Source organism: Neolewinella marina (assembly GCF_002631205.1).
In the GTDB taxonomy this organism is placed as follows: domain Bacteria; phylum Bacteroidota; class Bacteroidia; order Chitinophagales; family Saprospiraceae; genus Neolewinella; species Neolewinella marina.
The window spans coordinates 402,343-460,013 of sequence record NZ_PDLO01000001.1 but is presented as its reverse complement, the minus strand read 5'-3'; the positions used below and the strand labels follow the sequence as shown (position 1 = coordinate 460,013).

Sequence of the window (57,671 nt, the reverse complement as noted above, 5' to 3'; positions counted from 1 at the left end):
CCTTCCCCATGCAACGCTTATTCTTCCTGCTGCTATTGGTTTCCTCCAATCTTGGCTTCGCACAATTGATCACCGGTGAAGACATCGCCGTCGCCCAAACGGAATCCGGACCGGTACGGGGTTACCTTTCCGACGGCATCTATACCTATAAAGGTATTCCCTACGCCCAGGCCGGTCGCTTCGAGGCTCCCCGCAAGCCGGAGCCCTGGACCACAGTGCGCAGCTCGCTGTCGTGGGGACCGGTGGCTCCGCTGCTGACCCCCACCACCAGTGTGGCGGATGAACTGGAATTCGTCTTTGACCACGATTGGGGCTACCCCAATGAGGATTGCCTGCGGCTGAATGTATGGACCCCGGGGCTCAACGACGGGAAGAAGCGTCCCGTCATGTTCTGGATCCACGGCGGTGGATTTACGGCGGGTTCCTCCCAGGAGCTGCCTTCCTACCACGGGGAAAACCTGGCCCGCCGGGGCGACGTGGTGGTCGTCTCCATCAACCACCGTCTGAATATCCTGGGTTTCCTGGACCTGAGCGCCTACGGAGAGAAATATCAGACCTCCGCCAACAACAGCATTGTCGACATGCGGGTGGCCCTGGAGTGGGTGCGCGACAACATCGAGCGTTTTGGCGGCGACCCGGACAACGTCACCATCTTCGGACAGTCGGGCGGCGGCGCAAAAGTGAATACGCTGATGGCGATGCCGTCTGCCCGGGGCCTGTTTCACCGGGCCGTGAACCAGAGCGGGGCCTTCCGCTCGGGCATTCTGGAGCAGTCGACCACCCGCGCCATCGCCGCAGCGGTGGTAGAGGACCTGGGCCTCACTCCGGCTACCATTGACGAAATCCAGAACGTACCCTTCGATACCCTGGCCGCCGCCGGCAGCCGGGCACTGGCCAGGGTGCAGGAACAACTGTGGGCCGCCGGGGCACCTACCCACGCCTTCGGACTGAGCTGGGGCCCCAGCGTAGACGGCAACGTGCTTCTCTATCAAATGTACGCCCCGGAAGCCCTGGCCCTTTCAGACGACGTGCCCCTGCTCATCGGAACGGCGAAGAATGAATTCATGCCTTCCATTCGCCTGGGGATGTCCGGGGCCAGCGCTGTAGAGATCGATGCCTACCTCACCACCCAGTACGGGGACCGGGCGGAAGCCTACCGCGCGGCTGTGCGCGAAGCCTATCCCCACGATACCCGTCCCACTGATCTGATCGACGTGGACATGATGTTTCGCCCGGGGGCGGTGCACCAGGCCAATCTGAAGTCGGCTCGTCCGCGGGGCGCACCGGTATATATGTACCTGTTCTCCTGGCAGTCTCCCATACTTGATGGCAAATACAAGGCGCTTCACTGTATGGAAATCCCCTTCGTCTTCGACAATATCGACCGTAGCCGGCAGATGACGGGAGGAGGAGCGGAAGCCCACGCGCTGGCTGCGCAGATCAGCCAGGCCTGGATCAACTTCGCCCGTACCGGTGATCCCAATACCCAGGGCCTGCCGGAATGGGAGCCCTACACGGAAGAAAACGGAACCACGATGATGCTCGATACCCGGAGCGTGGTACGCCACCACCCCGACCGGGCATTGCTCAACTTTATAAACTCGGCCAGGTAGGGTAGGGGCCATCCGGCCCGCTGCCACCTGATCTTGCGCATCCCCGGTCCTTTCGGCCGGGGATGTTTTGTTTCTGCCCCGGTCGGTTGCGAATGAGTACTTTAGGCCGGCGTTTGGGCAACCTGAGATAAACCGGCCAAAAGGGGCATTAAACTAGACCCAATCTAAATAAGACTTCCCTTTTGCTACAAGTTTGTTAAAGAATTGTCATCAAAGTATCTTTGCCCGACCAGCGGAGAGGGCCTTTGTGGCCCTGCCCTGCAATCCCTTAAATGTCAAGCTCATAATGACATATTTTACCAAAACCTACCGGTACCTCCTGCTGATTTTCTGCCTGTTTCTGACGGCAGGTAGCGCTTTTGCTCAGCAAGACCAAGCCGATGACCTCACCGCGGAGTCCGTGGTAGAAGGTGATCCCGCCGCTACTGCGGCCGCAGATGCCACCCCCATTCCCGACGCTGCAACCGCCGCCGTTTCCCCCGGTGAGGGCAATGCCGACCTCGGTGCCGCCATCTGGAAGGCCAACATCTGTGGTTCCTGCCACGCGGCCAACATGAAGGACAACATGACGGGCCCCGCCCTCGGTGGCGTCCAGGAGCGCTGGGCCGGCGAGCCCCGCGACCACCTGTACCGCTGGGTGCAGAACTCCCAGAAGCTGATCGGCTCCGGCGAAAGCGCCCGGGCCCTGGCCGTCTGGAACGAGTGGAAGCCCACCGTCATGTCCAGCTACACCAACCTGAGCAACGACGATGTAGAGCACCTGCTGGCCTACATCAACGCCGTATATACCGGCACCTACGGCCCCAAGGGGGTCACCGTTGGCCCAGCCGCCATCGAGAACCAGGAGAGCGCCGACAACACCTGGCTGTTCGTGATCCTGGGTGGCGTACTGGTACTGCTGTCGCTGATCCTGGCCCGGGTCACCAGCAACCTCCAGTACATGGTCGAAACGGCGGAGGGCAACACCCCCGCTACCCGCCGCACCCTGGTGCAGATCCTGACCAGCCGCGGCATGATCGCCTTCGTGATCTTCGTAGTTGTCGTGCTGGGTGGTTACACCACCGTAAACCACGCCATTGAGCTGGGCCGCCAGCAGGACTACGCGCCCGAGCAGCCCATCAAGTTCAGCCACGAGACCCACGCCGGCATCCACAAGATCGAGTGCCAGTACTGCCACGACGGCGCCCGCCGCTCGAAGCACTCGGTCATTCCCGCCGTCAACACCTGTATGAACTGCCACCGCGCCATCAACTACGGCAGCCAGTACGGAACGGCCGAGATCACCAAGATCTTCGCCGCCATCGGCTGGGACCCCACCGAAGGGGCCTACATCGAGAACTACGACCAGATGACCAACGCCCAGGCGCAGAAGATCTACAGCAAGTGGATCGCCGACAAGTACATCAGCGAGGGCGGCGACATAGATGAAGTGGAAAACGTAGTGGAAGAGCAGTGGGAAGGCATCTACGCTGCCCTGACGAACGAATACACCGGCGACGAGCGGGTACCCGGACCGGTAGAATGGACCCGGATCCACAACTTGCCCGACCACGCCTACTTCAACCACGCCCAGCACGTTACGGTGGGCAAGCTCAAGTGCCAGAACTGCCACGGGCCGGTTGAGGAAATGGAAGTCGTGTACCAGTACAGCCCCCTCAGCATGGGTTGGTGTATCAACTGCCACCGGGAAACCCAGGTGCAGTTTGAGGACAACGACTACTACAACTCCTACCAGCGCTACCACGAGGAGCTGAAGGAAGGAACCCGGGATGGTGTCACCGTAGAAGACATCGGCGGACTGAATTGCCAGCGCTGCCACTACTAAAAAATCTTATCAATACCGCTTCGGCGGATATCCGGTGTGCGGGTTGCCTCCCCACCCAAAGTATAGTTGAATGAAGAAGCAAGTCAACAACGTCTGGATCGGAACCGACCAGTTAGAGAACAGCCCCGAATTCCGGGCCGCTACTGACGGTGAAGTGGCTCAGCAGGATTTCGAAAACCCCCGGCTGGAAGCTACCCGCCGTGATTTTCTGAAGTACCTGGGCTTTGGCATGACGGCCGCCACCATCGCCTCCTGTGACATCCCCGTCCGCAAGGCGATCCCCTACGTATCCAAGCCAGACACCATCGTGCCCGGCGTGGCTACCTACTTTGCCTCTACTTTCGTCCAGGGCGGAGACTACGTCCCCGTGCTGGTGAAGACCCGTGAGGGACGCCCCATCAAGATCGAGGGCAACTCCATGAGCCCCATCACCGAGGGAGGTACCAGCGCCCGCGCCCAGGCCAGCGTGCTGAGCATCTACGACACCAGCCGCTTCGACGGCCCCTTCCGCGTGAAGAACGGCCAGGTACAGCGGGCCCGTAACTACGCGGACAACGACAGCTGGGAAATCTTCGACGGTGAGATCAGCGACCGCCTCAAGGACGCCCGCCAGATCCGCATCCTTTCCCACACCCTGCTGAGCCCCTCCACCAAGGCGGCCATCCGCGATTTCAAGAATCGCATGCCCGGCAACACGGTGCTGGTGCAGTACGACCCGGTCTCTTCTTCGGCCCTGCTCGACGCCCACCAGACGGCCTTCGGCATCCGCGCCATTCCCCACTACCGCTTCGACAACGCCAACGTCATCGTTGGCTTCAACTGCGACTTCCTGGGTACCTGGATCTCCCCCGTGGAGTACGCCCGGCAGTACGCCACCGGCCGCCGCAGCGATTCCGGCCGCATGTCGCGCCACATCCAGGTCGAGAGCCACATGAGCCTCACCGGATCCAACGCCGACAACCGCATCATGGTGAAGCCCAGCCAGCAAGGCCAGGCCCTCCTCGCCCTCTACAATGCCGTAGTCGGCGGCGGCAGCCGCGCCACCCTGGATGCGGCCACCACGGCCAAGATCGAAGCCGTTGCCCGGGAGCTGAAGAACGCCCGCGGCGCCGGCCTCGTCGTCAGTGGCAGCAACAACCTCTATGAGCAGCAGCTCGTCCTGGCCATCAACCGCGCCCTGGGCAGTTACGGCTCCACCATCGAAACCAACCGCTGGAGCTACCAGCGGCAGGGCAGCGACCAGGACATGGCCCGCTTCGTGGAAGAACTCGAGTCGGGTGGGGTAGACGCCCTGATCGTACTCGACGGTGCCAACCCCGCCTACGATAACCCCTGGGCCGCCCGCATCAGCGCCGCCCTGGAGCGCAACGACCCCGACTTCACGCCCACCCGCCTGAACGCCGACGAGATTGACGACCGCAGCGAGGAAGCCGACGCCAGGGCCGAAAACGACCCCGGCGTGGACGCCGACGTCATCGACGATCCCATCCGCGCCGGTTTCCGCCGCATCCTCACCATCAGCATGAGCGGTATCCCCACGGAGACCAGTCAGCTGTGTGAGTACATCACGCCCAACCACCACTACCTGGAGAGCTGGAGCGACGCCGAAGCCGTTCAAGGGGTATACTCCCTCATCCAGCCCGCCATCGTGCCCATCTTCGCCAGCGTAAACCGCTACGGCACCCGCCAGGAAGGAGAAAGCCTCCTCATCTGGGCCGGCGAAACGGAGCGCTACGACGCCAACGTCGAGCAGCCGTACATGCAGTACGTAATGGACAACTGGAAGGAAACGGCCTTCGCCGGTCAGAATACCTTCTCGACCTTCCGTTCTTTCTGGGACAGCGCCCTCCACGACGGTGTATTCAACGGTCCCGCCACGGGAACCATCCAGGACTACGGGCTCGGCTACGGTGCTGGGGCACCCGCGACCGCGCCGGAAGATGAAGCAGAAACCGCGGCAACCGCCGTACTGCCGATCGTGGTGCTGGACGTCAATGAATTTGACGAGTCGGAAGCCGTGCGCCGCATTGCCGCCGCCGTAGAAGTGGAGAACGAAATCACCTTCTACGAGACGATCAACATGGGCAACGGCGTCTACGCCACCAACCCCTGGCTGCAGGAGTGCCCCGACCCCGTGACCCGTACCGTCTGGGGCAACTACCTGACCATCCCCGTCTCATGGGCCGGCGGCAATTCCTACACCGCGTACAAGGACCTGAACGGTGAAGAGTATAAAGGCAAGGCCGACCTGGTAGAGGTCAGCGTGAATGACCAACCCGCCACCGTCACCGTGGTGCGCCAGTTCGGACAGATGCCCGGCACCTTCGGTCTGGCCCTCGGCTACGGCCGCCGCCTCACCGGCGCTCCCGGTCGCGCCCTCGGGCAGTCGGTAGGCGTGAACGTCTACCCCTGGCTGAGCGTCGACGAGAACGGCTACGTGCAGTACTACACCACCGAAGCCGCCATCTCCGACCGCGTCGGGGTAGAGGAGGAGTTCGCCAGCGTGCAGTACCACCACACGATGGGCCTGACCACCAGCAACGAGGAAGGCACCACCTACTACGACAAGCGCACCGGGGATACCCAGGTCATCGCCGGTGAACTCACCGACGAGCAGCGCGAGCACCTGGAGCCCTACCACGTCGACGAAGCTACCGTAATGGAGATCGGCGAAGGCATGCAGGGTGGCCTCACCGATCGCTCGATCATCTACGAGGGCACCTTCGCCAACCTGCCCCAGCTGAAGGAGCACATCGCCGAGCGGCGGGCCGAAGCCCAGCACCTCAACGAGCAGACGCTCTACCCCTACGAGGAGTACGTCAAGGACATCTACAGCCAGGGCCACTGGTGGGCCATGCACGTGGACCTGACGGCCTGTATCGGCTGCGCGGCCTGTGAAGTGGCCTGTGTTGCCGAAAACAACGTGCCCGTCGTCGGCAAATACGAGGTCTCCCGCCACCACGAAATGAAGTGGCTGCGGATCGACCGCTACTTCTACGGCGACGTCGAGAACCCCCGGGCCGTTTACCAGCCCATGATGTGCCAGCACTGCGACAACGCACCCTGCGAGAACGTCTGCCCGGTAAACGCCACCCAGCACAGCGACGAGGGCGCCAACCAGATGATCTACAACCGCTGTATCGGTACCCGCTACTGCGCCAACAACTGTCCGTACAAGGTGCGCCGCTTCAACTGGCTGGACTACACCACGGCCGACCTCTTCAGCAGCAACGAGCCGGAGATCGCCGAGGAAGAACTGCCCTTCGGTGCGGACAACCTGACGCGGATGGTGCTCAACCCCGACGTTACCGTCCGGAGCCGCGGCGTCATCGAAAAGTGTAGCTTCTGCGCCCAGCGCCTGCAGTCGGGCAAGCTGACCGCCAAGATCGAGAAGCGCGCCCTGCGCGACTCCGACGTGCGGACCGCCTGCCAGACCGCCTGCCCCACTGGAGCGATCACCTTCGGCGACCGCAACAACGCCAAGGGCGACGTACGCCGGAAACTGGACAACCCCCTGAACTACCTCGCCCTGGAGGAGGTCAACACCCAGTCTTCCGTCTTCTACGCCGCCCGGGTCCACAACCCGATCGACGCCCTGGAAGCCTAAGCCAGATCGAACACCGCGGTTGGCCGGACAGTAGTAACCTACGGACAATCAGCAGATTACCTTAACGATAAGAACCCGCAACAACAACTGAACCGATTTACCTTAGACTACCGGAGGGTGTACCCAGCTCTTCCACCGTACAATGTGAATCGTAAATCGTAAATCTCTATGAGTGGACATATAGCACCGGTACGTCAGCCGCTGGTTACGGGTCATAAGACCTATCACCAGATTACGGAGGACATCTGTCGGCCCACGGAAACGGCCCCCTCCCTCTCGTGGGTCATCACCTTCATCATCTCGGTGATCTGCCTCGGACTGTTCGCCTTCAGCGTCGCCTGGACGGTCTGGGTCGGTATCGGTTCCTGGAACCTGAACCGCACCATCAACTGGGGTTGGGACATCACCAACTTCGTCTGGTGGGTGGGTATCGGTCACGCCGGTACGCTTATCTCGGCCATCCTCCTGCTGTTCCGCCAGAAGTGGCGGACGGGGGTAAACCGCGCCGCGGAGGCCATGACGATCTTCGCCGTAATGTGTGCCGGACAGTTTCCCCTCATCCACATGGGGCGCCTCTGGCTGGCCATCTTCATCTTCCCTTACCCCAATACCCGGGGACCGCTGTGGGTAAACTTCAACAGCCCGCTGCTCTGGGACGTATTCGCCATCTCCACCTACTTCACCGTATCGCTGCTGTTCTGGTACGCCGGCCTGGTGCCTGACCTGGCTACCGTTCGCGACCGGGCCGTAGGACTCCGCAAGAAGATCTACAACATCTTCAGCTTCGGCTGGAACGGTTCGGCCAAGCACTGGCAGCGGTGGGAGAGCCTCTCGCTCATCCTCGCCGGCCTGGCTACGCCGCTGGTACTTTCGGTACACACCATCGTATCCTTTGACTTTGCCACCTCGGTGATCCCCGGCTGGCACACCACGATCTTCCCGCCCTACTTCGTTGCGGGGGCCATCTTCTCGGGCTTCGCCATGGTACTTACCCTGATGCTCATTGCCCGCAAGGTGCTTCACCTGGAGGACTACATCACCATCGAGCACATCGAGTCGATGAACAAGGTAATCCTGCTGACCGGCTCCATCGTCGGGGTAGCCTACCTCACCGAGCTCTTTATCGCCTGGTACTCGGGCTACATCTACGAGCAGTTCGCCTTCCTCAACCGGGTACTCGGACCATACTACTGGAGCTACATCGGCATGATGCTCTGTAACGTGATCTCCCCCCAGATCTTCTGGAGCCGGCGGTTGCGGACGAGCCTCTTCTGGACCTTCTTCATGTCGATCTTCATCAACATCGGGATGTGGTTCGAGCGCTTCGTCATCATCGCCACCACCCTGGCGCGGGACTACCTGCCCTCCAGCTGGAGCTACTACGTACCCACCTGGGTAGAGATCTGCATCTTCATCGGTACGCTGGGCCTCTTCTTCACCCTCTTCCTGATCTTCACCCGCGTTGCTCCCGTAGTGGCCATCGCCGAAATCAAGAGTATCCTGAAGACCGCCGGTGACCAGTACATCGGCCCCAACGCCCTGGCGCACTCCCACGCCCACGGTGCTGGCCACCACGGCACGGTAGTACCGCCGGAGGTGAACGACATCTCGGCCCGGGGAACGGTCGACATCGACGGAGAAAAAGACAAACCACTAGACTAAGCCGCTTAACGCGAACCAATACCATGGCAACAATCAGAATAGAACGAGACGGCGCGGACGCGGGTGCAGTGGCCACCGGCCAGGAAGCCGTAGCTGCCGGTCAGCGCAACATCCTCTTCGGGCTGTACGACGATGAAGTCAAGCTGCTCGACGCGGTAAAGGCCGCCAACGCCGACCACCTCGACATCGACGACGTGTACACTCCCTTCCCCGTCCACGGTCTGGACCCCCTGCTGGGGCTGGAGGAAAGCCGCCTTCACGTGGCCGGCTTCATCTTCGGTACCATCGGCTGTCTGTTCGGCTTCGGCTTCATGACCTGGGTGTTTACCCGCGACTGGCCCATCATTTTCGGTGGCAAGCCGTACTGGTCCGTGCCCGCCTTCATCCCCATCACCTTCGAGCTCACCGTACTGTTCTCGGCCGTGGGTATGGTGACGGTGTTCTATATCGTCAACGGTCTTGGCCCCGGCGCCGAACCCCGGCGTCTCCACGACCGCATCACCGACGACAAGTTCTGCATTGCCTTTGACGTGACCGACCTGGACGGTGCCGAAGTGGACCGCCTGCGCGACTACTTCGACCGCACCGGCGTAGAAACCGTGCACCAAAAAATGGTGGCGGCCTAACGGGCGCTTCCTCTCTAAACCCTTCCCGCATGAAACTGCACAACCTGATCATGATTCTCGTCCTTGCAGCGGCCGTCACCGCCTGCAGCGACGCGGAGGAAGACTTCCCCGGAAGCGAGTATATGCCGGACATGGCCCACTCGATCGCCATGGAAGCCAATACCTATAACTACTACTACTACAATACCTGGGACGACCGCTCGACGATCAAGCTGGGTGAGCTGGCCTACCCGAAGTACACCGTGGACGGTACCGTCCCCCGTGGCTACGCCGGACAGTACATCCCCGGAATGCAGCCCCCCGGTGGCCTCGGCGACGCGGAAAGCATGCTGGGCAAGCTGATGGAAAGCGACAGCCCCAACGCCATGGCCATCCCCACCAACGGCCACGTACCCTACTACTACGAGGATACCCCCGAAGGGCGCGAGGCGGCCATCGCCGACAACATGTCCAACCCTTTCCCCATCACCGAATCCGGACTGGTGCGCGGCGCCAACCTCTATAGCATCTACTGCGGCATCTGCCACGGTGAGGCCGGCGACGGACTGGGCTACATCTACGATACCGACAAGAACCCCCAGGCGAAGTACCCCGCGGCTCCGGCCAGCTTCCTCCGCCCGGAATTCCTGGAAGCTTCCAACGGCCGTTACTACCACGCCATCATGTACGGATACAACGTGATGGGTGGTTATGCCGACAAGATGAACTACGAGGAGCGGTGGCAGGTGATCCACTTCATCCGCAGCCTGCAGGCGAAGGAAACCGAAACCGAGTACACCGAGCAGGTCAACACCTTCAACCCTTCGGTGGCGACTCCCCTGGTGGACTTCGATCCCCTGGCCCACCGTTCGACCCCCTTCACGAACGAAGCCACCGACAATCCGGAGCTGATGAGCGAGGCTGCCACCAACGGCCCTGCCCAATCGACCTTCCGCAAGAAATAACGACCCTTCATCTTTAGTGGCGGCCCGCCGCCACCAAATCGAATAACTCCCCATGGAGAACTTTGTATTCTCTTCCCGCGCCAAGACAACGAACCTAGCCCTGATGGGCGTCGGACTCATCTGTCTGATCATCAGTTACTTCGTTGACGGTGGGGAAGGTCACCACATGCGGTTCTGGACCAACTTCCTCCACAACTCCGTCTTCTTCCTGGGCATCGCCGCCCTGGCCGGTTTCGCCCTGGCCGCCTTCACCACGGCCTACGCCGGGTGGTTCGTGCAGTTCAAGCGGGTATGGGAAAGCTTCAGCACCTTCCTGCTGCCGGGACTCTTCCTGATGGGCGTTATCATCGTGGGCCTCTGGCTTCACAGTCACCACCTCTACCACTGGAACGATGACGCCGCGGTACTGGAGGATCCCATCCTTTCGCACAAGTCCTCCTTCCTCAACAAGTACTGGTTCACCTTCGGCACCATCGCCTTTGTCGGACTCTGGTACTTCCTGCTGGGCAAGATGCGCAACATCAGCCTGGCCGAGGACCGCGACGACAACGACACCAACTTCAGCTACTACCGCCGCTACAAGGTGTACGCCGCCATCTTCCTGCCCATCTTCGGCTTTACCAGCGCCGCGATGATCTGGCAGTGGGTGATGTCGATCGACAGCCACTGGTACTCGACGATGTTTGCCTGGTACGCTTCGGCCTCCCTCTTTGTAGCCATGACCGCACTGACGATCATGCTGCTGATCTACCTGAAGAGCCGCGGCTACTTCACCATGGTGACCGCCGAGCACTTCCACGACCTTGGCAAGTACCTCTTTGCCATCTCCATCTTCTGGACCTACCTGTGGTTCAGCCAGTTCATGCTGATCTGGTACGCCAACGTAGGGGAGGAGACCATCTACTTCCGCGAGCGGATGCAGAACTACCCGGTACTGTTCTGGGCCAACCTGGCCATCAACTTCGTACTGCCCTTCTTCGTCCTGATGCGCAACGACACCAAGCGCAAGATGGGAACCCTGTTCTTCGCTTCGGCCTTTGTCTTTTTCGGCCACTGGCTCGACTTTTTCAACATGATCAAGCCCGGTGCCCGCCTCACCCTGATCGAAATGGCCGCCCACGAGGAAGGTCACGCCGGAGCCGACCACGGTGACACCGCCGTCATGGGCCACGATGAGCACGCCGACGAGCACGAAGGCGACGAAACCGCCGCCCTCGCCGCCGGTGAGGTAGTCAGCGAAGGAGACAACCTCCAGGACCCCGCCGGACACGACGATGCCCTGGACAACGACAACATCCACTTCGACGCTTCCGCCCAGGACGACAACGTACCCGTCGCGAACGAATTCCGCGGTGGCCCGCCCGAGACCCGCGGTGTAGGCCCCAATGAACTGGCCACCGCAACCGACCGCACGGATCCCGACGTATTCGAGCCCAACCAGTTCATCCAGGAGGAGCACTTCGGCGACAACGAAATGATCGGTCACCTGGAAGCGGCCGGTGGTCACAGCGAAGCCCTCCACACCCTCGGCTTCAAGTCCGGCTACACCCTGCCCGGCCTGCTGGAAATCGGAACTTTCCTCGGCTTCCTCGGCGGCTTCCTGTTCTTCGTCATGAGCAAGTTGTCCACCGCCCGTCTGGAGCCGAAGAACGACCCCTACCTGGAAGAAAGCATTCACCACCACACCTAGCATTCATTGTTTAGACCAAGTCTAAACAAGGGGTTTGGTGGTAACCAACTTAAGCACCACTCGTTAATTTTACAGCCGTTTCCACCCATAGGGGCCGACGGCACGAAACGAAGCTAATATACTGGTATGACTACGTTGATCGTCTTTATTTGCATAGCGATGCTACTGCTCATTATCGTGCAGGTAGCCCGGGTCCGTGACCTGGCCAAGAAACTGCGCGGTAGCGAGGAAATTGAAGCAAAGGCTACCGAATCTACCGGGAAGGGACTGCTGTTCTTTATGGTTGCCCTGCTCGTGATCACTACGGTGTCGGCCATCTACTACAAGAACTACATCCTCGGGTTCGGTCCCCATCAATCGGCCTCGGTGCACGGTGAGGAGATCGACAGCATGATGAAGTGGACGCTGGGGGTAACCTACGTCACCTACATTCTGACCCACATCGCCCTGTTCTACTATGCCTTCAAATACCGCAGCCGCAAGGGACGCAAGGCGCAGTACATGAGCCACAACAACACGGTAGAGCTGGTCTGGACGGGTATTCCCGCCATCGTCATGACCTTCCTCGTCGTAGGTGGTCTGGATGCCTGGAACGAAATCATGAGCGACGTAGGCGAGGACGACAACTACATGGAAATCGAAGCCACCGGTTACCAGTTCGCGTGGCAGATGCGCTACCCCGGCCCCGACGGGCTGCTGGGTCGCCGGGACTTCCGCCTCATCACCGGTGCCAACCCCCTCGGCCAGGATTGGTCGGACCCCAAGAACCACGACGACATCCTCGTCAACGACGTGACCCTGCCCGTAGACCAGAAGGTCCGGGTACGCATCATCGCCAAGGACGTTTTGCACGACTTCTACCTGCCCCAGTTCCGGGTCAAGATGGACGCCGTGCCCGGCCTGCCTACCTACTTCGTCTTTACCCCCCGCCTTACCACCAAGGAGTGGCGCAAGGGACTGTCGGAATACCCCGAATACCAGGAACTGGATCCGGAGTCGGACAGCGGGCAGCAGCTCTGGGAAACCCGCAACTTCGAGCTGGCCTGCGCCGAGCTCTGCGGAATCGGCCACTGGTCGATGGCCCGGACGGTCACCATCATGGAACAGGACGAGTTTGACACCTGGTACGCCGGTCAGACCTCCTACTACGAAGCCAACATCAAGGGTACCGAGTACGACCCCCTGTTCATGGCCAATGTTGAGGAGCGCCGCAACGGCCTGAAGCAGGCTGTCAGCCAGGCGATGGAAACGCCCGGCAACGACGACAACTACATCAGCCTGGATCACGTATCCTTTGAGGACGGCACCGCCGACTTCACCAACGGCAGCCAGTACCAACTCGACGACGTAGTCGCTCTCCTGGAGGAGAACGACGGGGTAGGGGTGTTCCTGATGGGCCACACCGCCGGCTCCGGCGACCAGGCGGCTGATCAGGAGCTGAGCAGCCAGCGGGCCGAAGCCATCCGCAGCTACCTCATCGAGGCCGGTATCGACGGCAGCCGTATCCAGTCGCGCGGCTACGGCAGCAGCCAGCTGATGACGACCTCCGGCGGCGACACTGACGCAGCCAACGCTCACATTGAAATGTACATTACTGAGGGAGGCGTATCGGAGCCCAGCGCGGCCGACCTCTCCTCCAAGTAATTTATCTTTAAGAAATACCTAATAATCTGAATTCCATGGCTACAGCAGCAGCACCAACGATGGCCCCGCTGAAGCGCGAAGAAGCGCTGATCGAGGAATTTGGGTACGATGATCACTTCCACGATCACCACCACGGTGATAAGTACCAGTCGAACTTCGTCTCCCACTATATTTTCAGCATGGATCACAAGATGATCGCCAAGCAGTTCCTGATCACGGGAATGTTCTGGGCCATCATCGGTGCCGTCATGTCGCTGATCTTCCGTATGCAGCTGGGCTTCCCCGAGGAAAGCCTGGCCTGGCTCAAGCCGTTGCTGGGTAAGTGGATTACCGTCAACAGCGAGGGTATCGGTACCCTGCAGCAAGACTTCTACTACGCCCTGGTTACCATGCACGGTACCATCCTGGTGTTCTTCGTACTGACCGCCGGTCTGTCGGGTACCTTCAGCAACCTGCTGATCCCCTTGATGATCGGTGCCCGCGACATGGCCTCGCCGCTGCTCAACATGCTCAGCTACTGGTTCTTCTTCGTATCCGGTACGATCATGTTCGCCTCCCTCTTCCTCTCCACCGGTCCCTTCGCCGGCGGCTGGGTGGCCTACCCGCCACTGTCGGCCCTGCCACAGGCCATGGACGGATCCGGTGCGGGTATGACGCTGTGGACGATCTCCCTGGTGCTGCTGGTCGTCTCCCTGCTGCTGGGGGGCATCAACTACATCACCACCGTCCTGAACCTGCGGACCAAGGGCATGAGCATGTGGCGCCTGCCGCTGCCCATCTGGGCCTTCTTCGTCACCGCCATCCTGGGTCTGCTGTCCTTCCCCGTACTTACCTCGGCCTTCTTCCTGCTGATGCTGGACCGCGGTATTGGCACGAGCTTCTACCTCAGCGACATCTACATCGGCGGTGCCGCCCTTGACCACGTTGGTGGTAGCCCCATCCTGTACCAGCACCTTTTCTGGTTCCTGGGCCACCCCGAGGTGTACATCATCATCCTGCCGGCCTTCGGTATCGTATCCGAGGTACTTTCGGTCAACAGCCGCAAACCCATCTTCGGTTACCAGGCCATGGTGTTCTCCATCCTCGCGATCGCCTTCCTGGCCTTCATCGTGTGGGCCCACCACATGTTCATGTCGGGCATCAACCCCTTCATTGCCAACTTCTTCGTGATCTTCACGCTGATCATCGCCGTTCCCTCGGCCGTAAAGGTGTTCAACTGGATCGCGACCCTTTACGGTGGTAACATCCGCTTTAACCCCGCCAGCCTGTTTGCCATCGGCTTCGTGTCGATGTTCATCTCGGGTGGTCTGACCGGTATCTGGCTCGGTAACTCGGCCCTTGACATCCAGCTGCACGACACCTACTTCGTAGTAGCCCACTTTCACATCGTAATGGGTGTGGCCGCTTTCTTCGGCATGTACTCTGGCATCTACCACTGGTTCCCCAAGATGTACGGTCGCTTCATGAACGATACCCTCGGCAAGGTCCACTTCTGGGGTACCATGATCGGAGCCTACTGTGTATTCTGGCCCATGCACTACCTGGGTATGGCCGGCGTTCCCCGTCGCTACTACAGCTTCGACAGCTTCCAGACCTTTGGCCACTTCGACGGGATGAACAAGTTCATCACCATCGCCGCCATCATCACCTTCGGTTTCCAGCTGCTCTTCGTGATCAACTACTTCTGGAGCATCTGGCGCGGCCGTAAGATGACCACCAAGAACCCGTACAACGCCAACACCCTGGAGTGGACCACGCCCATCGAGGTGGGTCACGGCAACTGGCCGGGCAAACTGCCCACCGTTCAGCGTTGGGCCTACGACTACAGCAAAGACGGCATCGACCACATCTCCCAGGTGCAACCCATCATGGAGGGCGAATCCGTCGACCACTAATCACCTACCCGACGCCCCCCCGGGGGTGTTCTGGCGACCCGTAGTTCGTAGGCCAGCCGCCGCGGCTACGGGTCGTTTTTTAATCGCATGAAAGCATCAACCACAAGTCGGACGCACGCTTCGGAATTTGCCCGCCGGGTCAGTGACCTGGCTGCCCTGGTCAAGTTCCGGCTGTCGGCCACCGTTGTCCTTTCCTCCGTACTGGCCTACCTCGTAGCGCTGGAAAGCGGGGGAGTGAGCTGGTGGGCCGTTTCCGTGCTGACCGCGGGCGGTTTTCTCACCACCGCCGCCGCCAACATCCTGAACGAGGTACTCGAGAAGGATTATGACCGGCAGATGGAGCGCACCCGCCGCCGCCCCCTGGCCGAAGGCCGAATGGGCAGCAGTGAAGCCCTCCTCCTGGCGGGCTTCGCCAGCCTGGGCGGCATCTCCCTGCTGGCGCTGTTCAACCCCTGGACCGCCATTCTCGGCATGCTCTCCCTGGTAAGTTACGCCTTCGTCTATACCCCCCTCAAGCGGGTGGGCCCCGTGGCCGTGGTCGTAGGTGCCGTACCCGGAGCACTGCCGGCCCTCATCGGCTGCGCCGCGGCCGAGGGCGCCATCACCGGACTGGGCGTTACCCTGTTCACCATTCAGTTCTTCTGGCAGCTGCCCCACTTTTACGCCATTGGCTACCTGGGCAGCGCCGATTACCGCAAGGCCGGTTTCCGCCTGGTTCCCGAAGTAAATGGGGAGGTGGACGTACGGACCCTGGGGCGGGATTCCATCCTGGCCACGGCCGTACTGATTCCCCTGAGCCTATTGCCCTACGCCCTGGGCATCACCGGCGGCTGGACCGCCGTGGTGGTCGTGGGTCTCGGGCTGGCCTTTTTCTACTACGCCCTGATGTTCTATCGTCGTCCGGAGCGGTCGACGGCACTCCGGATGATGTTCTTCTCCTTTGCCTACCTGCCGCTGGTGTTTACGGCGTACTGGGCCGGTAAACTATTTTTATCATGAGTGCAATTGAAACAACCTTGAATCACCGCATCGATACCCCTTCCCGGCGCAGCAAGCTTCATCCCCTGAAGTTCGCCATGTACGTAGGCCTGGGTAGCCTGGTAATGATGTTCATCGCCCTGACCAGCGCCTACATCGTGCGCCGCGCCTCGGGCAACTGGCTGGAATTTTCGATCCCAACCATTTTCTACGTCAACACTTTGGTCATCGTGGTCAGTAGCCTAACTTTGCACGCCGCGTACGGAGCCTTCAAACGGGAGGCGGAACGTGCGTACCGGGCCTTGTTGTCGGTGACCTTCCTGCTCGGACTGGCCTTCCTTATCCTCCAGTATATGGGGTGGCAGGAACTGGCCGCGCAGGGCATTCCGCTGAAGATCAATCCGGCCGGTGACTTCGTCTACGCCATCAGCTGGCTGCACGCCCTGCACGTCGTGGGGGGGGTGGCGGCCCTGCTGGTTTCGGTAGCCTTTGCCTACGGCATCAAGCTGCGGCGCACACCGGCTCGCCAGTTGCGTCTAGAATTGACCCTGATCTACTGGCATTTTGTCGATGCGCTCTGGATCTACCTCATCCTTTTCCTGAGCCTGCAACGCTAGTCTCACTATAATATCTTATCAACGTAACCGATATGACCGAAGAAAGAGATACGGATATCATCATCGCGGAAGACCACAAACCGGAGCTGAACAACGATTGGTCAGGTGGTGATCGCAAGCCCTTCCGTACTTCGTACGGTAAGCTGATGATGTGGTACTTCCTGCTGTCCGACGCCTTCACTTTCGCGGGCTTCCTGATTTCCTACGGCGCCCTGCGCTTCAGCAGTCCCAGCTGGCCCGTGCCGGATAAGGTATTTGCCACCGCCCCCTTTGGCATCAACGAATATTTCCCCAACGGTGAAGCTCCCCTGATCTTCGTCACCTTCATGTCGTTCCTGCTGATCATCAGCTCGGGCACCATGGTCCGGGCCGTACAGGAAGGCGCCCGCGAGAACAAGCGTGGCGTGGTGTTCTGGATGCTGCTCACCGTACTGGGCGGCGCCGGCTTCCTTGGCTGTCAGGCCTGGGAATGGACCAACCTGATCGTAAAGGAAAACATGACGGTGTCCACCAACCCCTTCGGCACCTACGTGGAGAACGGTTACTACCTCGATCCCGAAACCGGTGAGATCACCGACGAGGAAGTGGTGGAAGGAGAAACCTACCTGCTGCACGTGGCCGGGCAGTCCCACGGCGAGGAAGCAGCCGATGATCACGGCGACGACCACGGTGAGGCCCACTTTGCCTACTCCACCGTCCCCGGTGATTACCCCGGTTACGTAGTCGACGGCCTGCGCCCCGACGGAACGGGAGACCCCACCGCCAAGCCCTTCATCCACCGCAAGTACGTGGTGGTCGACGAGGAAACCAACGAGCAGCTGCTGAAGGTGCAGGAGTTTGGCCCCCCGGCCTTCGGTGCCCTCTTCTTCGGCATCACCGGCTTCCACGGTTTCCACGTGGCTACCGGAGTCATCTTTCTGCTGATCATCCTGATCAACGCCGGCAGTGGAGTATACGTAGCCCGGATGAACGGCTACGAAATGGTAGAGAAGATCGGACTGTACTGGCACTTCGTAGACCTTGTCTGGGTCTTCGTATTCCTGGTCTTTTACCTCCTCTAATCCACCACTTCAAAGAACCATATCCTCCGGTGGTACGCCGCCGGAGCATCTAACGATACCCACTTTATTATGGCACAACATCTCAGCTACGAAGAATCGGTACGGGGCGTATGGAAAGGCCTGGGCCTCCTGGCCGCCGTCACCGTCGTGGAAGTACTCCTCTCCCTGCTCAAGGCAGCGGAATTCGCCGAGTCCATCCGCCCCCTGATCTACGTCGCCTCCCTGCTGATCATCGCCCTGTCGATCTACAAGGCGTACTTCATCGTTTACGAATTCATGCACATGGGCTACGAGGTCAAGGGTTTGGCCATGACCGTACTGCTGCCGACGCTCCTGCTCCTCTGGGCCCTCATTGCCTTCTTCAACGAAGGAGACGCCTGGCGGAAGAGCCGCGAAAAGGTGCTGTACAAGGACCAGCTCGAACTCCCCGCCGGAGACGAGGTCGGTATGTCGGACGACAACAACCTGCTGTACCTGTCGCAGGAATCCTAGACCACCCCGCCTGGTCTACGGGAATGAGAAGGTCTGTGGCCCCGGCCCCAGACCTTCTCTGTTTTTGAGGCTGCCCGCTCACAGTTTCGTCAAAATGAGCGGGAAGTACATCCCTCCCGTGGCCACCCCGTTATTAGAGTAAATCCCCCGAACCAATGGCCGATACCAAGAAGATCCTGAATACCGGCGTACTGCTGCTGTTGCTGGTGGGCTTTCCCCTCGTGTCGTTCCTGTATCTGCGCGGCGGTACCAAATACCGTAAGGAAGCCATCGCTACCCAGGAAGACTTCGGGAAGATGCCCAACCTCTATGACCTGGAGGCCGTCCGTGGATCGCTGCCACCCGACCTGCGCGGGGCCATGACGGTAGTGGGGTGGCTGGATCCTTCGAAGGAACCCGGCACCCGCGTGTACGGCCAGATGCTGGACAGCCTCTACCAGCAGTTTCAGGACAGCCCCAACCTGTACTTCACTACCATCCTGTTGGCCGAGAAGCCTAAGGAAAGCGCCGATGCCTTCGCCGAGCAATTTAACCTGCCGGACGACCCCATGCTCAGCTTCCTTCGCGCCGACGAACGCAGTTTCGCCGCCACCGCGGAGGCTTTCCAGTTGCCACTTGGCGAGTACGACTCCCCAGGCATCCAGCCCGTGGTGGCCCTGGTAGACAGCTCACAGACCATCGTAAAGCACTACGACCTCGCCCGCCGCGACGAAGCCATCGGGCTGGTACAGCTCGTCTCCCTCATCATTCCCCTGCCGGAGAAAAAAGAGATCATCCTCGACCGTGGAAAAGAACTATAGCATGCCCACCCCCCGCCACCCGGAGCTGAAGACCTACCCCTCACTGGCCGGCCCCCTGAAGATCGCTACCTACGTGTTCTCGGCGGTCGTCCTGGCCCTGGTATTCGTAATGCGGGAAGTCACCTTGTCCATCGACTGGGACGTGAGCTTCCTGCCCGCGGTAAACGCTTCCCTGAATGGACTTACCGCCCTGGCCCTGGTCTTTTCCCTGTACTACGTGAAGCGGGGACAGTTCGTCCACCACCGCAACGCCAACGCCGTGGCCCTCGGCCTGTCTGTGTTGTTCCTGCTGTGTTACGTGGCCTACCACTTCACCACTCCGGAAGTAATTTTCGGAGACGCCGACGGCAACGGCGTGCTGTCCGAAGCCGAGCGCCTGGCCGTGAGTGGTACCCGGCCCTGGTACCTGGTTATCCTCATCAGTCACATCACCCTGGCCGGCATCCTTTTGCCCTTTATTTTGTTAACCACGGTACGGGCGATTACCGGTCAGTGGTCCCTCCACGCTAAAATGGCCCGCTATGTGTGGCCCCTGTGGTTCTACGTAGCCATCACCGGGCCGGTTGTCTACCTGATGCTCCGTTCCTACTACCCCTAACCTCCTGCCATGAAAAAGCTGCTGCCCCTCTGCCTCGTCTTTGTCCTGCTGTTGATCGGTGGTGACCTGCTGGCCCAGTGCCCCATGTGCCGGGCCACGGCCGAGAGCAACCTGGCCAACGGGGGAACCGAAGGGCAGGGCCTCAACCAGGGAATCCTGTACCTGCTGGGCATGCCTTACGTGCTCGTCGGAGCCATCGCCTTTATCTGGTGGAAGTACCGGAAGCGGGAGCACGAAGTTGCGTAGCCACCAGCAATTGGTCGGCCGTACCCTTGGGTAGGGTTTCTTCCCGCCCCCCATATATAATGCGCATACTGCCATCGTAGGACTCCCGCGCCGCCACCTTGATGACGGCATCGAGCCGCAGCCCTTTCTCGTTCAGGTACCGCAAGAAGTCGGGAGAAGAATTTTCCAGACCAGTCAGGATCACCACGTCACCCGGTTCGCAGCCGCTGAGGCGCTGTCCGATCCGTGCGGAGATATTGCCCTGCCGGTCCGGGATCGGGGAGCCGTGGGGATCAAAATCCGGGGAACCCAACAGTTGGTCCATCCGCTCGAAGAGGGCCGGGCTGTCAATGTGCTCGATCTGTTCGGCGATGGGGTGAACCTCCTCCCAGCCAAAACCCATTTTCTCCACCAGGTACATCTCGGTCAAGCGATGCTTGCGCACCACCAGGGCGGCCTGTTTCCGGCCCTCCTCCGTCAGTCGCAGGGGGCGGTAGCGCTCGTACTCCAGCAACCCCTGTTCGGCCAGCCGCTTGATCATGCTGTTCGCTGACGGCTTGCTCACCCCCAACTCCGCACTCAGGTCGCTGATGGAGACGGTATCGCGCTGCCGACTCAGGGCAAGCAGGGCTTTCAGGTAATTTTCAACGGTCGGGCTTGCCATGCCGCAAAATAAAGAAGAAAGATTGGCAAACAATGTTAGCCTATGCTAACTTTGTAGTTCAATAAAGCTAAGTAACATGTTTTACTCTTCTTCCTTGCGGCGGTGCGCAGGTTCCGTAGTTCTCAAAAACGGCCTGGTTTTACTGGCGATGTTGCTGGCTAATTTTTTGTCCGGACAGGGCTATACGGCCTCCGGAGTGGTGGTAGGTACGGACGGGCTACCCCTCGAACTGGTATCGGTGCAGGCGGAAGGGGAGGGCCGGGGCACCTTTACGGAGGCAGACGGTACGTTTACGCTCAAGGGGCTCCCGGAAGGAACGGTAACCCTGCGGTTTTCCAGTCTTGGCTTCCAGCCGTGGCGGGAGGAGGTACACCTGGGACCGGGGGACGAGGCACCCGCATTGACCATTGTTCTGGAGGAGCGCGGTGCCGTCCTGGAGCAAGTGGTGGTGAGCGGTAACCTCAAGGAGGTCAGCCGCAGCAGCAGTCCGGTACCTATCGAAGTGTATACCGCTCAGTACTTCGCGGCCAACCCCGCACCCAACTTCTTTGAATCCCTGCAACAGGTCAACGGGGTGCGCCCCCAGCTCAACTGCAATGTGTGTAACACGGGTGACATCCACATCAACGGCCTGGAGGGCCCCTATACGATGGTGCTGCTCGACGGTATGCCGATCGTGAGCGGACTTTCTACGGTTTACGGACTGACCGGCATCCCCCAGCGGCTGGTGGAAAGGATGGAAGTGGTTAAGGGACCCGCCTCCACCCTTTACGGCTCGGAAGCGGTGGGTGGATTGATCAATATCATTACCCAGCGCCCCGGAAGCGGACCAAAGCTGGTCGCCGACGCCATGGTCACCAGCTGGGGGGAGACGAATATCGACCTGGGCCTCAATCAACGCATAGGTGAGGGGAGCAGCACCCTGCTCGGGGTCAATTACTTCCGCTACGCCAATCCCATCGATAATAACGGCGACAACTTCACGGATGTCACCCTGCAGGACCGCATCTCGGTATTCAACAAGTGGACCTTTGACCGGGCGGACGGTCGCGACTTCACCCTGGCCGCCCGCTACCTCTACGAGGACCGCTGGGGCGGGGAGCTGAACTTCGGCCCGGCCTTCCGCGGCGGTGACGAGGTGTACGGCGAAAGCATCTACACCAACCGCTGGGAATCCATCGGCAGCTATCAACTGGCGGTACCCGGGGAGGCCTTTTTCCGCTTCAGCCTGAATGGGCATTACCACGATTCCGCCTACGGCAACACCATCTACCTGGGCAAGCAGTACATCGGCTTCGGTCAGCTTACCTACCGTCCGGAACTCACCGGTCGCCACGACCTGCTCTTCGGTACCGCCTACCGCTATACCTGGTACGACGACAATACCACGGCCACCGGCGGTGAAACCGGCAACGCGCCCTCGGTTACCTCTCTGCCCGGTGCCTTCGTGCAGGACGAATTCCGCATTAACCGCCACAATACCTTGTTGCTGGGCCTCCGCTTCGACCACAACAACCGCCACGGGGCCATCCTGACCCCCCGCCTGAACTACAAGTGGAACGACCGCGACCAGTCCAACGTCTTCCGCCTCAGCATCGGCAATGGCTACCGGGTAGCGAATGTATTCACCGAAGACCACGCCGCCCTGACGGGTGCCCGCCAGGTAGTCTTCGCCGCGGAACTCCAGCCGGAAACTTCGTGGAACGCCAACGTGAACTACGTGCGCCGCATCTACGACTGGGACTGGGGCATCGTGGGACTGGACGCCAGCCTGTGGTATACCCGCTTCGGTAACCGCATCCTGCCCGACTACGAATCCAACCCCAACCAGATCATCTACGACAACCTCGATGGCTACGCGGTTTCCCGCGGTGGTAGCCTCAACGTCGACCTGAACCTTACCAGTGGTACCCTGGCGAACCTGGGCATTACCCTGCAGGATGTCTTCGTGAATGAAGACGGCACCCGGCAGCGGCAACTCCTCACCGAGGGCGCGTCGGCCGTCTGGAAAATCACCCAGCCCTTTCCCCGCGGCTGGTCGGTGGACTATACCGGCAACCTGTACGGCCCCATGCGACTGCCGCTGCTGGGGGAACTGGACAACCGACCCGCCATGTCGCCCTGGTTCAGCCTGCAGAATATCCAGGTGACCAAGGCGTGGGGCGAATCGGTGGAGGTATACGGCGGCGTCAAGAACCTGCTGAACTACACCCCGCCGGCCAACAGCATCGCCCGGCCGTTTGATCCCTTCGACCGGGAAGTGGCGTTCGGGGCGGACGGACAGGTGCTGGCTACTCCGAACAACCCACACGCCCTGACCTTCGACCCCTCTTACGTTTTCGCGCCGAACCAGGGCATCCGTCTTTTCCTGGGCTTCCGTTATAGTCTGCCGTAGGGAGACTTACCTTGGGGCGATAATCTGACACGTATGCCCGCCATCAACCTGCTGGACAAGTTCTCCCGTTTCTCCGACCAATGGTCACCGAAAGTCATCGCCGAGCTGAACGGACAGGCCGTCAAACTGGCGAAGGTGCAGGGCACCTTCGTCTGGCACGACCACGCCGAGGAGGACGAGCTGTTCTTCGTGGTGCGCGGCACCCTGCTGATCGACTTCGAGGACCGGGAGACGGTTCGCCTCGAGCCCGGGGAGCTCTACGTGGTGCCCCGCGGGGTACGCCATTGCCCCCGCACGGAAGGGGAGGAGGAAGTGTGGCTGATGCTCCTGGAGCCCATCTCCACGAAACACACCGGGGAGGTAGAAGACGCCCGTACGGTCAGGACCTACGACCGGCTTTAGGCCCAATGTGCGCTCCGTAGTACTTTTGCCCCTATGTCTACCGAACGCAACCCCTGGACCCGCAAGTCCACCGACATCCGCTACGAGAACCCCTGGATCCGGGTGGAGCACCACGAGGTCGTCAATCCGGCGGGGAAGGATGGCATTTACGGGCTCGTCCGCTACAAGAACCACGCCATCGGCATTGTCCCCATCGATGAGGAAGGCTATACCTACCTGGTAGGGCAGTACCGCTACGCCCTCGACGAATACAGCTGGGAGATCCCGGAGGGTGGCTGCCCGGTAGGGACAAGTACACTGGAGACCGCGAAGCGCGAACTGCGGGAGGAAACGGGACTGGTCGCCGCCGAATGGGAGCACATCATGGAGTTCCACCTCAGCAACTCCGTTAGTGACGAATGGGGGGTAGCTTACGTGGCCCGCCAGCTGCGACAGGAAGCGGCCGAGCCGGAGGATACGGAGGACCTGCGCCTGCGTCGGGTGCCCCTGCGGGAGGCGATTGAGATGACGCTCGACGGAAGAATCAAGGATGCACTGAGCATCCTGGCCCTCCAGCGCGTTGCACTAATGGGCATTAGTTAGGCAACTCGGGCGACGAAAGAAAATTTCGAAACAAAATGCGTTTTGCTTAGGGGGTAGGTACCCGAATTGGTGTCCTGGAAGCAGACGGACGAAGGCGATTGTCGGCGGGCGTCGCGATCGACCGAATGGTCTTCGTCCTAACCTCAAAGTAAAATCATGGATTCTGTCAATAAAATTGCCTTACTCGAACAGTTCGACCTCTTTGACGGACTGAGCGCCGATGAAAAGAAGCGCCTCAGCGAAACCATGGAGTTCAAGAAGAAACCCCGCTACTCCGTAATCTACCAGCCCGGAGAACCCAGCGAGCACATCTTCCTGCTGGCCAAGGGGCCCATCAAGATCAGCACCCACAGCAACGAGGGCAAGGAGGTGATCAAGCAACTCATCCACCCCGAGGCCGTCTTTGGTGAGCTGGCCCTGGTGGGGGAGACCACCCGCTCGGAAACCGCCCACTCGCTGAAGGAGGAGGTACATTACTACACCATCCGCGTGGCCGATTTCCAGCGCATCGTCTTCGGTAACCCCACCCTGAGCCGCCGTATCCTCAACCTCTTCGGCAAGCGCATGATGGCCGCCGAGCACAAACTCGAAGACCTCATCTTCAAGGATGCCCGCAGCCGCATCGTCGGTTTCCTGCACCAGGTGGTCAGCGAGCGCGGCCGCCGCGTGGGCTACGAGATGCTGCTGAAGCACAGCCTCACCCACCAGGACATCGCCAACATCACCTGCACCAGCCGGCAGACGGTCACCCTGGTCCTCAACGAGCTCCGCAAGGAAAACCTCATCTACTTCAACCGCGGCCGCATCCTGGTCCGCGACATGGACGAACTGCTGGCCAGTGCCGCCTGAGGCATCCCGGTTGGCTGACTAACTTTGCGGTTCCACAAATAAATGGACTCCCGGCCGGCGGCAACGCCGGGCGGGAGTTTCTCGTTCGTTGCCTATGCGCCTGCCGATTCTGCTTTGTCTTACCCTGCTCTTCACCGGTTGCTACTCCTTCCGGGGTATTACCATCCCCGAAGGGGTGGAGCGGGCCTACGTACCGGTATTCCTGGACAACTCCCTCGGGGCCCCGCCGACGCTGGCCATGGACCTGACGGAATCGCTGCGCGACAAGGTCCGCGACGAGGCCCGCCTGATCGTCACCGAGGACAATCCGGACATCGAGATTCGCGGCACCCTGGTGGATTTCCGGGTGACCGCCGAAGGCGCCAGTGCCGGCAATGAGACGGCGGCCTTCTCCAAACTCAACCGCCTGACCATCGTGGTGGCCATCGAGTACACCAACCTGCTGGACCCCAGCGCGGAAAACTGGAAGAGCAACTTTACGGAGTACTTCCCCTTCCCCGGCGAGCAGACCCTGGCCAGCGTACAGGACGAGGCAATCGCCGAGATCCTGGAAAACCTGAACGAGAAAATCTTTAACCGGGCCTTCGCCGACGACTGGTAGGGCAGGCTAGCATTCCGGGCGCGCCACGGAAACGTGGACGGCCAGCCCGCCTTCCGCGGTTTCCTTGTACTTGCTGTGCATGTGCTGGGCGGTTTCCCACATCGTAGCCACCACGGCGTCGAAGTGGACCACCGCGTTGCTGGCGTTGCCGGCCAGGGCCAGGTTGGAGGCCGTGATGGCCTTCATGGCGCCCATGGCGTTGCGCTCGATGCAGGGCACCTGTACCAGTCCGCCGATCGGGTCGCAGGTGAGCCCCAGGTGGTGTTCCATAGCGATCTCGGCGGCCTGCAGTACCTGCTTCGTACTGCCCCCGAGTACTTCGGTCAGTCCGGCGGCGGCCATGGCTGAACTGACTCCTACCTCAGCCTGACAGCCACCCACGGCGGCGCTGATGGTAGCCCCTTGCTTGAAGAGGGCACCGATTTGTCCGCTGCTCAGGAAGAAGCGCATCAGGTCATCCTCCCCGAAATTGCCGAAGAGGTAGTGATAAAGTAGCACGGCCGGAATGACCCCGGCGGCCCCGTTGGTGGGGGAGGTAACCACGCGGCCGAGGGCGGCGTTCTCCTCGTTGACGGCCAGGGCGAAACAGCTGATCCACTGGTTCACCGTGGAGAAGTCGCGGGTAGTGCGGCGGATGGCGTCGAGCCACTGCTTGCGGTCGGGGTATACCTTGCCGGCCAGCAATTTGCGGTTCAGGGCGGCGGCGCGCCGCTTCACGTTCAGTCCGCCGGGCAGCACGCCCTCGGTGTGGCAGCCCCGGTAGACGCAGTTCAGCATCACCTGGAAGAGGTTCTCCACCCGCCGGTGGATCTCCTCGCTGGAATAGATGCACCGCTCGTTTTCGTACAGCAGCCTGGTGATGGTCTTGCCGGAGCGGGCCGACAGGGCGATCATCTTCTCGCCGGAGGACACGTCGTGGACAAAATTGTAATCCTGCTCCACCGCCGCGGTATGCCCTTCCCGCTCGATGAACCCGCCCCCGAGGGAGAAATACGTTTCCCGCCGCAGTTCGCCCGCATCGGTCAGGGCGGTGAAAATCAGGGTGTTGGGGTGGCCGGGATGAGTGGTGGGTTGAAAGACGATGTCGTCGCGGAAAGAAAAGGGAACGGCCGTTCCATTGACCATCAGGGTGCCGGAGGTTTTGACCTTCTCGATCAACTCGGGGATGTCGCGGGTGGGAATGGTAACCGGATCGAAGCCCTGGAGACCGAGGACAACGGCGATGTCGGTGCCGTGGCCGACCCCGGTTTTTGCCAGGGAGCCAAAGAGCTGTACCCCCAGGCTTTGCACCTGCGCCCCCGCCAGTTCGCGGGCAAAATCCTGACCCGCCCGCCACGGTCCCAGGGTGTGGGAGGAGGAAGGGCCGACGCCAATTTTGTAGATGTCGAAAACGCTAAGACGGGACATAGGATAGGGTTAGGGAAGGCAAACCGTTGCCATGACAACGGATACAAAGATACGGTCGGCGGAGCAAGCCCGGGCCGGCATAAACGGCTTTAGTCGCGCCAGACGAAGGGAAAAAGCACGATGCCCACGGCCAGGGCGATGAGGTCGACGGCCACGGTGAGGTAGATCGGCTGCCAGACGTCGTTGCTGCCCGCGTCGATGGCGTACAGTCCCGCATCGAGCAAAAGCTTCAGCAGGGGGATCACCAGCGGAAATGAGAGAATGGCCATCAGGGTGCCACTTCCCCCGGCCCGGGCGGTGATGGCCGACACGAAGGTGAGGATGGCCGATAGTCCGATGCCGCCGAAGAAGACGGCGAGGAGAAGGGGCAGGGGATACACCACTACCGCCAGCGGAGCGAACAGGGAAAGCAGGGCAAAGGTGAGCCCCCCGATCAGCCAGATCACAATGGCGTTGAAGATCAACTTGCTGAACAGCAGGGCCAATGGGCCGGCCACGGTATAGTAGTAGTAGTGGCGCCGGCCGCCCTCCCGCAGGAAGCTCCGCCCCGCCGCCACGGTAGCCCCGAAGAAAAGAATGATCCAGTACAGGGCGTTGAATACCGGACCCTCCAGCGCATTGCCCACCGACAGGTAGACGATGACCACCGTAGTGATGACGTAAAGGAAAATACTACCCAGGGCGTACTTGTCTCGCCACTCAAGGCGCAGTTCCCAATGCAGGAGTTTATAAATTTGCCGTACCGTGGACATAGGACGGGCAAAGATACGTCCGCATCCACGCTAAGCTGCCCCCGCTGCGTTTATACTTCCCTTACTGAAACCGAACCGAATGACCCTGCTCTCCCGAATCTTGTTGCTGACCTGCCTCCTGGGCGGTGGCGTCCTGCAGGCCGAGCAGCTGGCCGTGGAAGCCCGCCGGGGGGACGGGATCTACTCCCTCCTGCGGCGCTACAACCTCGTGGCCTATGGCTGCAATATCGATGAATTCAAGCGGCTTAACCGGCTGAACAGCAACAGCAAGCTGATGGTGGGCTACCGCTACGAATTGCCCATTGAGGTGTTCCAGTACGACGGGAAAAGTATCCGCAGCACCACGGGGAACGATAACTGGGACCGCGCCGTAGCGATCAAGGAGTACAACGAGGACCTGTTGGCCGCGGGGCTGCGCGAAAGCGATTACCGCGACGACCGGGTACTCTGGGTGCCCTACCACATCGACCACTGCTCGGGCAACCTCGGCTTCACCAAAACGGAACCGGACATCGTAAACCTGGGAGAGAACGCCGGCAGCGAGGAGGAACTGGAGCGGCTGAAGGACCGGGCCGCCGACCGCGACCCCATCGCGGTGCCGGAGCAGGTGACCCGCTCCGGCCCCCGCACCTTCAAGATCTTTGGCGACACTTACGCCGAGGTACCGCTGATCGACCGCAGCCTGGCCGGACGCATCTTCTACATCGTAGCCGGCCACGGCGGGCCCGACCCCGGCGCGGTGGGGCGGCGGGGCGACCACCTGCTCGCGGAAGACGAATACGCCTACGACGTAGCCCTGCGCCTCTGCCGCAATATCCTCCAGCACGGTGGCACCCCGTACATGATCATCCGGGATGAGAACGACGGCATCCGCGACGACGAATACCTGACCCCCGACAGCGACGAAACAGTGTGGGGGGGAGCTTCCCTGCCCCGCAGCCAGAAGGCGCGGCTGTTCCAGCGGTCGGACATCATCAACGCCCTCTACGACGAAAACCTCGCCAAGGGTATCGTGGACCAGACCATGATTGCCATCCACATCGACAGCCGCCACCGGGGGCAGCGCATTGATGTATTCCTCTACTACCCGGAAGGTGACCTGCGGGGCGCCCACCGCGCCGAGCAGATCCAGCGCACCTTCAGCGCGAAGTACGACCAGTACCGTCCCGGGCGGGGCTACGAGGGGTCGGTCAGTGAGCGCGACCTGCACATGCTGCGGGAAACCAAGCCCAGTGGAGTGTACATTGAGCTGGCCAACATCGCCAACAGCAGCGACCAGCAACGCATCATCAACCCCCGCAACCGTCAGTTGCTGGCCGATTGGCTGCTGATGGGCTTGTACGACTAGCTTGCTCCGGTGGGGGAGGGCGGACTACTGCCCGTGATCCACCACGTCCAGCACCGAACGGAAGGAAACGAAGTTGCCCTTGAACCGGCGGTCGTGCATCTGCTGGTGGTCAAAGGCGAACTTCTCCTGGTAGATGTCGAAGGCCGGCCGGGAACTCACGGTAAACTGCAGGGCGTAGGTCACCCCGTCGGTCTCGTCCACGCCCAGCAGCCGGCTGAACTTGTAGTCCTCGAAGACGCCGCTCTCCATCACGTGGGGGATGTAGGACTGCTGCATCCAGCTCACCCAGTCTTCGTGGATGCCGTGTTCGATCTTGTTGGTGATGTTGTAGAGTAGCATGGCGGTGGGGTAGCGTTAGTCTTCCCGCGTGATGCGGGCCCCGAGGGCGCGCAGTCGCGTGTCGATGTTCTGGTAACCGCGGTCGATCTGGTAGATGTTGTCGATCCGGCTGGTGCCCTCGGCCGACAGGGCGGCGATCAAAAGGCTGACGCCGGCGCGGATGTCGGGGCTGGTCATGCGGATCCCGCGCAGCGGGTTGCGGCGGTCCATCCCGATGACGGTAGCCCGGTGGGGGTCACAGAGGATGATCTGTGCTCCCATGTCGATCAGTTTGTCCACGAAGAAGAGCCGGCTCTCGAACATCTTCTGGTGAAAGAGTACCGCGCCCCGTGCCTGGATGGCGGTGACCAGGGCGATACTCATCAGGTCGGGGGTGAATCCCGGCCAGGGGGCATCGTAGATGGTCAGGATGCCGCCGTCGAGGAAGTTCTGGACCTCGTAGTGCTCCTGGGGGGGGATGCGGATGTCGTCACCGAGGTATTCCATCTGGATGCCGAGCCGCTCGAAGGTGCGCGGAATGATGCCGAGCATGTCGAGCCGCACGTCCTTGATGGTGATGTCGCTCTGGGTGATGGCCGCCAGCCCGATGAAGCTGCCGATCTCGATCATGTCGGGCAGCATCCGGTGGGTACAGCCGCCGAGGCGGTCGACCCCCTCCACCTTGAGCAAATTGGAGCCGATGCCCTCGATACGGGCGCCCATGCTGTTGAGCATCTGCGACAGCTGCTGGAGGTAGGGCTCGCAGGCGGCGTTGTAGATGGTGGTTTCTCCCTTGGCCAGCACGGCGGCCATCAGTACGTTGGCCGTACCGGTGACGCTGATCTCGTCCATGTGGATGAAGGTGCCCTTCAGTCCGTCGGTACGGAAGGCGTAGATGTTTTTGGTGTCGTCGTACTCGAAGTCAGCGCCCAGGGCCTGCAGTCCGAGCAGGTGGGCGTCCAGACGGCGGCGTCCGATCTTGTCGCCGCCGGGCTTCGGCAGGCTGGCTTGTCCGTAGCGGTTCAGCAGGGGGGCGATCAGCATTACCGAGCCCCGGATCCGCTGGGCGTCCCGCACGTAGTCCGCGCTGAGTACGTAATCCAGGTTGATGTTGCGGGCGGTGATCGTGACCGTTTGCCGGTCGTGGCGATCCACCTCCGCGCCGAGGCCGGCGATCAGGGAGAGCAATTTGTTGACGTCCTCGATGTCCGGCAGGTTCTCTACCCGCACGGGTTCGGCCGTGAGCAGGGTGGCGCTCAGGATTTGCAGGGCTTCATTTTTGGCGCCCTGGGGGACGATTTCACCGGAAAGCTGGTGGCCTCCCTCAACGATAAAGGTTCCGTTCGTATTCATTGGCGGCAAGGTAAGGAGAGTTGCAATAGTTGTTGCGTTGTTGCACGGTCCGAATGGCCCCGGAAGGAGGTTGCGGGGGCATTATCGGGGCGGCGGCGCGCGGGTTCCGTGCAAATCCCGGGAGCCGAGGGGCCGGGGTGAATTACCTTTGGCCGCCTCACTTTTCTTCTGATAATTCTTTCGCCCATGCTCCCTTGCCGATATACCTGCGCTACTTTCCTGTTCCTGCTTCTACTCTTGTCCTTCGGCTGTGGCGGCCCGGCGGAAGGGAAGGACGATTCGGCGGCCGCCCTGCTGGTCTATAACGCCGACATCTGGGCCGGCGAAGGACTGGCTCCCGCCACCGCCCTGCTAGTGGGGGCTGACGGGACCATCCTGGACATCGGGTCGGACACGGCGGCCTGGACCGGTCAACTGGAACCCGCGACCCGCCGCCTTGACGCGGAAGGGCAATTTCTCATGCCGGGCTTCATCGAGGGGCACGCCCACTTCAGCGGACTGGGCAGCAGCCTCCGCAACCTGAATTTCCTGCGCTCGCGCAGCTGGGACGAAATCCTCGCCATGGTAGAGGAGCGCGCCCGGGAAACCCCCGAAGGGGTCTGGATCACCGGCCGGGGGTGGCACCAGGAAAAGTGGGACCAGCCCCACGACCACAGCATCGGGGGGTATCCCATTCACGACGAACTGAGCCAGCTAACGCCCGACCACCCCGTGGTGCTCCGCCACGCCAGCGGCCACGCCCTTTACGCCAACGGCAAGGCCATGGAACTGGCTGGCGTGACCCGGGAAACCCCCGACCCCCGGGGCGGCCGCATCCTGCGCGACGAGCTCGGCGACCCCATCGGGGTATTCGAGGAGCGGGCCATGGACCTCATCGCCGACGCCTACCAGAATTTCGTGCAGACCATGACGCCCACCGAGCGCAAGGACGAGTGGCTGGCCGGTATCCGCGCCGCCCAGGACGAGGTCCTCAGCAACGGCATCACCTCCTTCCAGGACGCCGGCAGCACCTTCCGCGAGGTGGAGTGGTACAAGGAACTCGACGCGGCCGACAGCCTGCGGCTCAACCTCTGGGTGATGCTGCGCCACGGCTACGATGAGATGGCCGGGAATATGGCCGGTCTGCCGCACTACGGCAACCGCTTCGAATGCTCGGCCATCAAGAGCGAACTCGACGGTGCCCTGGGCAGCTACGGTGCCTGGCTGCTGGAACCCTACTTCGACAACCCCGGCTTCACCGGGCAGAATACCACCCTGGTGGCGACCGTCGACAGCATCGCCCAACTGGCTGATGCCCACGGCATGCAACTCTGCGTCCACGCCATCGGCGACCGCGCCAACCGGGAAACCCTGGACGTGATGGCCCGCTACGTCGCGCCCACCGACGACAAGCGCTGGCGCATCGAACACGCCCAGCACATTCACCCGGACGACATTCCCCGCTTCGCTGAGCTCGGGGTAATTGCCTCGATGCAGGGCATCCACTGTACCTCCGACGCCCTCTTCGCCGAAACCCGCCTGGGCACCGAACGCGCCCGCAGCGGCGCCTACCCCTGGCGTAGCCTGCTGGATGCCCGCGCGGTGGTCACCAACGGCACCGACGCCCCGGTGGAGGACGTCAACCCCATCGAATCCTACTACGCCACCGTTACCCGCAAACGGGCCGACGGCAAGGCCACCTTCTTCCCCGAACAGTCAATGACCCGGGAGGAAGCCCTGCACAGCTACACGGCGGCCCCGGCCTACGCCGCCTTCCAGGAAGACGTAAGGGGGAGCTTGCGGCCGGGCCTGCAAGCGGATTTCGTACTGCTGACCAACAACCTGAAGGAGTGCGCGGAAGACCAGATCCTGAATACCGAAGTGGTGGCTACCTACGTGGGTGGTAAGGAGGCTTACCGGCGGTAGGGTTCGCGGCCTGAGGCCGCCTCTTACTGTCGCGGTCTGAGACCGCATTTTACTGTCGCGGCCTGAGGCCGCATTTTGCTGGCGCGGTCAGAGACCGCCTTCTACTATGGCGGTAGCGTAATTGTTCCAGCTCATCTCCCGGGTCGTCTCCTTGACGTTGGCCCGGGGAATGGGGCTTTCAATCATCCTTTCGAGCTGGCGGGCCATATCCTCGATGTCGTCCGGCTCCGCCAGGTAGCCGTTGTAGCCGTCCTCGATCGTCTCGGGGAAGTGACCCACCCGGGTAGCCACGGCGGGCAGCTGGAAGTTGTAGCTGATGCTTTCCACGCCGGAGGGGGTGGCGTAGCTGTAGAAGAGCACCACGGCGTCGCTGGCCTGGAAGTATTTATGGACTTCCTCGTTGGCGACGAACTCATTTTTGACCAGGACTCGGTCGCGGAGCTGCAGGTCGTCAATCAGGTCGAGCGGGCGGTAATCGCGCTCGTCGTCCGCCTTCTTGAGGAACAGTTTCTTCGCCAGCCCAAAGGTGGCGTTCTTCAGTTTGGTGCTGAGCTTGTCGGTTTTGAGGGTATCCCAGAAGGATTCTCCACAGACGATCAGACTGACGTCGTCGCGTCGGCCGGCCAGCTCGGCGAAGGCCCGGATGACGTTGTGCAGCCCCTTGTATTTGCGGATGAAGCCGAAGAAGAGGAAGACGTGCTCCCGTAACCCGTGGTCCCTCCGAAAGGCGGCCACGTCGAAATCCGCACGCGGTTGGAAAAGCTCATAAATGGGGTGGTACAGCTTGATGACCGGGGTAGTCTTTTGCACCTGCGTCCGCGCCCCGTCCTCGGTCACCGACAGCTTGCGGTCCGGGAAAAGTTCCCGCAGTTCGTCCACCGTCTTGTAGGCGTGGGCGATGAAGGTGTTGGCCGGAGCAATCCCGTAGCGGGTGAAGCGGCGGTCCAGGGAGCTGCTCTCCTTCTGGATGACGAAGTGAAGGTCGAAGATCACCTCGATTTCCCGGTGCTGCCGCAGCCTGCGCGCGATATAGCCCATCGGCAAACCCTGGATGGCGATGGCCCACTGGAAGATCACCTTGTCGGGCTGGAGGTCGCGGATTTTGCGGTAGGTCTCCTCCCAGCTCAGGGGGTTGTTGTAGTTGGTCAGGTAATGGACCTTGATGTCGGTACCATCGAGCAGGTCCACCTTGCTGGTCTTGTCCACGAACTCCCGCGGAATGATGGCCGGATACTGCTGCGTCCAGCTCACGATGTGCACGTCGCAGTCGCCCCGGCGGTCGAGAGCCTTGGCCAGGGAGGTGTTGTAATTCGAGATGCCGCCTTTGAATTTTGGGCCGGGACCGAAGCAGACTATTTTCAAGGAGTAAGGGGGTAAAGGGGTGAAGGAGTTAATTTGTCAAGGGGTCAAGGGGTCAAGGGGTCAAGGGGGTCAAGGGGTCAAGGGCGCTCATTTATTCCTCGCTTCGCTCGGGCAGGTCTGGGCCGGGGGAGTTCAGGCTTTCTTATTGCGATAGGAGCTTCTGGCCTTGCTCATGATTTTACTGATTTCCCGCCATTCTCGGCCGAGCGGGATGAGCGATTCTTTGTCCACCTTCAGTCTGGATTCGTAAAGGATTTCTAACCAGAACACGGTTTCATCAGCTTCTTCGACCACGATGCTCATCTTCGCGTAGAATTCCCGGCCAGATCTGGCCAAGCAGGCCGCCCGGTAGTTTGCCGCAGTCGAGGTTGCTGAGCGAATAAGTTGTCGGCTCACTTCCCGCATGGCGAGCGATGGCCGGTCCATTTCGAGAAAGTCAATTACAGCAACCGCCGCAACCTTGGTACGTGTCCTAAGGGCATTTACGAACCGGATCCGTTCGCTGGAATTACTGCCGTACGTACTTTCTGGTTCCCGAAAGACAAAGGATTCCTCCGGTTCCGGCAGATCATCTTCACCCAGGTCCATGTGACTAGTATTCAAAGCAGTCACCAAAGGTAAGCGGCCCGCATGATATAAAGGCTTCCCTTACAGCCACCGCCGCTACCCGAGCAAAAGTTGAACCGAAGAGGAGATCTTGCCGCCCTACCCGAGTGAAGCGAGGGGTAAATGGCCACTATTGACCCCTTAACCCCTTGACCCCTTAACCTGCCCGAGCGAAGCGATGGGTAACTGGCCACTATTGATCCCCTATCCCCTTGACCCCTCGACTACACCCCCTTCTGCGCCTCCAAAACCCGCCGCATCCCTTCCCGCACCGAGATCCTGGCCTTCCAGCCCATGGCGTGTACGTGGTCCATATTGGAGTAGCGGCTGAAGACGCCGACGGGCTTATCGAGGAGTTGCTTGATTTCGGGTTGGTAGCCCTCGATGCCACACATGGTGTGGATGATGTCGATGAAGGACAGCAATTCACCGCGGCCGATGTTGATGGCCGAGCCGTCGGTTACCCTTTCCATGGCGAAGAAGATGCAGTCGAGTACGTCGTCGATGTGGACGAAGTCCCGGCCCTGGCGGCCGGTTCCCCAAACTTCCACCGGGTCCTCCCGGCGGGCAATGCGGGCGGCGATGGCGGGGATGGGGTAGGAGAGGTCCTGGTCTTCCCCGTAGCCCGAGAAGGGCCGGATGCAGGTTACGCTCAGGTTGTAGTGTTCCGCGGCGGTGCGGGCCAGGAATTCCCCGGTGAGTTTCGACCAGCCGTAGGTCATGTCCGGCTCCCCCATCTTCTTGAAGTTGATGTCGGATTCGGCCAGGGCGATGGCGTCTCCTTCCGTCTGCAGGTCGATGGGGTAGGCCGCCGAACTGGAGGGGTAGAGGGTGCGGTCCGGCCGGTGGCGGGTTACCCAGTAGAAGAATTCCGCGTCGATGCTCAGGTCCAGGGCCACCTTCATGGGGTCGCCTTCGATGGTGGACCGCCCGCCGACGATGGCCGCGAAGTGAAACACGTCGCTGAAGCGCTCGAAGTCCGGAGCGTAGTGGTTGCGGATAAAGTCCTCGTCGTCGATGATGTCGCGCAGGAACTGCCGGAAGTCCTGGTGGAGGAACAGCAGCCGCTCGTCGGTGCCGTAAACTTCCAGGTCCCCTTCCTGCCGTACCCGCTCCGCGTCCAGCCAGGTGGAGGGGTGGGTGCCCACGCTGAGGTTGTCCACGAAGATGATCTTGTCCTGGGTGGTGCGGTACAGCCGCTTGACCATGTTGCGGCCCACGAAGCCGCAGCCGCCGGAAACGAGGTGAAAGTTCAAGGGGGGAAGTCTTAGAGGTGAGTGAATAACCGGGTGACGGCGGAGGCAAGCCCCCCGCCACCCGGTAGCGGAATCCTAGAGGTTGAACGAAATGCCCTGGGCCAGTGGCAGTTCGGTCGAGTAGTTGATGGTATTGGTTTGCCGGCGCATGTACACCTTCCAGGCGTCGGAGCCGGATTCGCGACCGCCGCCGGTTTCCTTTTCTCCGCCAAAGGCACCGCCGATCTCGGCGCCACTGGTGCCGATGTTCACGTTGGCAATGCCGCAATCGCTGCCGGTAGCGCTGAGGAAGCGCTCGCTCTCGCGCATGTTGGTGGTCATGATGGCCGAGGATAGCCCCTGGGGCACGCTGTTCTGAATGGCGATGGCCTCGTCCAGGTCGCGGTACTTCATCAGGTAAAGGATGGGCGCGAAGGTTTCCTGCTGCGCCATCTTGCTGTCGGCTTCCACCTCCGCGATACAGGGCTGCACGTAGCAGTCCGACCCCAGCCCGTCGATGCGGCCACCGTCGACCACCATCTTGCCGCCTTCGGCCTTGATGCCTTCGATGGCCTTCAGGTAGGTTTCCACCGACTGGGCGTCGATCAGGGGGCCTACGTGGTTCTTCTCGTCCAGGGGGTCACCGATCTTCAGCTGCCCGTAGGCCTTGGCCAGTTTGTCGCGCACCTCTTCGTAGCGGCTTTCGTGGATGATGAGGCGGCGGGTACTGGTGCACCGCTGGCCACAGGTACCCACGGCGCCGAACAGCGCGCCGGTGAGCACGAGGTCCATGTCCGCGGAGGGGGTGATGATGATGGCGTTGTTGCCGCCCAGTTCGAGCAGCGATTTGCCCAGGCGGGCGGCTACGGTCTGGGCTACGGCCTTGCCCATGCGGGTGGAGCCGGTGGCGGAGATCAGGGGGACGCGGGTGTCCTTGGTCATCCATTCCCCTACGGTGTAGTCGCCGTTGATCAGGTTGGAGATGCCTTCCGGCAGGTCGTTGGCGGCGGCCACCTTGGCCCAGATGTTCTGGCAGGCCACGCCGCAGAGTGGAGCTTTTTCGCTGGGTTTCCACACCACTACGTCGCCGCAGACGAGGGCGATCATGGCGTTCCAGCTCCAGACGGCCACCGGAAAGTTAAAGGCCGAGATCACCCCGACGATGCCCAGGGGGTGGTACTGCTCGTACATCCGGTGCAGGGGGCGCTCGGAATGCATGGTGAAGCCGTGGAGTTGCCGGCTCAGGCCCACGGCGAAGTCGCAGATGTCGATCATCTCCTGCACTTCTCCCCAGCCCTCCTGCAGGCTTTTGCCCATCTCGTAGCTCACCAGCCGGCCCAGGGCGTCCTTGTGCTCGCGCAGGGCCTCGCCGTACTGCCGCACGATCTCTCCCCGGCGGGGCGCGGGTACGGTCCGCCAGTGCTTGAAGGCTTCGGTAGCCCGCTCGATTATCGCTTCGTACTGTTCGGGGGTGGTCACGCTGACGCGGCCGATCTCGGCCCCGTCGACGGGGGAGGCACTGCTGATGTGGGCTGCGGGGTTGTGCATTCCCTGCTGTCCGGTGCTGCTGCCGTCGTTGTCCGCGCTGAGGCCAAGTTCCTGGATAAAGTCTTTATTCATGATCGATAGGTAAGGTTAGGGTGGGCAAAGGTAGGAAGGCGGAAGCGGAGTGCGGCTATCTAGGCGCGGACGCCGGTGCCGGGGAATACTGCGGGATTCCGGGGCGGCGAAACGGGCTCATCCATACAATCGCACAATTTTTTTCCCGGTTGCTTTTCAAAGCGGTACGGGCACCTTACATTTGCGTCGCTTTAGCAATGGCGGCACGTGAAACCTCAGGGGATCGCAGCCGTTAGCACAATACTTGGAGACGTGGGTGAGTGGCTGAAACCACCGGTTTGCTAAATCGACGTACCCTAACAGGGTACCGCGGGTTCGAATCCCGCCGTCTCCGCCACGGGGCATAGCGCAGTCCGGTTAGCGTGCCTGCTTTGGGAGCAGGAGGCCCCAGGTTCGAATCCTGGTGCCCCGACTGGGATACCACGAGGGCCCACCGCCAAACGGCGGTGGGCCCTCTTTGCGTTAGCGGGGCAGCAGCGGGGAACGCACCGACCGGGAGTAGCCGCCGTCGGTTACGGTCAGCATCACCTCATACCGCAGGTGGTACGCGGGCATGTGGAGCTTCAGCTTACTTCCTTCATCCAGCATTTTCAGGGCAATGGGGTTCCCGTAAGGGTCCAGCTTGACCAGGGCCCATTCCAGGCTTAGTGTACCCAGTTCTTCTTCCCGTACCGGCCGCCAACCGCCGGATCCGTCGGTCACCAGGGCCTGGTAGGTGTATTCGCCGCCTTCGTACGGCTGCAGGGCCGGGGGAAGGATTGCGATGTCCGGCAGCGCGGCCGGTTCCGGGGCTTCTTTGGTCCAGCAAGCGGCCAGGGATGCGTAGTTCGGGGTAGGCCGCCCGCGGAAATCCAGCAGTCCGTTGAACGAAAGCTTGGTCTTCCGCCATTCGTTCTGCCAGTTGGTGACGACCGCGTAGTTGCCCACGACAGCGGCCGGGAGGGAGGAAAGCTCGCTGACGCCCACTTCACCAATCACCACCCGCTCACCAAAGCGTTCCTGTAACCGGGCCAGCCGGCTGGCCGAAACCCCGTCGGGAACGATCAGCCCCATCGCATCGGCCGGTCCCTCTAGCAGCTTGAATTCATCCACGAGCTGCTCCAGCCCCGGGGCCGTACGCAGCATCACCACCACCGGCCGGTGGCCGTCGATAGCCTTCATATCCCGGATCAGTTGCCCCAACCAGTTCAGATAGGCTACCCGCTGGGCGTGGAGGGTGGGTTGCAGGTGATGGTCGGCCAGCCGGGAAAGGATGTCGTTGCCGAAATTCCAGTGGAGCAGCGATGGGCGGTCTGAATTCTCCCGTACTTTCTCCAGGATCTGTTCGCGCAGTTCCGCCAGCGCATCGGCGTCCGTCAGGAAGTCAATCGTCTCCGGAATCCAGAAATTCATGATGACCTCCAATCCGTATTCCCCGGCGATATTGAACAGGTTGCGGGCGTAGATCCCCGGGTTGGTGATGCGTACGGTATTGATGCCCGCCCGCTGCATCAGGCCGAAGTCATGCTCCAGGTTGCTGCGGGAAGGAATATACTGGTGGGTACTCCATCCTTCTCCCTTCTTGTACCCCACGGCACGGATCGGGCGCTGAGGGAGGGGCACCCGGGAGATGGACGTCGATGATGACCAGTGAACGGGGGCGGAAATATGGCCGGGGGCCGCGTCCGTGCCCGGATTGAAGAGCAGCTTGGGGTCAATGGTCCAGTCCAGCACCGCCTCGCCACCGTCCGGGGGAACATTGTAGTCAAATGCACTTTGGAAGGCCACGATGGCGGAAATTTCCGGGTGGCGGTCGAGGATGGTGTTCCGTGCGGCGACCGTCCATTCCTCCTTTTCGGCCGGGCTGCCGAGGCTGCCGAATTCCGCGATGATCACCGCCTCGGTCGGAATCTTTTTCATGGCCTGGTAGAAGGGCGCGTAAAGGTCCGCAAAGGAAACGGAAGCTCCCTCCCCGAACAGGGGGCCGTAGTTAAGGCAGGTCAGGCCGACGAAATCGACGTATCCGTCGCCCGGATAATAGGCGGGGATCGCTTCGGCCTTCCAGGGGTTCCAGACCCAGCGTACGTTGGTGGCTCCCGCCTGCTGGAAGAGGGAATACACGTGGCGCCAGGCGGCGATGAAGTCTTTGGGGGTGTTGCCGCCCGCAGCAGACCAGGGGTAATCGGGATTGTCAAACTCGTGGGCGAAACGCAGGTAGACGGGTTTGTCCAGGCTTCTGAGCAGGGTGGCGAACTCCGTGACGTAATCGTCGAAGTGACCTTCGGAAATATAGTGCAGGGCCCGCTTTTCCGCTTCGGCCCCCGGCATGGACGCGAGGTCAGGAAAATGGCTTACCCAGGGTTCCCAGGTGATCATCGGGACGGACCCCCGGCCGGCGATGGCCCGCAGCTGCGCCAGCTCACCCGCTGGATCGGCCGACCCGCTCCAGGGAATGTAGCTGGAAATGATGTCCGCGTGGGTGTGCAGCTTTACTTCTAGCTGATCGATCTGGTCCAGGCTCGACAGCCCGGTCGGGGCGGCGGGATAGAAAATGCCCAATTGGGGGGTGGTGGTCATGGTGGTGTCGGCAGGAATGGCTTCAATGGTGGCGAACCCTTCCCGGTCGTAGATCGACATGAGGGTGAGGGCGGCAAAGAGTACGCCTACGAGCAGCACGGGGGCCAGCTTGCGCACGGTGAGGGTCATCGCATCCAGAGACCAAAGCAGTTGTCGCTTGGCGTGGCGGCCCAAAAAACGCACCGGATAGGGCAGTTTGCTCCTCAGCTTGCCGGTCTCGTTGGTGGCCGCAAAGGCCAGGTAAATGCTGAAGAACATGAAGGCCGCATTCAGCAAGGCAAAGCCGGACATGATGATCGAAAAGGGGGTGAAGTCCCGCCACAGCCCATACGCCACCGCGGCCAGGGAGAGCACGCCGATCGCCAGGTTGGGAAGTAACAGGGAATAGTGGGTCACGTCTTCCCCCTCCTTTGGCGTGGGCAGGTAGGGCACCTTCTTGTTGAAGAGGGTGTACACGAAGCCCAGGGTGAACACCCACCAGGTAAGGATTTCCAGTACCCCGCCCACAATGTGAAACCCCCGCTCGTCGTCCGAAATGAGCCATTTCTGAATATAGAACCTCAGCACGAAGGAGGTGAAGAGGATGGGCCCGATGAGGATCAGGAAGTAGCCAAAATTGCCCGTCCAGGGCACCTCGGAAAGGACCAGCGACAAAATCGGTATCATGAACCCCAGGAGGTAGATCACCCCGGCCAGGTAATGCAGCGGGAGCAGGACGTAATGCAGCCGCTGCCGCCACGTCAGCCGGGAAAAGATGCGCGGGTATACCTTGACCAGCAGGTCGAAGGTGCCCCGCGACCATTTCAGTTGCTGCTTGAAGTAAGCCGTGATGGTCGCCGGGACAAGCCCCCGGGCGAGAATGCGGGGTACGTATATCGACTTCCACCCCTCCCGGTACAGCAGCATGGCGGTGTGCATATCCTCGGCCAGTCCCGGAGCGTGCCCCCCGATGCTGTCCAGGGCCTTCCGCCGGAAGGTGCAGTTGGCTCCGATGGCGTTGACCGTTCCGTAGGCGTTCATGGTCATCATCATCGGCCCGTAGAAGTGGAACGTCTGCTGGGCGGAACCCTTGGCGACCAGGGTGTCGAACTTGTTGTAGTAGGCCTGTACCGTCTGGACGAATCCGATTGACTCATCCTGGAAGTGGGGCACGATATGGTCCAGAAAATCGGGTTCGGGGATGTGATCGGGGTCGAGAATCAGGCAGATCTCCCCGGTGGCCTGCCGCAGGGCGTTGTTGATGTTGCCGGCCTTGGCGTCCACCCGTACCGTGCGGGTGACGTGGACGATGCCCATCTCCTCGCACAAGCCCCTGAGGTAGGGATCGTTGGCCTCATCGCACAAGTAAGTGGTATGGGGGTAATGGATCGCCTGGATGGCCTTCAGGGTGGTCACGATCATTTCGTAGGGTTCCCCGGGAAAGTAGGTAGTCAGGATGTCCACCGTGAACTCCCGCTCCAGGGGTGGCGTCTCCGGTACGGTGATGGCCGAATAGTAATACCAGAGGGTCAGGTCGCGGACCAGGCCGTACACCAGGATGATGCACAGCAGGCCAAACAGCAGGGGATGTCCGTAGTACTGGGGCTGGAAGAAGAAGTAGCAGAAGTTGAGAATACAGAGCACACCGGTAACCACCAGCAAACGAATGATGATGAGCTCCCGGGGGGTAGGGTTGCGGACTACGGGGTCATTAACGGTCATCGGAAGCGAGTACGTAGAAAGGAAGGTTCGCCGCGGAGTAGTACCCGGCGGTGTCGGAAACGTGGTAATAGAGTCGGTAGGGGCCGGGGTGACGGGGGGTAACGAAGCTCGCGGTGGTAAGGTCAGCCGATTGGATCAGTCCCGGAAGGGGTTCCGGGCCAACCCCTACTTCTCCCTGCCCCCACCAGTCTTCTGAACGGATCTCCCAACGAGCCTGGAGTCCCGCCGGGAGAGAATCCGACAATTGGGCAGCGGCAAACACATCAAGTCCGGCGGTCAGCATGATGGAGTCTCTTGCCCCACGCCCTCCGAGTAGCAGATATTCCACCCGGGGTCCGGTAAACGGACAGGTGTCGCCGCGCCACAGGTTTCCCAGGGTGTGGGCCATTTCACTCACTTCCCCCGACCGCGTAAACATGCTGAACCAGGTAGGCGTGCGTTCGTATTTCTGCCCCCAGAAAAAGGCCACACTGCCCAACAGCCGTTTATTTCCCGATCCAGAAATCCCTTGGTAGTACCGGTCCGCCAGGTGACGGGATTTGGTAGGGCTTGGTGATTCAATCGGGGCTCCCCACAGGGTGTTCTCCGACTCCCAGGGGCCATTGAATCCCCACTCGGAAATCAGATAGGGGCCTCGCCAGATAAGGGAAAGGTAGCTGGTCAGCCGGTCAAGCGTGCCCAGGTTGCCAAAGGTATTCAGCGACAGGAAGTCCACGGCCGGCCGGGTCCAGGCCAGTTGTAATTTCAGCAACTGGTGGGGTATCACGGCGGTACTGATGGGATGGTCAGGGTCCCGGGCGCGCACCAGTTCCGCCAGGTCGTTGTATTGCGAGAGGTAGGCCCGGTCGTAGCCCTGCATGAACACCTCGTTCCCCAGCATCCAGAACAGCAGGGCGGGGTGGCCACGAAAGCGATCGACCAGGGCAATCACGGAATCTCTTTCGGCAAGCAAATCATGGCCTTCGGACCAGAAATTCTTGTAATAGGCGGGAATTGGAATATCCGCGATCACGGCAAGGCCGAGACTTTCTGCCCGATCCAGCACCACTTCCAGGCTGTCCGGATCGTATACCCTTACTGTATTGCCACCGTAAGCGGCCAGCACGTCCATCCTTGCCGTACCCGCGGCTCCCTGCACGTAGAACGGTTGCCCGTCACGAACCAGGCGGTAGCCGGTGCTGTCGGCGTACGACAGGTGCACCCGGCCAGTCCCACCCACGGGCGTCTGGCTGCCATTGGTACATCCCAATAGCATAAGAACGCAGACCAGTACAATAACGACTGGGCGAAAAGGTCCCATAGTGCGGTGAGTGTTAATGGGTTGGGTGATCTACCGGCCTATCAAAAGATAGTCCCATCAGACCACATAAAACGCAAATCGAATTAAAATCATTGGTTGAAACACAAAAATCCGGCCGATTGGTCAATAAAAGTTGGTGCTGTGACGATGAAACAGCTTTGTCGTCACTCGGCAGACGTGAGTATTAATTACGGATTGGGCCAGATGTTACTACCGAAGCCGTCGAAATTACACCTTTTCTAGAGGTATGAACAGTTTGCCTTATTCATTACGCATGCCGTCTTCCTGAAATACCTGTCGGATGTACTTCAACAAGCTATCGGCCTGGCCGCGGGTGAAGGAAAGAGGGGGCTTGATTTTCAGCACATTTTCGTGGGGGCCGTCGGTGCTCATCAGGAAGCCCAGTTCCCGCATCCGGTTTTTCAGGTAGGCGGCGGGCGCGGGTGCCGGTGCGAGGTCGGCGGACGCCAGTTCAAAGCCCAGGAACAGCCCACTGCCCCTTACTTCCGCGATCAGCGGATGATCCGTCCGCAATTGTTCGAGCAGGGAGACCAGGTATTGCCCCACATCCTGAGCCTGCTCTTTCAGGCCCTCTTCCCGCAGGGTAGCGAGCACGGCGAGCCCCACGGCGCAGCTTACCGGATTGCCTCCGAAGGTGTTGAAGTACTCCATTCCATTGGCGAAGGCCGCGGCCACGCGGGGGGTACACACCACGGCGGCCAGGGGGTGGCCGTTGCCGAAGGGTTTGCCAATGGTCACGATGTCCGGGATTACCCCCTGCAGCTCGAAGGCCCACCAGTGGCTGCCTACGCGGCCCAGTCCGGTTTGTACTTCATCGGCAATGGTTACCCCGCCACCGGCCCTCACGCCGTCGTAGACCTGTCGGAGGTACACGGGGGGAAGCATCAGTTGACCGCCGCAGCTGAGGATGGACTCCGCCAGAAAAGTGAGGGGCCCTCCGGTAGCGTCCCAACGTGGCGTCAGGTGTTTGCCGCGCAGCAGGTCGGGCATGGGCAGCAGCTGGGTCTCGGGCGGCTGTCCGCTACCGCCACGGCGGGCAAACTTGTAGCTGCTCACGTCGATGGTCCGTGTCGTATTGCCGTGGTAGCCCATCTCCATGGCCAGCACCCGCCGGTTGCCCGTTACGGATTCGGCCATGCGCAGGGCCAGTTCGTTGGCCTCACTGCCGGAGTTCACGAAGTGGACTACGGAAAGGGGATCCGGAAGCAGGGCGGTAAGTTCGTCCGCCAGTTGCAGGACGGCGGGGTGGAGGTAGCGGCTGTTGGTGTTGAGCACCGCGGCCTGCCGCTGGATGGCCTCCACCACCCGCGGGTGCTCATGACCAACGTGGGCCACGTTGTTGACCGTGTCCAGGAACCGGCGCCCCGACGCGTCGTACAGGTAGCTGCCCGACCCCCGCAAAATGGTTAGGGGGCGGTGGTAGGACACGCTCAGGGTGTAGCCCAGCCGCTGCTTGCGGTGGGACAAAAGGGATTCCTCCGCAGGAAGCTTCTGGCCTTCCTCGGGAACGGAAAGGGGAATCAGGGTTCGGGGGTCCGGGCAGAGCCCCAACCAAACGTCAGCGGTGTCGGGATAAGCTACGCCCGGAAATTCGGCGCTGCGGTCCAGCAAATCCAGCATTACCTGGAAGTGCAGGTGGGGCGGCCAGCCACCGTTTTCCTCCGGGCCGCCCAGCCGGGCGATCGGTTGTCCGCCCTGCACCCGCGTCCCCGCCGGAAAATCCGCCAGAGAGGCCGGGGAAAGGTGACCGAAAAGGGTGTAAAACCGGAGGCCGGGAGCGGGTTCGTGGACCAGGATCAAGGTACCCCCGTAGCCACCTGGAGTAGGGTCGTTGCCGCAGTGACGTACCGTTCCTATCAGAGGAGCGTACACGGTGGTGCCCGGAGTGCTGGTCCAGCAATCCAGGCCCAGGTGGACGGTCCTCCAGCGGGGGCCACTGTTGCCCTCGCCCTGGAAGGCATCCGTGGTGTAGACCGGGCGGGCTTCTCCGTAGCCACCGATCCCCACCTCTGCCTCCTGGTCTTCCAGCAGTCGCCGCATATGGGTTACGAAGCGGGGCAGGTGTTCGAAGTTACGGTTCAGCCCCAGCAGGGTACTGCCCACCCCGAGGTCTACGGCCGTCAGCCGGCGGCCGCCAAGGTCAATTACCGGGTGGGATGGGGCGGTGGCCGCCCACCGGTGATAGGCCGCCAAGGTAGGGTGGGCGGACCGACCGCACGCCACGCGGAAGGTGGCCCGGGCCAGCCGGGGGTGCACTTCCCGGAGCTGCCGCAGAAGGGTCCAGGCCGCGGTCTCGGAAATAGAGAGGTAGGGGTTGTCGGGATTCAGCTTCCGGTTTTCAGCGGCGGCCGTAACCGTGAGCAACAGGCGGGCACAGATCAGCGGGAAGAGTACCTCCAGTTCATTTTCTTCTACGGGGAATATCGCATGGTAGCCCTCCACGACCTCCCGCATGGCCCCCAGGGGGTCGGGAGCGTCCATGCCGGCGTAGGCGCAGGCCACGGCTAATTCACTGATGGTGACGGTGTGCACGGTGTCCCCGAAGTCGATCACCCCACAGACGTGACGACCGCCGGCATCGGTAATCAGGTTGTGTTCGTGGGCGTCATTATAGCAGACGCTGCGCCGCAGTCCGGAGAGTGGCAGGTCTTCCAGCAAGGCGTAGAAGTGTTCCGCCAGGGCCTGCTCTTCCGCCTTCAGCAGGGGGAGCAAGCGGCGGGTTTCGAGGGCGCGGGCCGGATCCCACTTGTAGTGCCGTTCTGCCGCCGGATAGTCCAGATCCTGCAGGGCGTGCGACAGGTGGCCGCAAACCTCCCCCCAGGACCTGCGCAATTCCCGGGTGCGGGGAACCACGGTAGCTACGGGGCGCCCGGCGACCCAGCTGTGGAGGCGAACGCGGGTTGTTCCGTCCGATGATTTTGCGGTGCGAACGATCCGCGGCGTAGCGAAGGGCAGCTCCTTTCCCGCCAGGTGATCCAGGATAGGTGACTGGTCGAAACTATCGCTGGTACTGATTTTCAGCAGATAGGCGGTGCCGTCGGGAAGCCGCAGCCGAAAATTTTGGTCCACCTCGCCGGGCAGGGGGAGAACCTCGGTGCCGGAGTCGGCACTTTCCGGCCCGCTGGGGGGTGGTATTTCCAGGGCCTCTAGCCAGGGGTGGAGGTAGTCAGGGTCCATCATGCCGGCGAATCTACGGGGTGCGCCGGGAACCTGTAAGGGGGATTAAGCCCGAAAAATGGACCTTAATTCCGACTTATTGCCTGATAAGGATACCATTCGTAACATAGCCTTAACCGTTCAGCACATAGCCCGTTGGATGTTGGGAAACAGCGGGGTAGAGCACTTACTTTTGGTATAGAGCTAGAGAATTAAAGATTCCAGTATTACACAGAGAGACACTATGACAACATCCTTCTAATTAGGCGAATTCTAGCATATAGCTACTTGGAGACACTTTGTACATCAATTCATTGACTCAGAAGGCCGTTAAGCCGGCTGAATGAGTTCGTCACCCGATTCCATCCCCCGGAATCGGGTGACTCTTTTTTACACCACCGGAGAAATTTGATCGTTATAGATTATGTAATGTTTACCCGGGTGGCAGAAAATTTGTCCGAAAGACCTCGATTTTCGCTACTTTTAGCTGGTGGTTGCCGCCTATTTGGGTGGGGATGCTCTTCAATTGTTAATGCTTGTTGTGCCCTACGGTAAGACCTTGATGCTCTTTTGCTGCTTGTTGACCCTGCCGTTGATGAGCAAAAATGCCCCTCCTGTGCCGCTACCAGGGGGGACGCCCCGGATGTACGAGCAGTACGACCGGGCCATGTCTCTGATTGAGGCCTCTTTGACCGACAGCGCCGCGGTTATCCTCACCAACTTGAAGAATTGCCTGGAGGAACGCAGTGATGCACATTCTCCCTTTGCCCTACACGTCCGGCTGCAACTGGCTCGGTCGCTGGAGCGTGACCGTTACTACACCGAAGCCGCCGCCGAACTCCTCGCCCTGGCCGACGACAGCCGGAACGCCGGCCTCCCGGAAGTGGAAGCCCAGGCCTACCTCGAGATGGCCCTCATTCACGAACAGCAGTCCCACCCGGTCAAATGCCGTAATTACCTGCTGCGGGCCGAACGGCTCGTGCGGGACAACCAGCTGCGGCCGGTGATGGCCTACCTCTTCATCCGGCTCTCCTCCTACCACCGCTTGTTTGGGAGCCGGCAATCGGCCGAGCGGTACAGCCGCCTGGCGCTGAACCACGCCCTGGACCAGGATCAGCCCTTGCACATGGCTACGGCCCACCTGTTGCTGAGCCTGATTTACCGGGACACCAATCCCTCCGCCAGCGAATACCACCTGCGCCACAGTTCGCGCATTTACCGACAGCTCGACAGCGACATCAACCACATGATCGTGATGCTCAACCTGAGCAACCTCCACCTGGAGCGGGGCGACTTCGCCTCTGCGCTGATGAGCAACGATTCCGCCTTCTACTACAGCGTACTGGCGCAGCAGCGGGGCAGTAAAGCGGAAGATTACCATGCCTCCCTCCTGCGGCAACGCAGTGGCATCCTCAAGGCTTCCGGCGCCCTCGATTCGGCCTTGCATTACCTGGACCAGAGCCGCATTGCCGAGGTTGGACTTATCGAACGGCTGAGCGCCGAACGGGTGGCGGAAGTGGAAGCTCGCTTCAGCAATGCCAAGAGGGAGCAACAGCTGCAGCAGCAGGCCCAATTGCTGGAATTCAAGAAAAAACGGGAGCAGTGGCTGATGTGGCTGATGCTGCTAACGGTAGTGAGCCTGGGGGTAGTGGCCATCAACTACGTTCGCCTGCGCCGCGCCAACGCCGCCCTGGCCCGCCAAAGCAGGGTCATCCACAGCCAGAACGATGAATTGGCCGGGGCCCTGCGCGAGCAGCAATTGTTGAGGGGGGAAATTCACCACCGGGTCAAGAACAACCTCCAACTCATCATCAGCCTGCTGGAGCTGCAGATCGAGGATATTGCCGATCCGGCCGTCCGCAGCAGCCTGCAATCCATGGAGGGGCGGGTGTACAGCATGGCCGCCATTCACGAGATCCTTTACCGTGAAGGCAAGCTGGAAACCATCAATTTCCATCGATACGTCGAAAAGATTACCGACCATTTTAGCACCATTGCCCGCATTGAATCGGCTTTCCGGTTTACCCTGCAGATTCCCGATTGGGAATTCAACCTTGATACGGCCATCCCCCTGGGTACCATTCTCAACGAACTGCTCACCAACAGTTTTAAATACGGGGCAGACCAGCACGAAGCACTGCACATCAATATCCACCTCGGCCGCGAAGGCGACCACTATCTCCTGACCTACTGCGACAACGGCCCCGGCTTCCCCGCCGGCCAACTGATGGAACGGGAAGGCGGCCTGGGCAGCTACCTGGTCAACGGCATGGCGCGGCAGCTGCGCGGACGGGTCGAAACCTACAACCGCGACGGGGCCTGCACCCTGGTATATTTCAACGGTAAGAACAGCCCGGGCCACGACAGTGGGACAGTGGATGAGGCAGTTGCCACGGCGACCACCCTGGCCCGCGAACCCGTTTCCACGTAATCCTTTGGCTTTCGCCGGCCGCTATTACGGTCTGGCGCTGATTTGAACCCCCATGACTACTCCCCCCCAATCCGGCTACAACATCCTCATTTTAGAGGATGAAGTCATCATCGCCGATACCCTGGCCCGCCACCTGACGCGCAATGGCCACCACGTGGTCGGTACGGCCATCTCCTACGAAGACGCCGTAAGGCTCTACGAAGAAACCCATCCGGATCTGGCCCTGCTGGACATCCGCATCGACGGGCCAAAGTCCGGCGTGGATTTCGCTCATTTCCTGCGCGGTCAGCCCCGGCCCATCCCCTTCATCTTTCTCACTTCCCAAACCGACGCCCACCACATCGCCCAGGTACGGGAAACCTTCCCCAAGGGGTACCTCAGCAAGCCGATCCAGGTCGGCAGTTTGCTGGCTACCGTTGAAGTAGCCATGCACAATCACCGGGCGGATGCCGACAAGCCGGATACCGTGGTGCTCCGTGACGGCCGCCACACCTACCGCCTCCCCGTCGAATCCATCACCTACCTCCAGGCCAGCCACGTGTACGTCCGCGTCAACCTGGTAGACCAGCCGGTGATCATGCTCCGGAGCACCCTGAGCGACCTGATCGAGGAGCTGGGGGAGGAGCAGTTTCTGCAGACCCACCGCAGCTACGTTGTCAATTTGGCCCACGTGACCCGCTACGACAAGGAATCCATCTACGTCAACAACAAGGCTATTCCAGTAAGCCGTACCCGTCGCAGTAAGGTGCTGTCGCGTCTCTGAGGCGGGTAAACATCGGCCCCCCGGGAAGCGTAAGCTAGAATATGGCTTTCCCCCGTGTACTCCTTGTTCTGCTGCTGTATTTTTCGTTTTCCCTGAACCTACCCGCCCAGGAAACCCTGCGGGTGGGGGTGAGCCATGCCCCCCCGTACTGCATGTCGGACGACGGGCAGCAGTGGTCCGGGATGGCGCTCAGGCTCTGGCGGCAGGTAGCCGAGGAAACCACGACGCCCTACGAACTCGTCCCCGTTGCCCACCAGGACAGCCTGCTGGACCGCCTGGAACGCGGGGAGCTGGACGTGGTCCTGCTGGCCTCCATGAGTCCCGACAAGGAAGCCCGGGTCGATTTTCTACAGGCCTTTCACCACACCTCGCTGGGCGTGGCCTTGCCAAAGACCAACAGCCTGTGGGAGACAATCCGGGGGCTCTTTACCCTTCAGTTCCTGTACATCGTCCTGGGACTTAGTGCCTTGTTGTTCATCGTGGGGGTGATCGTGTACTTCCTCGAGCGGAACAGCAACGACGATCAGTTTGGCGGCGAAAGAAGCACCTGGCAGGGCATCGGGTCAGGATTCTGGTGGGCGGGGGTGACCATGACCACCATTGGGTACGGCGACAAGGCGCCGCGCAGTTTGCCGGGGCGGGCGGTGGCCATGCTGTGGATGCTGGTAGCCCTGGCCGTTACTTCCAGCCTGACGGCTGCCGTCATCACCGCGGCCCAGTCGCCCCGCTTCGGGCAATTTCCGGAGGCCCTGGAGGCAAAGCAAACCGGAGTCGTAGCGGAATCACCCGCCGACCACTACCTTCGGGCGGCCGGGCAATCCCCACGGACGTTTGACACGCCCCGCAAGGGCCTGCAGGCCCTGCAGCACAAGGAGTTAGATGCTTTCGTGGCTGACCTGACTACCCTGCGTTACCTCGTGGATGAAAGCCGGGGCCTTTCGGCAAACGTCGAGGCCACGGACTCCGAACCCGAAGCCTATGCCTTCGCCGTGCGGGAAGGAAGTCAACTGCGGGAGCCACTGGAGCAGGCCGTGATTCGCATCACGCTTACCCGGATGTGGCGCGAGATCAAGAATACCTACGATGCCACGAGAAACAACCCCCACGACAGCCGGCGCCAGTAAATTCCGCCGCTACCCACCCACCACCAACCGGTCGCTGCAGGTCATGAGTGCAGCCGATGAATGGCTGCTGGCCTGGGCCGCCGAGCGGATAGGCCCTAATGACAATCCACTGGTGGTTCACGACCGTTTTGGCGCGGTGGCGCTGAGTTTACCCCAACCGGTGCGTTTCCTGGCCACCTTCCACAGTCAGGAGGAAGCCCTCCGTCGCAACAGCGGTACCCGGCCGTCGCCGCCGATCTACACGGTATTTGATGCGTTGGACCCGGTCCGCCGGGCCGTGCTGAGGGTGCCGAAGTCCCTGGAACTCTGGGAAATCTACCTCGCCGCCCTGGCCGCTGCCGCTACGCCGGAAACGGAGGCCGCGGCCGGGTTTATGACGCGCCATTTTACGCCCCGCATGCTCGATATCGCGGGGCGGTACGCCGGGCAGGTAAAGCAGTCCACCGCCCGCAAGAAGGCCAGGCTCCTGCTGCTCTCCGACTTCCATCCTCCTGAGGGCGGCGGCGCGCGGGCGCTGCGTAAGTTTATCGGCTACGCCGGCCGGGAGTACCAACAGTACTACGGGGTGTTCTCCGCCGACCACATCGACTACGCCACCCAGTGGTTACTGGAGCAGTGGGCCGTTCACCCGGAACTGCGGGAGCTCAATCCCGCCACGATCCTCGATCTCGCCTGCGGCAACGGCATCATTGGCGGAGAATTGTTGCGGCGCTACCCCCAGGCCGTCCTGACCGCCACCGACGACTCCCTGCTTGCCGTGGAAAGTGCCCGGCTGAACCTGCCCGCCGAGCGGTCCACGGTCCGCTACAATCATACGCTGGATGCGCTGGGGGATGACTCTCAGGATCAGGTGGTGACCAACCCGCCGTTCCATTTCGGCCACGAAAACAACATCGAGGTGAGCCTCGGACTGTTTCGTCAGGCCCATAGGGTGCTGCGGCCGGGGGGGCACCTGGTCGTGGTGGCCAATCGCCACCTGAACTACGCGGTCCACCTGGGCGGGATTTACCGGGAGGTGCGGGAACTCGCGGTGAACGACAAGTTCGTCATCTACCGCTGTCTCGTCTAGCCAAAGGTCTTGTAGTCGATGAGGTAGGAGAGGTTGGCCCCGAAATCGGGTACGCGGCCGCGGGCGATCTGCCGCCGCCATTTGCCGAGGGTGCCGAAGCTGAGCTTCCAGAGCTTACGGCATTCCTGCAGGTAGTGGATCACCGCCGAGGATTGCCCGGCGGCCAACAGGCTTTCGGCCAGCAGCATGCTTGGCCCCAGGAAGGTCAGCTGGGGAGAACCCGGTGTACGGGCCGAAGCGAGCAGGTAATCGGCGGCGCGGTCAGGCCGCCCTTCCCGAAGTTCCATCAGGCCGAGCAAGGTATTGGCCTGGTGCACCGCGGTGCCGTAGTAGGCGCTGTGGCGGTGGTGTTCCGCGGCGGAAAGGTACTGGCGGGCGAGGCCACCCACCGCGGGGTAATCGTGACGGGCATATGCGACGAGCAGCCCCCGTCCTAGCTGGACGAAGTCGGTTTCCATGGGGGGGTGTTTAGGTGACTAATCTGTCTGAATAACAGTAGATTACCCTGGTCGGTTAGTGGCTGCCCATACAATAGTTTGGGCCTGCCCTTTAGCGGGTGGCGGTCAGCCGAAGGACTTGTAGTCCAGCAGGTGGGTAAGATTGGCCCCGAAATCCGGCCGGCGCCCGAGACGGATGGCCATTTTCCACTGCCAAAGCTTGCCGAAGCTCAGCTTCCAGAGCTTGCCGCAGCGGTTCAGGTATTCGAGAACGGTTCGTGAGCGGCCGGCTTCCAGCAGTTTGGATGCCAGCAGCATATTGGGGCCGAAGCCCGACAACTGTGGCGACCCCGGCGTGTCGGCGGCCCGGACCAGGTATTCCTCGGCCTTGTTGATCCGGCCGCGCTCCAGCTCCAGCAGCCCCAGGACGGTATTCGCCTGGTGGATGGCGTTGCCGTAGTGGCGGCTGTCGGCGTGGCGCTCGGCAACCCGGAGGTAATCCTCCGCCAGGCGGCGCACGATGTGCCGCTCGCTGTTTCCGTAGGCCTTGAGAAGAGAGACTCCGTAATAAACGAAGCGGTTCCCGGTAACGGGAACGGGTGGCAACGTGGTTGCCACAATTGTAGGTGTATTCATGAGAGAAACGCTAAAAACCAAATGCGCCTTAAAGATAGAAGAACTTTCCTAATGCGTGGAAAAAATTTTGGGGGACCGGAATGCCTGCTCCCGTCATTCAGAGTGGGTCTGGCAGGGCAGTGCGTAGTTGGCTGAATTCCAGCTTGTTGAGTTGATCGAGAAGGCCGTATGGCAGCAAAATGCCGGGCGGTGGCAACCGGGAAGGTGGAAATACGTTCCACCCTGTATCATCAAAATACCGGAGGGGCCCGTCTTCTCCACTGCACAGTTCTCCTGACTAATGACTCCCTCAGAAACACTTTTCAATCACATCCGGGCCGGGGAGGCCGACCGGGTTCGCCAAATGGTTCAACGTGACCCCTCGCTGCTACAGGCACGCGACCCCCGCGGCTCCACTCCGGTGGTACTGGCCACTTACCTCCAGCAAATGGAGGTGACGCGGGCACTGATCGAGGAGGGGGCCGACCCTAACGGACGCGACGGGGCCGGCAATACGCCCCTGATGGGGGTATGTTTCAAAGGAAACGAGGATATCGCCCGCTACCTGATTGAACAGGGGGCCAACCCCTCGGCCACCAACCCCAGTGGAGCTACCGCGCTGATCTTCGCCGCCACTTTCAACCGGCCCGCCATGGCCCGTCTGCTGCTCGAGGCCGGGGCCGATCCCGGCATTCGCGATGGCCGGGGATTAACGGCTGCCGACCACGCCGAAAATCAGGGGCTTACCGAACTGGCGGCACTGCTGCGGCAACCCCGGTAGGGTAGGGCCGCCGGCGCTGGCACAACTGAAGGGGGATGCCGAAGGGATCGCGCAGCATCACCAGGTGGGTGCCGGGTTCCGGACAGATCTCCTCCACCACCTCGGCACCGGCCAGCGTAAGGCTGTCCCGTAACCCCGCCGCGTCGGAAGTCTGCAGGGCAAAGTGGAAGGTGAGGGGGTGGCGCTCGGCGAAATCATCGATCTCGCCGAGGGGATTGTAGTAGACCTCCAGGAATACCCGCCCGGTACTGTCCGCCAAAAAAGTGGTGTGCACCGGCCCATCGCCCTGCGAAAGCACACGGGCATCGAGGTGGGACACGTACCAGCGGGCTACGGCTACGGGGTCGGGAACGTTCAGGGCCAGGTGTTCGAATACCATGGTAAGTTGGATTTGGCGGGACGGGATGCCCTGTACAAGATAAGTCATCGGGGCTTGGCCCCGGCCCGCAACCTTTCCGCCGGGGTGGGTTGTTAGTCCTCCAAAGTACGCCTCCATGCCCTTTCTTGCCATTCCCCAGATTCTCGGCGGCTACACCCCCGTGGCCTGGGCCGTGTTCGCGGCCATCGTGGTGGTGGTCCTGCTGATCATCCGCTACTTCTACACGCTCTTGCGGGAGGAATAGGCACCCGCGCGCCGCCGCCCAAATTATCGTTTGGCCGATCCAACGAATCCGGGCTCCCGCCGTTATTCAAGCCATGACGACGGAAGATTTTAAACGCATCTCCGATACCGTACCCCGCCAACCTGGGGTATACCGCTTCATCGGTCCCGACGATACCATCCTCTACGTGGGCAAGGCGAAGGTGCTGCGCAACCGGGTGGCCAGCTACTTCGGCGACCGCAAGGACCGCCCCAACCGCACCCGGGTAATGGTGAAGAACGCTGCCCGCCTGGAGTTCACCATCGTGGAATCGGAGGCCGACGCCCTGCTGCTCGAGAATGCCCTGATCAAGACCCACCAGCCGCGCTACAACGTCAACCTGAAGGACGACAAGAGCTACAGCTACATCTGCATCAAGAACGAGCGCTTCCCGCGGGTATTCATCACCCGCCAGGTATGGCGCGACGGCAGCTACTACTTCGGGCCCTACACCAGCAAGGGGCGGCTGAAGATCATCCTCGATCTGGTCAAGACGCTCTTCCCCCTGCGGACCTGCAACCTGAACCTGAGCCCCGAGAATATTGCCGCCGGCAAGTTCAAGGTCTGCCTAGAGTACCACATCAAGAACTGCGAAGGGCCCTGCGTGGGCGAGGAATCGGAGGAGTCCTACAATGAAAAGATCGAACAGGTCAAGAATATCCTCAAGGGCAATTTCGTCGAGGTGAAGCGCCACTTCCAGGCCGAAATGGAGGAACTGGCCGAGAACCTGGAGTTCGAACGCGCCCAGCAGATTGCCGACAAGCTGAAGGCCTTCGAGAAGTACCAGAGCAAGTCGACCATCGTAAGCACAAGCCTGCGCGACATCGACGTCTTCGGCCTGGCCACCGACGAGAAGGAGGCTTACCTGAACTACATCAAGATCGTCAACGGGGCCGTCATCCATACCCACACCCAGGAGATCGAGATGAATCTGGACGACGACCGGGAAAGCCTGCTCAGCTACGCGATTCCGGAACTGAGGGACCGCTTCAACAGCGTCGCGCCGGAAATCATCCTGGCCGAGGAAATGGAACTGGCGGGGGTGGACGCCTCGGTGACCGTGCCGAAGATCGGCGACAAGAAAAAGCTGCTGGAGCTGAGCGAGAAAAACGCCAAGTACATGCTGCTGCAGCGCAAGAAGCAGCGCATCAGCCACGCCAACCGGCAGACGCCCGCCGAACGGATCCTGCGCCAGCTGCAGTCCGACCTCCAGATGGACGAGCTGCCCATGCACCTGGAATGCTTCGACAACTCCAACATCCAGGGCAGCAACCCGGCCAGCGCCTGCGTGGTCTTCAAAAACGCCAAGCCCAGCAAGAAGGACTACCGCCACTACAACATCAAGACGGTGGTGGGCCCGGACGACTTCGCCAGTATGAAGGAGGTCGTCCACCGGCGCTACCGCCGCCTGATGGATGAGGGGGAACCCCTGCCCCAGCTGGTCATCATCGACGGGGGCAAGGGGCAGCTCAGCCACGCCATGGAGAGCATCGACCTGCTCGGTCTGCGCGGCAAGATGACCGTGGTGGGCATCGCCAAACGGCTGGAGGAGATCTACTTTCCGGACGACCCCGTTCCCCTGCACATCAATAAAAAATCCGAAAGCCTCCGGCTGATCCAGCAGGCGCGTGACGAGGCCCACCGCTTCTCACTGCGCCACCACCGCAACAAGCGCAGCAAGGGGATGATACAAACCGAGCTGCTGAACATTCCCGGGGTGGGGGAGAAGACCGTTCAGAAGCTCATCGCCCACTTCGGCAGCACCAAGAAGGTGAAGAACGCCCTGGCCAGTGAGATCGCCGAGGTGACCAACCTGAGTACGGCCAAAAAGGTGTTGGAGTATTTCCGCCGCCAGGAGGTGGCCGGCGGAGAGGTGCCCCGCGATCGCGGCTAACGGCTACCTTTAGGCATGCGCTTGCTACTGCTCTTCCTTCCCTTGTTGTTGGTCTCCTGCCGCAACGATTTCAGCCTCCAGGCCGATCTGGCGGACGTGCCCGTCGTGTACGGCTTCCTGGACGCCGCCGGGGAGGTCCATTTCGTGCGGGTGGAGCGGGCGGTACCCGACGCGGATGTCGCGGCCGCCGACCCCGGACAACTCTACTACGGCCCCGACGCTGCCACGGTATCGCTGACCAACCTGGGTACCGGAGTAACGGTGGAAATGGACAGGGTAAACGGCAATGCACTCGACCTGCCCCGCGCCACGGGGCCGTTCGCCACCACTCCGAATATTCTGTACCGGGTATCGGACGAAGAACTGCGCCTGCAGGCCGGCCAGTCCGTCGAGGTCCGCGTAGCCCGCCCTGATGCGGACGATGCCCTGGCGACCACCCGGCTGCTGGAGCCGCTCCGTATCCTCCGCCCGAGCACTACGGCCCGCCTCGACGACTACCGTCGTCCGGTCATCGTTTCCTGGAACGCCCCGCCGGAGGCGACGGTGTTTGCCGTTCAGTTGCTGTTTTCGGTAGATGAGCACTATGTCGGCGACCCCTCCCGCGACCGTACCGTTGAGCTAGTTTACGACGCAACCACGGACTACCGCCCCGGCGGTGCCGGCCGGTCGGGCGAACTGGTCAGCCTGGAGCTGGACAACGAGGCGGTCTACCGTTTCCTGGGGGCCTCCTTCGAGCCTACCACCGGAGTCAGCCGGCAGCTCACGGCATTTGACCTGAGGGTAACGGCGGTGGGCCCCGAACTGGGGACCTTGCTGACCCTTTCCGACGCCAACGCCGGCCTGACCGGCGCCCAGGCCCGTCCGCGCTACTCCAACGTCGTCAAAGGAGAAGGAGTGGTGAGCAGTCGGACCACCGACCGACGGCCCGGGATACAGCTGGATGCCGCCAGCCTGGACAGCCTGCGGGAGGGGCGGCACACCCGTGCCCTGAACTTTCGGTGAGGCGAAAATATCGACGCATACATCAGGGCCGAAAAGTCTGATTGCCAGGGCGTAACTTTAGTTGGAGTACATCAAACCTCCACACTATGCGCACGCCTACCCAATACCCGCTCCTCCTGGGGCTTCTCTTCCTTTTTTCGGCCACGGCCTTCGCCCAGCTCCCACCTTCCGGCACGGCACGGTTGAGTGGACAGCAGGAGGTGCTACCCGTGGCAACCGCCGCTACCGGTACGGTGGACGTCACCTTTGAAGAACTGGAAGGCGATGAGGTAAGGATCACCGTCAGCGGCTCCTTCGAAAACCTCAGCTCACCCATGGCCACCGAGATCGGTGGAGGTGCCCACCTCCACCTGGCCTATCCGGGACGCAACGGCGGGGTAGTGCTGCCCCTGGTGGTTGACCTGGAAGCGGATTCTCTCTCCGGCGCGATCCGTGAAGACGAGAACACTATCGTGCTGCCCGCCGAGCGCTTCGCCGGCGTTGACTTGGGCGGGGCGTACGTCA

The 57,671-nt window shown here is 61.3% G+C and carries 47 protein-coding genes and 2 tRNA genes (1 of these 49 running past the window's edge); 34 read left to right on the top strand and 15 right to left on the bottom strand.

Features of this window, described 5'->3' with window-relative positions:
- Positions 1 to 8: 8 nt before the first annotated feature.
- From CGL56_RS01805 to CGL56_RS01730, 16 genes are all read left to right on the top strand, one after another.
- Complete coding sequence (locus CGL56_RS01805) at positions 9 to 1,613, top strand: carboxylesterase/lipase family protein (RefSeq protein ID WP_099104784.1); 1,605 nt, start codon at positions 9 to 11, stop codon at positions 1,611 to 1,613.
- 286 nt (positions 1,614 to 1,899) lie between these two features.
- Entirely contained in the window at positions 1,900 to 3,438 is a 1,539-nt protein-coding gene (locus tag CGL56_RS01800; protein WP_143470575.1) for a c-type cytochrome, read from the top strand.
- 70 nt (positions 3,439 to 3,508) lie between these two features.
- The gene (locus tag CGL56_RS01795) at positions 3,509 to 7,045 is read left to right on the top strand and encodes a TAT-variant-translocated molybdopterin oxidoreductase (protein WP_099104783.1); all 3,537 of its coding nucleotides are present in this window, start codon (positions 3,509 to 3,511) and stop codon (positions 7,043 to 7,045) included.
- Between the two features lie 168 nt (positions 7,046 to 7,213).
- Positions 7,214 to 8,707, top strand: a complete 1,494-nt coding sequence (gene nrfD, locus CGL56_RS01790; protein ID WP_099104782.1) for an NrfD/PsrC family molybdoenzyme membrane anchor subunit — start codon at positions 7,214 to 7,216, stop codon at positions 8,705 to 8,707.
- 23 nt (positions 8,708 to 8,730) lie between these two features.
- Positions 8,731 to 9,333: a DUF3341 domain-containing protein gene (locus tag CGL56_RS01785; protein WP_099104781.1), complete on the top strand. Its 603-nt coding sequence runs from the start codon at positions 8,731 to 8,733 to the stop codon at positions 9,331 to 9,333.
- A gap of 29 nt (positions 9,334 to 9,362) precedes the next feature.
- Positions 9,363 to 10,277, top strand: coding sequence for a c-type cytochrome (locus CGL56_RS01780; RefSeq protein ID WP_099104780.1), 915 nt, complete (start codon positions 9,363 to 9,365; stop codon positions 10,275 to 10,277).
- A gap of 52 nt (positions 10,278 to 10,329) precedes the next feature.
- Entirely contained in the window at positions 10,330 to 11,967 is a 1,638-nt protein-coding gene (locus tag CGL56_RS01775) for a hypothetical protein (RefSeq protein WP_187305563.1), read from the top strand.
- Positions 11,968 to 12,126: 159 nt separating this feature from the next.
- On the top strand, positions 12,127 to 13,611 hold the full coding sequence (locus CGL56_RS01770) for an OmpA family protein (protein ID WP_099104779.1): 1,485 nt from the start codon (positions 12,127 to 12,129) through the stop codon (positions 13,609 to 13,611).
- Between the two features lie 35 nt (positions 13,612 to 13,646).
- Positions 13,647 to 15,506 carry a cytochrome c oxidase subunit I gene (locus tag CGL56_RS01765; protein ID WP_187305562.1) on the top strand — a complete coding sequence of 620 codons (1,860 nt, stop codon included), beginning with the start codon at positions 13,647 to 13,649 and terminating at the stop codon, positions 15,504 to 15,506.
- An 87-nt stretch (positions 15,507 to 15,593) separates the two neighbouring features.
- Positions 15,594 to 16,505: a heme o synthase gene (gene cyoE, locus CGL56_RS01760; protein WP_099104777.1), complete on the top strand. Its 912-nt coding sequence runs from the start codon at positions 15,594 to 15,596 to the stop codon at positions 16,503 to 16,505.
- Entirely contained in the window at positions 16,502 to 17,101 is a 600-nt protein-coding gene (locus CGL56_RS01755) for a cytochrome c oxidase subunit 3 (RefSeq protein WP_209280261.1), read from the top strand. The genes cyoE and CGL56_RS01755 overlap by 4 nt, the downstream gene beginning before the upstream one ends.
- A 32-nt stretch (positions 17,102 to 17,133) precedes the next feature.
- A complete protein-coding gene (locus CGL56_RS01750) occupies positions 17,134 to 18,162 on the top strand; it encodes a cytochrome c oxidase subunit 3 (protein ID WP_099104776.1) in 1,029 nt (342 codons plus the stop codon).
- A 69-nt stretch (positions 18,163 to 18,231) separates the two neighbouring features.
- Positions 18,232 to 18,654 (top strand): cytochrome C oxidase subunit IV family protein, encoded by a 423-nt coding sequence (locus CGL56_RS01745; protein ID WP_099104775.1) that lies wholly within the window; start codon positions 18,232 to 18,234, stop codon positions 18,652 to 18,654.
- A gap of 155 nt (positions 18,655 to 18,809) precedes the next feature.
- Complete coding sequence (locus tag CGL56_RS01740; RefSeq protein ID WP_099104774.1) at positions 18,810 to 19,454, top strand: hypothetical protein; 645 nt, start codon at positions 18,810 to 18,812, stop codon at positions 19,452 to 19,454.
- A 1-nt stretch (position 19,455) separates the two neighbouring features.
- A complete protein-coding gene (locus CGL56_RS01735) occupies positions 19,456 to 20,052 on the top strand; it encodes a DUF420 domain-containing protein (protein WP_099104773.1) in 597 nt (198 codons plus the stop codon).
- Positions 20,053 to 20,061: 9 nt separating this feature from the next.
- On the top strand, positions 20,062 to 20,298 hold the full coding sequence (locus CGL56_RS01730; protein ID WP_099104772.1) for a hypothetical protein: 237 nt from the start codon (positions 20,062 to 20,064) through the stop codon (positions 20,296 to 20,298).
- On the opposite strand, the gene CGL56_RS01725 is transcribed toward CGL56_RS01730, so the two are convergent.
- Positions 20,255 to 20,941 (bottom strand): metal-dependent transcriptional regulator, encoded by a 687-nt coding sequence (locus CGL56_RS01725; protein ID WP_099104771.1) that lies wholly within the window; start codon positions 20,939 to 20,941, stop codon positions 20,255 to 20,257. The two genes, CGL56_RS01730 and CGL56_RS01725, sit on opposite strands and share 44 nt — an antisense overlap.
- A 148-nt stretch (positions 20,942 to 21,089) precedes the next feature.
- Here CGL56_RS01725 and CGL56_RS01720 point away from each other — a divergent pair, with 148 nt between their 5' ends.
- The 5 genes from CGL56_RS01720 (at position 21,090) to lptE (ending at position 25,770) form a co-directional block, all read left to right on the top strand.
- Positions 21,090 to 23,336, top strand: coding sequence for a TonB-dependent receptor (locus tag CGL56_RS01720; protein WP_099105495.1), 2,247 nt, complete (start codon positions 21,090 to 21,092; stop codon positions 23,334 to 23,336).
- 33 nt (positions 23,337 to 23,369) lie between these two features.
- Entirely contained in the window at positions 23,370 to 23,738 is a 369-nt protein-coding gene (locus CGL56_RS01715; RefSeq protein WP_099104770.1) for a cupin domain-containing protein, read from the top strand.
- 33 nt (positions 23,739 to 23,771) lie between these two features.
- On the top strand, positions 23,772 to 24,320 hold the full coding sequence (locus CGL56_RS01710) for an NUDIX domain-containing protein (protein WP_099104769.1): 549 nt from the start codon (positions 23,772 to 23,774) through the stop codon (positions 24,318 to 24,320).
- A 156-nt stretch (positions 24,321 to 24,476) separates the two neighbouring features.
- A complete protein-coding gene (locus CGL56_RS01705) occupies positions 24,477 to 25,169 on the top strand; it encodes a Crp/Fnr family transcriptional regulator (RefSeq protein ID WP_099104768.1) in 693 nt (230 codons plus the stop codon).
- 94 nt (positions 25,170 to 25,263) lie between these two features.
- Positions 25,264 to 25,770 carry an LPS assembly lipoprotein LptE gene (gene lptE / locus CGL56_RS01700; protein ID WP_099104767.1) on the top strand — a complete coding sequence of 169 codons (507 nt, stop codon included), beginning with the start codon at positions 25,264 to 25,266 and terminating at the stop codon, positions 25,768 to 25,770.
- Between the two features lie 6 nt (positions 25,771 to 25,776).
- Here lptE and CGL56_RS01695 read toward each other — a convergent pair whose 3' ends face one another.
- Both CGL56_RS01695 and CGL56_RS01690 read right to left on the bottom strand, forming a co-directional pair.
- Positions 25,777 to 27,177: an L-serine ammonia-lyase gene (locus tag CGL56_RS01695; RefSeq protein ID WP_099104766.1), complete on the bottom strand. Its 1,401-nt coding sequence runs from the start codon at positions 27,175 to 27,177 to the stop codon at positions 25,777 to 25,779.
- Between the two features lie 89 nt (positions 27,178 to 27,266).
- Positions 27,267 to 27,929 carry a heme exporter protein CcmB gene (locus CGL56_RS01690; protein WP_099104765.1) on the bottom strand — a complete coding sequence of 221 codons (663 nt, stop codon included), beginning with the start codon at positions 27,927 to 27,929 and terminating at the stop codon, positions 27,267 to 27,269.
- 79 nt (positions 27,930 to 28,008) lie between these two features.
- On the opposite strand from CGL56_RS01690, the gene CGL56_RS01685 reads away from it, so the two are divergent.
- On the top strand, positions 28,009 to 29,277 hold the full coding sequence (locus tag CGL56_RS01685) for an N-acetylmuramoyl-L-alanine amidase family protein (protein WP_099104764.1): 1,269 nt from the start codon (positions 28,009 to 28,011) through the stop codon (positions 29,275 to 29,277).
- A gap of 24 nt (positions 29,278 to 29,301) precedes the next feature.
- On the opposite strand, the gene CGL56_RS01680 is transcribed toward CGL56_RS01685, so the two are convergent.
- Both CGL56_RS01680 and murA read right to left on the bottom strand, forming a co-directional pair.
- Positions 29,302 to 29,616: a DUF4286 family protein gene (locus tag CGL56_RS01680; RefSeq protein ID WP_099104763.1), complete on the bottom strand. Its 315-nt coding sequence runs from the start codon at positions 29,614 to 29,616 to the stop codon at positions 29,302 to 29,304.
- A 15-nt stretch (positions 29,617 to 29,631) separates the two neighbouring features.
- Positions 29,632 to 30,948, bottom strand: coding sequence for a UDP-N-acetylglucosamine 1-carboxyvinyltransferase (gene murA, locus CGL56_RS01675; protein ID WP_099104762.1), 1,317 nt, complete (start codon positions 30,946 to 30,948; stop codon positions 29,632 to 29,634).
- A 186-nt stretch (positions 30,949 to 31,134) separates the two neighbouring features.
- Between murA and CGL56_RS01670 the strand changes: the two genes are divergently transcribed.
- Positions 31,135 to 32,853 (top strand): amidohydrolase, encoded by a 1,719-nt coding sequence (locus CGL56_RS01670; RefSeq protein ID WP_099104761.1) that lies wholly within the window; start codon positions 31,135 to 31,137, stop codon positions 32,851 to 32,853.
- Between the two features lie 87 nt (positions 32,854 to 32,940).
- Here CGL56_RS01670 and CGL56_RS01665 read toward each other — a convergent pair whose 3' ends face one another.
- The 4 genes from CGL56_RS01665 to amaB all read right to left on the bottom strand — a co-directional run bounded on the left by CGL56_RS01665 (position 32,941) and on the right by amaB (position 37,676).
- On the bottom strand, positions 32,941 to 34,215 hold the full coding sequence (locus tag CGL56_RS01665; RefSeq protein WP_099104760.1) for a glycosyltransferase: 1,275 nt from the start codon (positions 34,213 to 34,215) through the stop codon (positions 32,941 to 32,943).
- Positions 34,216 to 34,347: 132 nt separating this feature from the next.
- Positions 34,348 to 34,803, bottom strand: coding sequence for a four helix bundle protein (locus CGL56_RS01660; protein WP_099104759.1), 456 nt, complete (start codon positions 34,801 to 34,803; stop codon positions 34,348 to 34,350).
- Positions 34,804 to 35,045: 242 nt separating this feature from the next.
- A complete protein-coding gene (locus CGL56_RS01655; RefSeq protein ID WP_099104758.1) occupies positions 35,046 to 36,077 on the bottom strand; it encodes an NAD-dependent epimerase/dehydratase family protein in 1,032 nt (343 codons plus the stop codon).
- Between the two features lie 75 nt (positions 36,078 to 36,152).
- On the bottom strand, positions 36,153 to 37,676 hold the full coding sequence (amaB, locus tag CGL56_RS01650; RefSeq protein ID WP_099104757.1) for an L-piperidine-6-carboxylate dehydrogenase: 1,524 nt from the start codon (positions 37,674 to 37,676) through the stop codon (positions 36,153 to 36,155).
- Positions 37,677 to 37,922: 246 nt separating this feature from the next.
- Here amaB and CGL56_RS01645 point away from each other — a divergent pair.
- Together CGL56_RS01645 and CGL56_RS01640 are read left to right on the top strand one after the other, a co-directional pair.
- A tRNA-Ser gene (locus CGL56_RS01645) sits at positions 37,923 to 38,013 on the top strand.
- Positions 38,014 to 38,088, top strand: a tRNA-Pro gene (locus tag CGL56_RS01640).
- Positions 38,089 to 38,138: 50 nt separating this feature from the next.
- Here the strand turns inward: CGL56_RS01640 and CGL56_RS01635 are convergent.
- The 3 genes from CGL56_RS01635 to CGL56_RS01625 form a co-directional block, all read right to left on the bottom strand.
- Entirely contained in the window at positions 38,139 to 41,933 is a 3,795-nt protein-coding gene (locus tag CGL56_RS01635) for a glycosyltransferase (RefSeq protein WP_099104756.1), read from the bottom strand.
- Entirely contained in the window at positions 41,923 to 43,188 is a 1,266-nt protein-coding gene (locus CGL56_RS01630; RefSeq protein ID WP_167641522.1) for a glycoside hydrolase family 2 TIM barrel-domain containing protein, read from the bottom strand. The genes CGL56_RS01635 and CGL56_RS01630 overlap by 11 nt, the downstream gene beginning before the upstream one ends.
- A gap of 306 nt (positions 43,189 to 43,494) precedes the next feature.
- On the bottom strand, positions 43,495 to 46,434 hold the full coding sequence (locus CGL56_RS01625; protein WP_245183947.1) for an aminotransferase class III-fold pyridoxal phosphate-dependent enzyme: 2,940 nt from the start codon (positions 46,432 to 46,434) through the stop codon (positions 43,495 to 43,497).
- A 592-nt stretch (positions 46,435 to 47,026) separates the two neighbouring features.
- Between CGL56_RS01625 and CGL56_RS01620 the strand changes: the two genes are divergently transcribed.
- From CGL56_RS01620 to CGL56_RS01605, 4 genes are read left to right on the top strand one after another with little or no spacing between them, the layout of a single operon-like run.
- Complete coding sequence (locus CGL56_RS01620; RefSeq protein WP_167641523.1) at positions 47,027 to 48,841, top strand: sensor histidine kinase; 1,815 nt, start codon at positions 47,027 to 47,029, stop codon at positions 48,839 to 48,841.
- A 52-nt stretch (positions 48,842 to 48,893) separates the two neighbouring features.
- Positions 48,894 to 49,604 (top strand): LytR/AlgR family response regulator transcription factor, encoded by a 711-nt coding sequence (locus CGL56_RS01615; RefSeq protein WP_099104753.1) that lies wholly within the window; start codon positions 48,894 to 48,896, stop codon positions 49,602 to 49,604.
- A 41-nt stretch (positions 49,605 to 49,645) separates the two neighbouring features.
- Complete coding sequence (locus CGL56_RS01610) at positions 49,646 to 50,728, top strand: ion channel (protein WP_099104752.1); 1,083 nt, start codon at positions 49,646 to 49,648, stop codon at positions 50,726 to 50,728.
- Positions 50,688 to 51,797 carry a class I SAM-dependent methyltransferase gene (locus CGL56_RS01605; RefSeq protein ID WP_099104751.1) on the top strand — a complete coding sequence of 370 codons (1,110 nt, stop codon included), beginning with the start codon at positions 50,688 to 50,690 and terminating at the stop codon, positions 51,795 to 51,797. Before CGL56_RS01610 ends, CGL56_RS01605 begins: the two co-directional genes overlap by 41 nt.
- Here CGL56_RS01605 and CGL56_RS01600 read toward each other — a convergent pair.
- Positions 51,794 to 52,255 carry a hypothetical protein gene (locus CGL56_RS01600; protein WP_099104750.1) on the bottom strand — a complete coding sequence of 154 codons (462 nt, stop codon included), beginning with the start codon at positions 52,253 to 52,255 and terminating at the stop codon, positions 51,794 to 51,796. The genes CGL56_RS01605 and CGL56_RS01600 overlap by 4 nt on opposite strands.
- A 105-nt stretch (positions 52,256 to 52,360) precedes the next feature.
- Positions 52,361 to 52,852 carry a hypothetical protein gene (locus tag CGL56_RS01595; RefSeq protein ID WP_143470573.1) on the bottom strand — a complete coding sequence of 164 codons (492 nt, stop codon included), beginning with the start codon at positions 52,850 to 52,852 and terminating at the stop codon, positions 52,361 to 52,363.
- A gap of 298 nt (positions 52,853 to 53,150) precedes the next feature.
- On the opposite strand from CGL56_RS01595, the gene CGL56_RS01590 reads away from it, so the two are divergent.
- Positions 53,151 to 53,630, top strand: a complete 480-nt coding sequence (locus CGL56_RS01590; RefSeq protein ID WP_099104748.1) for an ankyrin repeat domain-containing protein — start codon at positions 53,151 to 53,153, stop codon at positions 53,628 to 53,630.
- Here CGL56_RS01590 and CGL56_RS01585 read toward each other — a convergent pair.
- On the bottom strand, positions 53,593 to 54,009 hold the full coding sequence (locus CGL56_RS01585) for a VOC family protein (RefSeq protein ID WP_099104747.1): 417 nt from the start codon (positions 54,007 to 54,009) through the stop codon (positions 53,593 to 53,595). The genes CGL56_RS01590 and CGL56_RS01585 overlap by 38 nt on opposite strands.
- Before the next feature lie 115 nt (positions 54,010 to 54,124).
- Here CGL56_RS01585 and CGL56_RS18515 point away from each other — a divergent pair, with 115 nt between their 5' ends.
- The 4 genes from CGL56_RS18515 to CGL56_RS01570 all read left to right on the top strand — a co-directional run.
- The gene (locus CGL56_RS18515) at positions 54,125 to 54,253 is read left to right on the top strand and encodes a hypothetical protein (protein WP_262490621.1); all 129 of its coding nucleotides are present in this window, start codon (positions 54,125 to 54,127) and stop codon (positions 54,251 to 54,253) included.
- A gap of 73 nt (positions 54,254 to 54,326) precedes the next feature.
- Positions 54,327 to 56,165 carry an excinuclease ABC subunit UvrC gene (gene uvrC / locus CGL56_RS01580; RefSeq protein WP_099104746.1) on the top strand — a complete coding sequence of 613 codons (1,839 nt, stop codon included), beginning with the start codon at positions 54,327 to 54,329 and terminating at the stop codon, positions 56,163 to 56,165.
- 15 nt (positions 56,166 to 56,180) lie between these two features.
- A complete protein-coding gene (locus CGL56_RS01575) occupies positions 56,181 to 57,167 on the top strand; it encodes a DUF4249 family protein (protein ID WP_099104745.1) in 987 nt (328 codons plus the stop codon).
- An 86-nt stretch (positions 57,168 to 57,253) separates the two neighbouring features.
- Positions 57,254 to 57,671, top strand: the start of a protein-coding gene (locus CGL56_RS01570; RefSeq protein ID WP_099104744.1) for a CHRD domain-containing protein. 2,654 nt of this gene lie beyond the right edge of the window; 418 of the gene's 3,072 nt are visible here — the first part of the coding sequence; it begins with the start codon at positions 57,254 to 57,256; the stop codon falls past the right edge of the window.

Excerpts from the sequence above, each read along its gene's own strand:
- CGL56_RS01805 (WP_099104784.1), top strand. The coding sequence starts at position 9 with ATGCAACGCTTATTCTTCCTGCTGCTATTGGTTTCCTCCAATCTTGGC.
- CGL56_RS01800 (WP_143470575.1), top strand. The coding sequence starts at position 1,900 with ATGACATATTTTACCAAAACCTACCGGTACCTCCTGCTGATTTTCTGC.
- CGL56_RS01795 (WP_099104783.1), top strand. The coding sequence starts at position 3,509 with ATGAAGAAGCAAGTCAACAACGTCTGGATCGGAACCGACCAGTTAGAG.
- nrfD (WP_099104782.1), top strand. The coding sequence starts at position 7,214 with ATGAGTGGACATATAGCACCGGTACGTCAGCCGCTGGTTACGGGTCAT.
- CGL56_RS01785 (WP_099104781.1), top strand. The coding sequence starts at position 8,731 with ATGGCAACAATCAGAATAGAACGAGACGGCGCGGACGCGGGTGCAGTG.
- CGL56_RS01780 (WP_099104780.1), top strand. The coding sequence starts at position 9,363 with ATGAAACTGCACAACCTGATCATGATTCTCGTCCTTGCAGCGGCCGTC.
- CGL56_RS01775 (WP_187305563.1), top strand. The coding sequence starts at position 10,330 with ATGGAGAACTTTGTATTCTCTTCCCGCGCCAAGACAACGAACCTAGCC.
- CGL56_RS01770 (WP_099104779.1), top strand. The coding sequence starts at position 12,127 with ATGCTACTGCTCATTATCGTGCAGGTAGCCCGGGTCCGTGACCTGGCC.
- CGL56_RS01765 (WP_187305562.1), top strand. The coding sequence starts at position 13,647 with ATGGCTACAGCAGCAGCACCAACGATGGCCCCGCTGAAGCGCGAAGAA.
- cyoE (WP_099104777.1), top strand. The coding sequence starts at position 15,594 with ATGAAAGCATCAACCACAAGTCGGACGCACGCTTCGGAATTTGCCCGC.
- CGL56_RS01755 (WP_209280261.1), top strand. The coding sequence starts at position 16,502 with ATGAGTGCAATTGAAACAACCTTGAATCACCGCATCGATACCCCTTCC.
- CGL56_RS01750 (WP_099104776.1), top strand. The coding sequence starts at position 17,134 with ATGACCGAAGAAAGAGATACGGATATCATCATCGCGGAAGACCACAAA.
- CGL56_RS01745 (WP_099104775.1), top strand. The coding sequence starts at position 18,232 with ATGGCACAACATCTCAGCTACGAAGAATCGGTACGGGGCGTATGGAAA.
- CGL56_RS01740 (WP_099104774.1), top strand. The coding sequence starts at position 18,810 with ATGGCCGATACCAAGAAGATCCTGAATACCGGCGTACTGCTGCTGTTG.
- CGL56_RS01735 (WP_099104773.1), top strand. The coding sequence starts at position 19,456 with ATGCCCACCCCCCGCCACCCGGAGCTGAAGACCTACCCCTCACTGGCC.
- CGL56_RS01730 (WP_099104772.1), top strand. The coding sequence starts at position 20,062 with ATGAAAAAGCTGCTGCCCCTCTGCCTCGTCTTTGTCCTGCTGTTGATC.
- CGL56_RS01725 (WP_099104771.1), bottom strand. The coding sequence starts at position 20,941 with ATGGCAAGCCCGACCGTTGAAAATTACCTGAAAGCCCTGCTTGCCCTG.
- CGL56_RS01720 (WP_099105495.1), top strand. The coding sequence starts at position 21,090 with ATGTTGCTGGCTAATTTTTTGTCCGGACAGGGCTATACGGCCTCCGGA.
- CGL56_RS01715 (WP_099104770.1), top strand. The coding sequence starts at position 23,370 with ATGCCCGCCATCAACCTGCTGGACAAGTTCTCCCGTTTCTCCGACCAA.
- CGL56_RS01710 (WP_099104769.1), top strand. The coding sequence starts at position 23,772 with ATGTCTACCGAACGCAACCCCTGGACCCGCAAGTCCACCGACATCCGC.
- CGL56_RS01705 (WP_099104768.1), top strand. The coding sequence starts at position 24,477 with ATGGATTCTGTCAATAAAATTGCCTTACTCGAACAGTTCGACCTCTTT.
- lptE (WP_099104767.1), top strand. The coding sequence starts at position 25,264 with ATGCGCCTGCCGATTCTGCTTTGTCTTACCCTGCTCTTCACCGGTTGC.
- CGL56_RS01695 (WP_099104766.1), bottom strand. The coding sequence starts at position 27,177 with ATGTCCCGTCTTAGCGTTTTCGACATCTACAAAATTGGCGTCGGCCCT.
- CGL56_RS01690 (WP_099104765.1), bottom strand. The coding sequence starts at position 27,929 with ATGTCCACGGTACGGCAAATTTATAAACTCCTGCATTGGGAACTGCGC.
- CGL56_RS01685 (WP_099104764.1), top strand. The coding sequence starts at position 28,009 with ATGACCCTGCTCTCCCGAATCTTGTTGCTGACCTGCCTCCTGGGCGGT.
- CGL56_RS01680 (WP_099104763.1), bottom strand. The coding sequence starts at position 29,616 with ATGCTACTCTACAACATCACCAACAAGATCGAACACGGCATCCACGAA.
- murA (WP_099104762.1), bottom strand. The coding sequence starts at position 30,948 with ATGAATACGAACGGAACCTTTATCGTTGAGGGAGGCCACCAGCTTTCC.
- CGL56_RS01670 (WP_099104761.1), top strand. The coding sequence starts at position 31,135 with ATGCTCCCTTGCCGATATACCTGCGCTACTTTCCTGTTCCTGCTTCTA.
- CGL56_RS01660 (WP_099104759.1), bottom strand. The coding sequence starts at position 34,803 with ATGGACCTGGGTGAAGATGATCTGCCGGAACCGGAGGAATCCTTTGTC.
- amaB (WP_099104757.1), bottom strand. The coding sequence starts at position 37,676 with ATGAATAAAGACTTTATCCAGGAACTTGGCCTCAGCGCGGACAACGAC.
- CGL56_RS01635 (WP_099104756.1), bottom strand. The coding sequence starts at position 41,933 with ATGACCGTTAATGACCCCGTAGTCCGCAACCCTACCCCCCGGGAGCTC.
- CGL56_RS01630 (WP_167641522.1), bottom strand. The coding sequence starts at position 43,188 with ATGCTATTGGGATGTACCAATGGCAGCCAGACGCCCGTGGGTGGGACT.
- CGL56_RS01625 (WP_245183947.1), bottom strand. The coding sequence starts at position 46,434 with ATGATGGACCCTGACTACCTCCACCCCTGGCTAGAGGCCCTGGAAATA.
- CGL56_RS01615 (WP_099104753.1), top strand. The coding sequence starts at position 48,894 with ATGACTACTCCCCCCCAATCCGGCTACAACATCCTCATTTTAGAGGAT.
- CGL56_RS01610 (WP_099104752.1), top strand. The coding sequence starts at position 49,646 with ATGGCTTTCCCCCGTGTACTCCTTGTTCTGCTGCTGTATTTTTCGTTT.
- CGL56_RS01605 (WP_099104751.1), top strand. The coding sequence starts at position 50,688 with ATGCCACGAGAAACAACCCCCACGACAGCCGGCGCCAGTAAATTCCGC.
- CGL56_RS01600 (WP_099104750.1), bottom strand. The coding sequence starts at position 52,255 with ATGGAAACCGACTTCGTCCAGCTAGGACGGGGGCTGCTCGTCGCATAT.
- CGL56_RS01590 (WP_099104748.1), top strand. The coding sequence starts at position 53,151 with ATGACTCCCTCAGAAACACTTTTCAATCACATCCGGGCCGGGGAGGCC.
- CGL56_RS01585 (WP_099104747.1), bottom strand. The coding sequence starts at position 54,009 with ATGGTATTCGAACACCTGGCCCTGAACGTTCCCGACCCCGTAGCCGTA.
- CGL56_RS18515 (WP_262490621.1), top strand. The coding sequence starts at position 54,125 with ATGCCCTTTCTTGCCATTCCCCAGATTCTCGGCGGCTACACCCCCGTG.
- uvrC (WP_099104746.1), top strand. The coding sequence starts at position 54,327 with ATGACGACGGAAGATTTTAAACGCATCTCCGATACCGTACCCCGCCAA.
- CGL56_RS01575 (WP_099104745.1), top strand. The coding sequence starts at position 56,181 with ATGCGCTTGCTACTGCTCTTCCTTCCCTTGTTGTTGGTCTCCTGCCGC.